We start from the raw sequence: 57,305 nt of genomic DNA, 5'->3' as shown, positions 1-57,305 counted from the left end.
GGCGCTTCGCTCAGGGGGACCCTCTCCTACCTGTGCCGGAGCGGAGCTGTCGGTAGTCGTCCTTGGGGATGAGCGCATCGGTCCCCGAACAGTGCGGTAATGGAGGCAGGGCCCGTACTGTGGGTTCTGTCGCAGGATCTGTGAGCTGGAGTCCGTCAGAAGGGGGCGCGCGAAGCCCATGAGCGGTGTCATGAAGCGTATGGGGATGATCTTCCGCGCGAAGGCGAACAAGGCCCTGGACAGGGCCGAGGACCCGCGCGAGACCCTCGACTACTCGTACCAGAAGCAGCTCGAACTGCTGCAGAAGGTCCGCCGCGGCGTCGCCGACGTGGCGACCAGCCGCAAGCGGCTCGAACTCCAGCTGAACCAGCTCCAGCAGCAGTCCACCAAGCTGGAGGACCAGGGCCGCAAGGCGCTCGCGCTCGGCCGCGAGGACCTCGCCCGCGAGGCGCTCTCCCGTCGCGCTGCCCTCCAGCAGCAGGTCACCGACCTGGAGACGCAGCACGCCACCCTCCAGGGCGAGGAGGAGAAGCTCACCCTCGCGGCCCAGCGCCTCCAGGCCAAGGTGGACGCCTTCCGCACCAAGAAGGAGACCATCAAGGCCACCTACACCGCCGCCCAGGCCCAGACCCGCATCGGCGAGGCCTTCACCGGCATCTCCGAGGAGATGGGCGACGTCGGCCTCGCCATCCAGCGCGCCGAGGACAAGACGCAGCAGCTGCAGGCCCGCGCCGGCGCCATCGACGAGCTCCTCGCCTCCGGCGCCCTGGACGACCCGACCGGCACGGCCAAGGACGACATCGCCGCCGAGCTGGACCGCCTCTCCGGTGGTACGGATGTGGAGCTGGAGCTGCAGCGCATGAAGGCCGAGCTCGCCGGAGGATCGCCCCAGCAGGCGATCGAGGGCGGCACCGGCCAGGGCCAGCAGTCGCAGCAGCCGCAGGACACCCCGCGCTTCGACAAGCAGTAGCCGACGCCTGGAGGGCGACATGGCCGACATGGTCGTGAGGATCATGGGGGAGGGCCAGGTGAGGCTGGCCGACAGCCACCTCACCGAACTGAACAAGCTGGACGACGAGCTCCTCGCGGAGACCGAGTCCGGCGACGAGGCAGCCTTCCGCCGCACCCTGTCCGCCCTCCTGGACAAGGTCCGGGAACTGGGCACTCCGCTCCCGGACGACGCCCTGGAACCCTCGGACCTGATCCTCCCGTCCCCGGACGCGACCCTGGAGGGGGTCAGGGCACTGCTGCGGGACGACGGTCTGATTCCGGGCTGACGGTTGGGAAACAGTTCGACCGGCGCGTGAGGACGAAGGCCGGTGAACACCCCTTCCAGCCCGTCCGGCGTTTGAGGACGAGGCCGTTCAGGCCGAAGCGGGGGTCCGGGGGCGGCAGCCCCCGGGGAGGGTGCCGCAGCGGGCCGAACCGACAGTTCCGGCCCGCACGAACCAGCCGTACTGTTCACAAGGTGAGCACCTTCGAAAGAGCCCGCTGCAGAGCCGGCGCCCACCCGCTCGCCGTGGACGCGGTCATCGCCGCGGGCGCCCTCGTCTGCATGGTCGTCAGCTCTTTCGCGGTGCCGCACGGCGCGCACGGCGTCGCCTGGGGCATCCGCACCCCGGATCCCCTCAGCCTGCTGCTGATGACGCTCGCCGCCGCGGCCCTGGTCTTCCGCCGGTACGCCCCGAAGACGGTCCTGGCCGTCACCGGCGCCGCCTCCGTCGTGGAGTGCGTCACCGGCGACCCCCGCGCCCCCGTCGCGATGGCGGCCGTGGTCGCCCTGTTCACCGTCGCCGCCACCACCGACCGCCGCACCACCCTGCGGGCCGGCCTGCTCACCATGACCGTGCTGACCACCGCCGCGATGGTCGCGGGCCCCCTGCCGTGGTACGCCCAGGAGAACCTCGCGATCTTCGCCTGGACCGGTATCGGCGCCACCGCCGGGGACGCCGTCCGCAGCCGGCGCGCGGTCGTCCAGGCCATCCGCGAGCGTGCCGAACGCGCCGAGCGGACCCGTGAGGAGGAGGCCCGCCGCCGGGTCGCCGAGGAGCGGCTGCGCATCGCCCGTGACCTGCACGACGTCGTCGCCCACCACATCGCCCTGGTCAACGTGCAGGCGGGAGTCGCCGCGCACGTCATGGACAAGCGGCCCGACCAGGCCAAGGAAGCGCTCGGCCACGTCCGCGAGGCCAGCCGCTCCGCGCTGAACGAACTGCGCGCCACCGTCGGCCTGCTCCGCCAGTCCGGCGACCCCGAGGCGCCCACCGAACCCGCCCCCGGCCTGCACGTCCTCGACGAGCTCGCCGACACCTTCCGCAACGCCGGCCTCCAGGTCGAGGTCGCCCGCGCCGACCAGGGCACCACCCTGCCGGCCGCCGTCGACCTGGCCGCCTACCGGATCATCCAGGAGGCCCTGACCAACGTGCAGAAGCACGCCGGACCCGACGCCAAGGCCGAGGTCAGCGTCGTACGGGTCGGACCGCACATCGAGGTCACCGTCCTCGACAACGGCTCCGGCGAGGACACCGCCCCAGAGGAGGGCGGCGGCCACGGCCTGCTCGGCATGCGGGAGCGCGTCACCGCCCTGCGCGGCACCCTCACCACCGGCCCCCGCTACGGCGGCGGTTTCCGCGTCCATGCGATCCTGCCGGTCAAGACCGACACCGACGACCGTACGAGCGATCGTACGAACGGCCGTACCAGGAACCGTACGGCCGCCCTGGGGGATTCCGTATGACGATCCGTGTCCTGCTCGCCGACGACCAGGCACTGCTGCGCAGCGCGTTCCGGGTGCTCGTCGACTCCGAGTCCGACATGGAGGTGGTCGGCGAGGCCTCCGACGGCGCCGAGGCGGTGGCACTGACCCGGGAGCGGGCGGCCGACGTCGTCCTGATGGACATCCGGATGCCCGGCACGGACGGACTGGCCGCCACCCGGCTGATCAGCGCCGATCCCTCCCTCGCGCACGTCCGCGTCGTGATCCTCACGACCTTCGAGGTGGACGACTACGTGGTCCAGGCGCTGCGCGCGGGCGCCTCCGGCTTTCTCGGCAAGGGCAGCGAACCCGAGGAACTCCTCAGCGCCATCCGCGTCGCCGCCGGCGGCGAGGCGCTGCTCTCCCCGACGGCCACCAAGGGGCTGATCGCCCGCTTCCTCGCCCAGGGCGACCTCGGCGACGACGGTCGCGACCCGGCCCGCAGCGAGCGCCTCGACGCGCTCACCTCACGCGAGCGCGAGGTCCTGGTCCAGGTCGCCGGCGGGCACTCCAACGACGAGATCGCCGAACGCCTCGAGGTCAGCCCGCTGACCGTGAAGACGCACGTCAACCGGGCCATGGCCAAGCTGGGCGCGCGGGACCGGGCCCAGCTCGTGGTGATCGCGTACGAGTCGGGGCTGGTCCGCCCGAGGATGGACTGATCTCCACCCGGGCGTACTGCGGGCGGAGTAGGAGCCGGATAGGGGAACGGCACCCAGGGCCTACGTGAGCAGGGCCTTCGATGGGTGAGGGTGGTGCGGTGGGCACTCACAGGTGCCCCGTCCGCTTCTCACAGCAGCTCACTGCAGCTCACCGAAAAGAGACCCTGACCCATGTCCTGGCTGTCCAGATTCAGCCTCGCGCAGCGGGCCCTGATAGGCCTCATCTCCCTGATCGCGCTCGTCTTCGGGGCGATCGCCATCCCCCAGATCAAGCAGCAGCTGCTGCCGACCATCTCCCTGCCCATGGTGTCGGTCATCGCCCCGTACCAGGGAGCGGCGCCCGACGTCGTCGAGAAGCAGGTCGTCGAGCCGATCGAGAACAACCTCGAAGGCGTCGACGGAGTCACCGGCGTCACCTCCACCGCGAGCGAGGGCAACGCCGTGATCATGGCGTCCTTCGACTACGGCAACGACACCAAGCAGCTGGTGGCCGACGTCCAGCTGGCCGTCAACCGCGCCCAGCTCCCGGACGACGTCGACCCGCAGGTCATCTCCGGCTCCACGGACGACATGCCGGCCGTGGTGCTCGCCGTCAGCTCCGGCAAGGACCAGCAGGCCCTCGCCGACCAGCTCGACAAGACGGTCGTGCCGGACCTGAAGAACATCGACGGCGTCGGCCGCGTCCAGGTCACCGGCGTCCGGGACCTCCAGGTCGACGTCACCCCCGACGACGCGGAGCTGGCGAAGGCGGGTCTCACCTCCGCCGCCCTCGCCCAGTCGCTCCAGGCGGCCGGCGCGACCGTCCCGGCGGGCTCCTTCGACGAGGACGGCGCCAACCGCACCGTCCAGGTCGGCGGCGGTCTCACCTCGCTGCAGCAGATCAGGGACCTGATGGTCACCGGGCAGGGCGTGAAGAAGCCCGTGCGCCTCGGCGACGTGGCCACGGTGAAGGAGCAGGAGGCCCCGGCCGACTCCATCACCCGCACCGACGGCCGTCCCAGCCTCGCCGTCAACGTCACCATGGACCACGACGGCAGCGCGGTCTCCATCTCGAACGCGGTCAAGGGCAAGCTGCCGAAGCTGCGTCAGGACCTCGGCTCCGGCGCCACCCTCACCGTCGTCAGCGACCAGGGCCCGGCGGTCTCCAAGTCCATCAAGGGCCTGACCACCGAGGGCGCCCTCGGTCTGCTCTTCGCGGTCCTGGTCATCCTGGTCTTCCTGGCCTCGGTCCGCTCGACCCTGGTGACGGCCGTGTCCATCCCGCTGTCGGTGGTCCTCACGCTGATCGTGCTGTGGACCCGCGGCCTCTCCCTCAACATGCTCACCCTCGGCGCGCTCACCATCGCCATCGGCCGGGTCGTCGACGACTCGATCGTGGTCCTGGAGAACATCAAGCGCCACCTCGGCTACGGCGAGGAGCGCAGGTCCGCCATCCTCGGCGCGGTCCGCGAGGTGGCCGGCGCGGTCACCTCCTCCACCCTCACCACGGTCGCCGTCTTCCTGCCGATCGGCCTGGTCGGCGGCATGGTGGGCCAGCTGTTCGGCCCCTTCAGCCTCACGGTCACCGCGGCCCTGCTGGCGTCCCTCCTGGTCTCCCTGACGGTCGTGCCCGTCCTGTCCTACTGGTTCCTGCGCGCCCCGAAGAGCACCCCCGAGGACGCCGAGGAGGCCCGCCGCAAGGCCGAGGAGAAGGAGGCGAACAGCCGCCTCCAGCGCCTCTACGTCCCCGTCCTGCGCTTCGCGACCCGGCGCCGTCTCACCAGCGTGCTGATCGCGATCGTGGTCCTGGTCGTCACGTTCGGCATGTCCGGGCTGCTGAAGACCAACTTCTTCGACCAGGGCGACCAGGAGGTCCTCACCGTCAAGCAGGAGCTGAAGCCCGGCACCAGCCTGGCCGCGACCGACGCCCAGGCGAGGAAGGTCGAGAAGCTGCTCGGCTCCATCGACGGCGTCAAGGACTACCAGGTCACGGTCGGCTCGTCCGGCTTCATGGCGGCCTTCGGCGGCGGCACCGACACCAACCAGGCGTCGTACTCGGTGATGCTGGACGACGCGAAGTCGTACGACCGGGTGCAGAGCGCCATCGAGAACGGCCTGCACGAGCTGTCCGGTATCGGCACCACGACGGTGTCGGCCGGTGACGGCTTCGGCAGCCAGGACCTGAGCGTCGTCGTGAAGGCGGCCGACGGTGACGTGCTGCGCAAGGCTTCCGAGCAGGTCCGGTCCGCGGTCGCGGGGCTGGACGACGTCACCGACGTCACCAGCGACCTGGCGCAGAGCGTGCCGCGCATCTCCGTGAAGGCCAACTCCAGGGCCGCGGCCGCCGGGTTCGACGACCAGACGCTGGGCGCCGCCGTCACCCAGGCGGTGAAGGGCACCACGGCCGCGAAGGCGACCCTCGACGACACCGAGCGGGACGTCGTCGTCAAGTCCGCCAAGCCCGCCGAGACCCTCGCCCAGTTGCGGGCGCTCAAGCTGGGCCCGGTGAAGCTCGGCGACATCGCCACCGTGAAGCTGGTGGACGCCCCGGTGTCGATGACCCGGATCGACGGCCAGCGCGCCGCGACCATCAGCGCGAAGCCCACCGGCGACAACACCGGCGCGGTCAGCACCCAACTCCAGTCCAAGATCAAGGCGTTGAAGCTCCCGGCGGGCGCGACGGCCTCGATCGGCGGGGTCACCTCGGACCAGGACAGCGCGTTCAAGAACCTGGGCCTGGCGATGCTCGCGGCGATCGCGATCGTCTTCATGCTGCTGGTCGCGACCTTCCGGTCCCTGGTCCAGCCGCTCATCCTGCTGGTCTCCATCCCGTTCGCGGCGACCGGCGCGCTCGGCCTGCTGGTCGTCACCGGCACCCCGATGGGCGTCCCCGCGATGATCGGCATGCTGATGCTGATCGGCATCGTGGTGACCAACGCGATCGTGCTGATCGACCTCGTCAACCAGTACCGCGGGCAGGGATACGGCGTCGTCGAGGCCGTGATCGAGGGCGGCCGGCACCGGCTGCGCCCGATCCTCATGACGGCCCTGGCGACGATCTTCGCCCTCCTCCCGATGGCTCTGGGCGTCACCGGCGAGGGCGGCTTCATCGCCCAGCCGCTGGCGGTGGTCGTGATCGGCGGTCTGATCACCTCCACCCTGCTCACGCTGCTGCTCGTGCCGACGCTGTACGCGATGGTCGAACTCCGCAAGGAGCGCCGGGCCGGGAAGCGGGCCGCGAAGAAGGGCCTGCCGCCCGCGGATTCCACCCCGGCGACCGAGGAACCGGAGCCCGCGGCCGTGTGACGGCCCCGGCCGCCGGTTCCCGACCCACCCCCGGGAACCGGCGGCCGACCCTGGACGCCCGGCCACCGGCCCCGGGCCTCGGCCGCCAACCCGGCCACCGATCGTCCGCCACCGGCGTTCCGTATGCTGGCGCCGCGAACTGCCGGTCGTGGAAGGGGAATCGACGTATGCCGCTGCACAAGGACGATCCACGGTCCCTGGGCGGCTACAAGCTGGTCGACCGGCTGGGGGCCGGCGGCATGGGCATCGTCTACCGGGGCCGGTCGCGTTCCGGGCGCGAGGTCGCGGTCAAGGTGGTGCACGCCCAGTACGCCGAGGACCCCGTCTTCCGCGCCCGGTTCCGGCAGGAGATCGAGGCCGCCCGCCGGGTCAGCGGTGCCTTCACCGCCCCCGTCCTGGACGCCGATCCGGACGCCCGGGCACCCTGGATGGCCACCCAGTACGTCCCCGGCCAGTCCCTCGCCGCCCGCATCCGCGCCCATGGCGCCCTCCGTGTCGCCGAGTTGCGCCCGCTGGCCCTCGGCCTGGTGGAGGCGCTGCGGGACATCCACCGGGCCGGGATGGTGCACCGCGACCTGAAGCCGGCCAATGTCCTGATGGCCGACGACGGCCCGCGCGTCATCGACTTCGGCATCTCCCGCGCGGCCGAGAACCACAACACCCTCACCGAGACCGGGCAGATGGTCGGCACCCCGCCGTTCATGTCCCCGGAGCAGTTCACCGACGCGCGTACGGTCGGTCCCGCCTCCGACGTCTTCTCGCTCGGCGCGCTGCTGGTCTACTGCGTCACCGGACGCGGCCCCTTCGACGCCGACAGTCCCTACCTGACCGGCTACCGGGTGGTCCACAACGAACCCGTGCTGGACGGCGTCACCGGCCCGCTGCGCGCGGTCCTGGAGCGCTGCCTGGCCAAGGACCCCGCCGACCGGCCCGAACTCGACGACCTCTCCCGGGAGTTCGCGGCGGCCCTGCCGGAGCCGGACCCCGGCGAACCGGAGACGATGACCCTGCGGCTGCCGTGGGCCCGGCCCCTCGACGCCGGAGCCGTGCCGGCCGACGCGACGCCCGGTCCGGGGGCCGACCTCGACCGCACGACCGGCACCGGCTCCGGCCGCCGCCGGATCCGGAGCCGCCGTACCCTCTGGGCGGCGGTCGGCACGGTGGGCGCGCTGACCCTGGGGCTGCTGTGGTACATCCGGTTCGGACCGGGTTTCGTCGGCGACCCCCGGACGGCGAACTCCTCCGCGGCCTCCCGCTGGGCCGCGGTCCCCGCCGGCTGGCAGCCCTGGCAGACGACGGTGTACAAGCCGGCGGACCGGGGCGAGGTCAAGGCGCTCGGCACGCCGGCGGAAGGCCAGTCGGACTGCCTGAGCCAGGGCGACGGCGTCTACTGCGGAGGCCACGGCGTCCTGCCGGTCCGGCTGGACGGCCGGACCGGCAGGACCCTCTGGCGTGCCGCGCTCGCGGCGCCGGGCGACGATCCCAGCCGGTACGACTCCTGGGTCCTCGGGGTGTACGACGGCACGGTCCTCGTCCGGGAGACCCTCACCGAGGACGGTGCCGAGACCAACCCGACCTTCATCGTCGCCCTCGACGCGACGAGCGGCTCGCAACTGTGGATCCGCAAGGTCAACGACGAGAACGTCGACCTGATCATGGCCGGTGACGTGGTGCTCACCGCAGAGAGCGACGGGCGGACGGTGACGGCCCGTTCCCCGCGCACGGGCAGGGCCCGCTGGGCCATGACACTTCCGGCCCGCACCTACTGCACGTTCCTGCCGGCCGGAACCGACGTGTACGCGCAGTGCTTCCCCACCGAGCAGAACGCCAGGTACTCCTCGCTCCTGCAGCTGGACCGCGCGGCCGGAACGGTCCTCGCCCGTCGGCAGATCCCCTTCGAGAGCGGCTTTCTCGGCATCGTCGACGGCCATCCGGCCATGGTCCTGGCCGACGAGGAGAGCGGCTCGACGTCCCTGCAGGACTCCAGGTTCGCCAAGATCCTCCTGACGGACCCGACGACCGGCGGTCGGACGACGACGAAGCTCGCGAAGACCTACGAGGGCTCGGTGACGCTCGCCTCGGACACCCTGTGGATCACGGGCGCGAACGGCGAGGTGGCGGCGGTCTCCCCGCTGACCGGCAAGGAACTCTGGCACACCCGCACCAGCGTGGAGAACTCCGGTTCCCCGACGTACGACTCCCGCACCCACACCCTCTACCTGGCCAGTCCCAGCGGCCGGGTGGCAGCCCTGGACAGCCGCAAGGGCACCCTCCTCTGGGAGACGTCCCCTCGGGTCGGCACGGCCTCGACGGGCGACGCGTCCGATCCCAAGGCGCTCCTCTACGGAGGCGTGGTGACCGTCATGACCCCCAACGGCACGCTCTTCAGCCTCGACCCGGCGCACCCCGAGCGGAAGTCCGGCTCGGGGTGACGCACGGGCCGTACGGCTACGGCAGCGCCAGCATCCGCTCCAGGGCCAGCTTGGCGAACGCCTCGGTCTCCTGGTCGACCTCGATCCGGTTGACCAGGTTGCCCTCGGCCAGCGACTCCAGGGTCCAGACCAGGTGGGGGAGGTCGATGCGGTTCATGGTGGAGCAGAAGCAGACCGTCTTGTCGAGGAAGACGATCTCCTTGCCCTCGGGGGCGAAACGGTTCGCGAGACGGCGGACCAGGTTCAGTTCGGTGCCGATCGCCCACTTGGAGCCGGCCGGGGCGGCCTCGAGGGCCTTGATGATGTACTCCGTCGAGCCGACGTAGTCGGCGGCGGCCACGACCTCGTGCCGGCACTCCGGGTGGACCAGCACGTTGACGCCCGGGATGCGCTCGCGCACGTCGTTGACCGAGTCCAGCGAGAAACGGCCGTGCACCGAGCAGTGGCCGCGCCACAGGATCATCTTCGCGTCGCGCAACTGGTCGGCCGTGAGGCCGCCGTTCGGCTTGTGCGGGTTGTAGACCACGCAGTCGTCCAGGGACATGCCCAGGTCCCGGACGGCGGTGTTGCGCCCCAGGTGCTGGTCGGGCAGGAACAGCACCTTCTCGCCCTGCTCGAAGGCCCACTCCAGCGCGCGCTGCGCGTTGGACGAGGTGCAGATGGTGCCGCCGTGCTTGCCCGTGAACGCCTTGATGTCCGCGGACGAGTTCATGTACGAGACGGGGACCACCTGCTCGGCTATCCCGGCCTCGGTCAGCACGTCCCAGCACTCGGCGACCTGCTCGGCCGTGGCCATGTCGGCCATGGAGCAGCCGGCCGCGAGGTCGGGGAGGACCACCTTCTGGTCGTCCGAGGTCAGGATGTCGGCGGACTCGGCCATGAAGTGCACACCGCAGAACACGATGTACTCGGCCTCCGGGCGGGCGGCGGCGTCCCGGGCCAGCTTGAAGGAGTCGCCCGTGACGTCGGCGAACTGGATGACCTCGTCGCGCTGGTAGTGGTGGCCGAGCACGAAGACCTTGTCGCCGAGCTTCTCCTTGGCCGCGCGGGCACGCGCGACCAGGTCCGGGTCGGACGGCGAGGGCAGGTCGCCGGGACACTCGACACCCCGCTCGCTCTTCGGGTCGGCCTCACGGCCGAGCAGCAGCAGGGCGAGCGGACTCGGCTGTACGTCGAGCTCCGTGGTCTGGGCGGTGGTCACGACACGCACCCTTTCTACTTTTCGTCGTTCTGACGCTATCTATCATAACCGCTTCACGTCACTTTGACGATGGCCATAGCGTCGATGTGACATCAATCCCGGCGCCGAACGGGAGGGTGGCCACCGGGTGGACGCCGGGTGGTCGCCTCGTGTGCAGGTCGCCGTGGGTGACCACCGCGACTGCTGTGCGTCACTGCGGGCATGTGCGAGCATGAAGAGGTAGGAAAAACGCGAGAACGCGCCTGCCGGCCCGGAATGAATCAGCCGACCCGCCGGTTGCACTCGTCGGCAAGCAGTCTCCGTACAACCCGGGAGAGATGTAGATGTCCGTATCGGACGAGACCAGCACCGCCACCGACGGCATCATCCTGAGCGACGCCGCCGCGGCCAAGGTCAAGGCCCTGCTCGACCAGGAAGGCCGTGACGACCTCGCCCTGCGCGTCGCCGTCCAGCCCGGTGGCTGCTCCGGCCTGCGCTACCAGCTCTTCTTCGACGAGCGTTCCCTCGACGGCGACGTCGTCAAGGACTTCGGCGGCGTCAAGGTCGTCACCGACCGCATGAGCGCCCCGTACCTGGGCGGCGCGTCGATCGACTTCGTCGACACCATCGAGAAGCAGGGCTTCACGATCGACAACCCGAACGCGACCGGCTCCTGCGCCTGCGGCGACTCCTTCAGCTGAGCCGAAGGGCTCAACAGGAAGGCGGCGGTCCCTCGCGATGAGGGGCCGCCGCCTTCGTGTCTGCGCTCAGCCCAGCTGCGGGCTCAGCGTCGTCGCCTTCTCCTTCGGGACGGCCCTGCCGTCCGTGCCGACCACCTTCCGGCCGTCCAGCGGCGCGGCCAGGCGCACCGCCTGGTGGTACTGCTTGGCGATCATCACGCAGATCTTGTCCGGCCAGGGCGTCGCGGTCACCTTCACCACCACCTGCTCCGGGCTCTCCTCCGCCGTCACCTTGTAGTCGGCGCACACCCCGCCGGTGAACGCGACGACCAGCTCGCGGTCGTCGGTCGTGTACCCGTCCACCTTCACGTCCTTCGTGCTCCCCGCAGAGGCGCTCGCACTCGCACTTGCACTCGCACTTGCCGAGGGCGCCGGCGTCGAGGAGGAGGCCAGGTACTTCGGGTCCACCGCCGGATAGGTCACGGTGTACGAGTCCGCCGCCCCCCGCACCTTGAACAGCCAGGACGGCACCAGCGCCTGCCGCCCGGCGACGGACTGCGCGGCGAGCCCGAACACCGCCTTCTCGATCACGGCGGACGACGCGGACGGCGTCGACGCGGTGCACGGCTGCTCCAGCCGGTCCTTCAGCGGTACGGAACTGGCGCAGCCGCCGATGCCCATCCGGTGGTCGGAGCGCGGCGCCGCGTTCATCAGCTCCAGCGTCTTCGCGGCGCCCAGCACCGGATACGTGTCGCCCTTGGCCGGCGCCGCGAGCATCCCGTTGCCGCCGACCACCTCGCCCTGCTTGCTCACGGTCAGCCCGGTCGTCCAGCCGTACGTCGGCAGCCCGCCGACCACCGGATCGGCGTTCACCACCCGCTGGGCGCCCATGACCTGGCTCGCGTCGAGCTTCGCGGCGTCCTGGCCGAGCGCCTTCAGCACCGGGGCCGCCGCCTTCTCGGCGTCGCCGACGCTCACCGGGTCACCGGCCGGCGCCACCGGGTCCTGCGCGCACACCAGGCCGCTCTTGCAGTTGTCGGTGCCCGGGGCGTAGCGGCTGTACGTCCAGATGCCGGGGGCGGCCCGGTTCACCTGGAGACTCCCGCCCGAGCCGTCGTTGTCGGTGCCCACCTTCCAGACCTGGCCCTCGGCCACCGGGTTCCCCTCGATCCCGAGCGCCTTCGCCAGCGCGGCGACCCGGTCCTTGGAGACCTCGCCGGAAGGCTGGTACACGGTGGCCGAGCCGGGGCCGGCGGGGAGCGTTCCGCTCGCCTTGTACGTCACGCCGTAGGGATTGGGCTCGCCCGGGGCAATGCCGTTGCCGCCGGAGGAGTAGCCGTCCAGAGCGAGGGGCGGGGGAGTGGAACCGCCGGAGGCGCCGGTGGTCGTACCGGAGCCGGAGCCCGTGTTCGCGGCGAGGTAGGCACCACCTCCGCCGACCAGGAGGACGGCGGCGGCCACGGAGGCGATGACGAGGGCGGGGGAGCGGCGGCGGGGAGCGAGGTCGTCGGTCTCGGGACCGGTACCGGCTTCGGCCTCGGGCGTCCCGTGAGCCTCAGGAGCGTCGGGGGCATCGGGAAGCACCGCCGCTTCCGGCTCGGCGGGGGGCTCCGTGGGCTCGGCGACGGTCTCGGCGGCCGGGGCCGTCTCGGCGGCCGGGGGCACGTCCGGCTCGGGGGCTTCCTCGGGCTCCGGAACCTCCTCTACGGCGCCCTCGGCGGACTCCGCGGTGGCCTGCGCTTCGGTACCGGCGTCGGTATCGGCGTCGGCGGCCACCCCGGCATCGGCAGCCTTCGGCGACTCCGTGGCCCGCCGGGCCTCGGGGGGCTCCCCGGTGCTGCCCGCGGCCGCGTCGTCGTCGTTCTCGGGTCGCTCGCTCTTCACCGCATAGCTCCTTGCCGTGTCGTATCCCGCCTCCCCTTCACGGGGGACGGCGATGGGACGCGGGAGGGGAGCGCGCGGTTCCCTGGAAACGCGCCGGAGCGGGACTCAGTCGCCGTAGTCGGACATGGCGTCCAGGAGTCTGGCGGACTTCTTCGGCACGGTCACCCCGTGGATGAGTGACGGCGGCACCGGGCGGGCATCGCTGTGATCGGGAACCACCCAGTGCGGAGCCATCCGGGCGCAGTCCCCGCGCAGCGACGCGAGGTCGCCGTCGAGGTCGGCCGGAGCGGGGGAGTGGACCTTGAGGTTCGTCATGACGGAACCGTAAGCACGCCGAGCGCCGCGAAGAAAGATCTACTATCGGGTAGTTTTGGCACCTTCAGGGCGCCACACGGACCCGGTAGCGTTAACTGTCAATAACGCCTCCCCCTCAGGAGAGTCCCAGCCGTGCGCATCGCAGTCACCGGCTCCATCGCCACCGACCACCTCATGACCTTCCCCGGCCGCTTCGCGGACCAGCTGGTCGCGGACCAGCTGCACACGGTCTCGCTGTCCTTCCTGGTCGACAACCTGGACGTACGGCGGGGCGGCGTCGGCGCGAACATCGCGTTCGGCATGGGACAGCTCGGCACCCGGCCGATCCTGGTCGGTGCGGCGGGCTTCGACTTCGACGAGTACCGGGCCTGGCTCGACCGGCACGGCGTCGACACGGACTCCGTCCGCCTCTCGGAGACCCTGCACACCGCGCGTTTCGTGTGCACGACCGACGCCGACCACAACCAGATCGGCTCCTTCTACACGGGCGCGATGAGCGAGGCCCGCCTGATCGAGCTCAAGACGGTCGCCGACCGGGTCGGCGGACTCGACCTGGTCCTCATCGGCGCGGACGACCCGGAGGGCATGCTCCGCCACACGGAGGAGTGCCGCACCCGTTCCATCCCCTTCGCCGCCGACTTCTCCCAGCAGATCGCCCGTATGAACGGCGACGAGATCCGGATACTGCTGGAGGGCGCGACGTACCTCTTCTCCAACGAGTACGAGAAGGGGCTCATCGAGACGAAGACCGGCTGGAGCGACGAGGAGATCCTCGCGAAGGTCGGCCACCGGGTGACGACGCTCGGCGCACGCGGGGTGCGGATCGAGCGGGCCGGCGAGGAGACCATCGAGGTCGGCTGCCCCGACGAGGAGCGCAAGGCCGACCCGACGGGCGTCGGCGACGCGTTCCGCGCCGGGTTCCTCTCGGGGCTCGCGTGGGGGGTCTCGCTGGAGCGGGCGGCCCAGGTGGGCTGCATGCTGGCGACCCTCGTCATCGAGACGGTGGGGACGCAGGAGTACCAGCTGCGCCGGGGGCACTTCATGGAGCGGTTCACCAAGGCGTACGGGGACGAGGCCGCGGAAGAGGTCCGGGGTTATCTGGTCTGAGTTTCGGGTGCGGCGGCGTGGGGGCTGGTCGCGCCCACGCGGCGGCAGCCGCAAATCGACACAGCCCCGCGCCGCCGAAGGGGCGCTCAGCTCACCCGGCGTACCAAGTACGCCGTTCCCTTTTCGGCCGGTTCCTCGCCCACGTACTCCTGGCCCCGCATCTCGCACCACGCCGGGACGTCCAGGCGTGCCGCCTCGTCGTCCGACAGGACTCGGACCGTGCCGCCCACCGGCACGGTGCCGATGACCTTCGCCAGTTCGATGACCGGGATCGGGCACCGTTTGCCGAGCGAGTCGACGACGACTTCCTCCGCCTGTCGTACGGTCGCCGTCGGCATCGGGGCGCCCAGCTTCTCCCGGACCCCTGCCACCACCCCCGGCAGCACCTCCAGGAACCGCTCCACATCCGCCTCCACCGCCCCCGTCGGCAGCGACACCCGCACGTTCCCCTCACTGAGCACACCCATCGCCTTGAGCACATGGCTCGGCGTCAGGGTGCTGCTCGTGCAGGACGACCCGGAAGACACCGAGAAGCCCTCCCGGTCCAGCTCGTGCAGCAGTGTCTCTCCATCGACATAGAGACAGGAGAAGGTGACGATCCCGGGCAGCCGCCGCTCCGCGTCGCCCACCACCTCCACGTCCGGCACCAACTCCGGTACCCGCGCCCGGATCAGTGCCGTCAGCTCCCGAAGCCGTACGGCCTCCCGCTCGGCCTCCGCCCGTACCGCCCGCAGCGCGGCGGCCGCCGCGACGATCGCCGGCAGGTTCTCGAAGCCGGGTGCCCGCCCCGACTCCCGTTCGTCCGAGGCCCCTTGGACGGCGAACCGCACCCCCTTGCGTACGACCAGCAGCCCGACCCCGCTCGGCCCGCCCCATTTGTGCGCACTCGCCGTCAGCAGCGACCAGTCGCCCGCCACCCGCTCCCACCCCAGCGACTGCGCCGCGTCCACCAGCAACGGCACCCCGGCCGCCCGGCACACCTCGGCGACGGCGGCCACCGGCTGCACGGTGCCCACTTCGTGGTTGGCCGACTGGAGGCAGGCGAGCGCGGTGTCGGGGCGGAGCGCAGCCTCGTAGGCGCCGGCCTCCACCTCGCCGGTCCGCAACACCGGCACCTGCGTCACCTGTCCGCCCTCCGCCTCGAACACCTCGGCCGAATGAAGTACCGAGGAGTGTTCGACGGCTGACACGATCAGGTGACGTCCGGTCCGGCGCCGCCCGGCCAACGCCCCGGCGATGCCCGTGTGGACGGCGCGCGTACCGGAAGAGGTGAAAGTCAGCTCGTCCGCCCGACAGCCGACGGCCTCGGCAGCCGCCTCCCGCGCGGCATCCAGCAACATGCGCGCCTTCCGCCCCTCCCGATACAACCGGGACGGATCGGCCCACCCGTCGTCAAGCGATGCCAACAACGCCTGACGGGCAACAGGATGGAGCGGGGCAGCGGACGCAGCGTCAAAGTAGGACACACAGCAACGTTAAAACGTCCGCAGGGACAGCCGACCGAGGGGCGCGGGGAACTGCGCGACCAGCCCCCCACGCACCCGCACTCGCACCGCAAACCGCGACAACCCGAGCTATTGGGCGCCCATTCCCACCCCAACCGAGTGACAGGCGACGCGTATGCCCCCCTCCCCGCGACCCCCCGAATCGCGTCGGCTAGGGTTTGGTCCGCATAAACATCCAAACCCCTGCCCGACGCAGGGCGGCGACCGACCAGCGAGAAGGCCGCAGCCGACCGCGCGGGCGAGACTCTCGGGAAGGCGCTACGTGAGTCCCAACGGCTCCGACCGCTCGCCGCGGCGCCCGATGCGGCGGAAGCTGCTGCAGGCAATGACCGCGGGCCTGGTCCTGGCATCCGCTACCGGTTGCACATACAAGGACTTCCCCCGCCTTGGTATGCCCACCCCGACCACGGAAGAGGCTCCGCGGATCCTCTCCCTGTGGCAGGGCTCCTGGGCCGCCGCGCTCGCCGTCGGCGTGCTGGTGTGGGGTCTGATCATCTGGAGCGCCATCTTCCACCGGCGCAGCCGCACCAAGATCGAGGTCCCGGCCCAGACCCGGTACAACATGCCGATCGAGGCCCTGTACACGGTGGTGCCGCTCATCATCGTCTCGGTGCTGTTCTACTTCACGGCGCGCGACGAGACGAAGCTGCTCAGCCTCACCGACAAGAAGCCGGACGTCACGGTCAACGTCGTCGGCTTCCAGTGGAGCTGGGGCTTCAACTACATCACGCCCGTCGACGGTGTCACCGGCGACGCGAAGACCGACGCGAACCTGTCCGCCATCCCGGACCGGTTCAAGAAGGAATTCCCGGCGAACGCCGGCGGTGTCTACGACGTCGGTACGCCGGGCACGAAGAACCCGCAGACCGGTAACCCCGGTCCGACGCTCTGGCTCCCCAAGGGTGAGACCGTCCGCTTCGTCCTCACCTCGCGTGACGTCATCCACTCCTTCTGGGTGGTGCCGTTCCTGATGAAGATGGACGTCATCCCGGGCCACACCAACGCGTTCCAGGTGACTCCGAACCAGGAGGGCACCTTCCTCGGCAAGTGCGCCGAGCTCTGCGGCGTCGACCACTCCCGGATGCTGTTCAACGTGAAGGTCGTCTCCCCCGAGCGTTACCAGCAGCACCTCAAGGACCTCGTCAAGAAGGGGCAGACCGGTTACATTCCCGCCGGCATCGCGCAGACGAGCCACGAGAAGAACCGGGAGACGAACAACCTGTGAGCATCCTCAACGAACCCCAGGGTGCCGCGGCAGCGGAAGGCTACGCCGACGAGCTGCCCATCCGGCGCAAGCAGCCCGGCAACGTGGTCATCAAGTGGCTCACCACCACTGACCACAAGACCATCGGAACGCTGTATCTGGTCACGTCGTTCGCGTTCTTCCTGATCGGCGGTGTGATGGCGCTGCTCATGCGCGCCGAGCTCGCTCGCCCCGGTCTGCAGATCATGTCGAACGAGCAGTTCAACCAGGCGTTCACGATGCACGGCACGATCATGCTGCTGATGTTCGCGACGCCGCTGTTCGCCGGCTTCACGAACTGGATCATGCCGCTCCAGATCGGCGCCCCCGACGTCGCGTTCCCGCGGCTGAACATGTTCGCCTACTGGCTGTACCTGTTCGGCTCGACCATCGCGGTCGGCGGCTTCCTCACCCCGCAGGGCGCCGCTGACTTCGGCTGGTTCGCCTACTCCCCGCTGTCGGACGCGGTCCGCTCGCCGGGCATCGGCGCCGACATGTGGATCATGGGTCTGGCCTTCTCCGGTTTCGGCACCATCCTCGGTGCGGTCAACTTCATCACCACGATCATCTGCATGCGTGCGCCGGGCATGACCATGTTCCGCATGCCGATCTTCGTGTGGAACGTGCTGCTGACCGCCGTGCTGGTCCTGCTCGCCTTCCCGGTCCTCGCCGCCGCGCTGTTCGCGCTGGAGGCGGATCGGAAATTCGGGGCACATGTCTTCGACGCGGCGAACGGCGGAGCGCTGCTCTGGCAGCACCTCTTCTGGTTCTTCGGCCATCCAGAGGTGTACATCATCGCGCTGCCGTTCTTCGGCATCATCTCCGAGGTCATCCCGGTCTTCTCCCGCAAGCCGATGTTCGGCTACATGGGTCTGGTGGCGGCGACCATCTCGATCGCCGGTCTGTCCGTGACGGTGTGGGCCCACCACATGTACGTCACCGGTGGTGTGCTGCTGCCGTTCTTCTCCTTCATGACCTTCCTGATCGCGGTCCCGACCGGTGTGAAGTTCTTCAACTGGATCGGCACCATGTGGAAGGGCTCGCTGTCCTTCGAGACACCGATGCTCTGGGCCACCGGCTTCCTGATCACCTTCACCTTCGGTGGTCTGACCGGTGTCATCCTGGCCTCGCCGCCGATGGACTTCCACGTCTCCGACTCGTACTTCGTCGTCGCCCACTTCCACTACGTGGTCTTCGGCACGGTCGTCTTCGCGATGTTCTCCGGCTTCCACTTCTGGTGGCCGAAGATGACCGGCAAGATGCTCGACGAGCGGCTCGGCAAGATCACGTTCTGGACGCTGTTCATCGGCTTCCACGGCACCTTCCTGGTCCAGCACTGGCTGGGCGCCGAGGGCATGCCGCGCCGGTACGCCGACTACCTGGCGGCCGACGGCTTCACCACGCTGAACACGATCTCGACGATCAGCTCCTTCCTGCTCGGCCTGTCGATCCTGCCGTTCCTCTACAACGTGTGGAAGACGGCCAAGTACGGCAAGCCCGTCGGCGTCGACGACCCGTGGGGCTACGGCCGCTCCCTGGAGTGGGCGACCTCCTGCCCGCCGCCGCGGCACAACTTCGTCACCCTGCCGCGGATCCGCAGCGAGTCCCCGGCGTTCGACCTGCACCACCCTGAGATCGCCGCCCTGGAGCAGCTGGAGCACGGCCACGCCGCCGCCGCTGTCGCGGGCAGCAAGGAGGCCGGCAAGTGAAGATCCAGGGCCGCATGTTCGTGTGGCTGAGTGTCTTCGTCCTCGTCATCGCGATCGTCTATGGCGTGTGGTCGAAGGAACCGGCCGGTACCACGGCGCTCTTCCTGGCCTTCGGCCTGTGCATCATGATCGGCTTCTACCTGGGCTTCACCGCCTCGCGGGTCGACGCGGGTGCCCAGGACAACAAGGAGGCCGACGTCGCGGACGAGGCGGGAGAGATCGGCTTCTTCAGCCCGCACAGCTGGCAGCCGCTCGCCCTGGGCGTCGGCGGCGCGCTGGCCTTCCTCGGTGTCGCCGTCGGCTGGTGGCTGCTGTACTTCTCGGCACCCATCATCATGATCGGCCTCTTCGGCTGGGTGTTCGAGTACTACCGCGGTGAGAACCGCACCCAGTAAGCACGCGCCGAGCGCAGCAGGAGCCCGGACTCTCCGTCAGGAGAGTCCGGGCTCCTGCCGTTCCGGCCCCTTCGCGCCTTCGGCGCAGCGGCCGTCCCCCGTCCGGGCTACCTGCCGCGCCGGTCCGGAAAACATCTCATAGCGTGACAATATGAGTCACTCTCCGTGCGCCCGTACCGTCGTCAGCTGCGCCCTGCTGGTGATCGCCCTCGGCGCGGGCGTCACCGCCTGCGGTTCGGACGGCAACCCCCTCGCGGACAAGCCGTACGACGCGGCGGACCAGATCTCCTTCAACACGCCCACCGGTGCGGGGAAGCGGGCCGACCCCGACAAGCCCCTGGAGGTCGTCGCCAAGAGCGACGAGGACCGCATCACGGACGTCACGGCCCAGGACGCCACCGGTCGCTTCGTGGCGGGCGAACTCGACGCCGACGGCCGCCGCTGGCACAGCACCTCCCCGCTGGCCGCCAACGCCCACTACACGGTCCAGGTCAGCACCGAGGACGAGAACGGCGCGTCCGGCCGCAAGGTCCTCACCTTCGACACCAGCACGCCCACCACCCGGCAGCGGCTGAAGGTCACCTTCGGCCCCAAGGCGGGCGAGTACGGCGTGGGCCAGCCGGTCACCGCCCAACTCGACCACGAGATCAAGGACAAGGCCCAGCGCGCCATCGTCGAACGTGCCCTCAGGGTCGACTCCGTCCCGGCCGTGGAGGGCTCCTGGTACTGGGTGAGCGGCAAGGAACTGCACTACCGGCCCAAGGACTACTGGCCCACCCACGCCACCATCCAGGTGCACAGCAACCTGGACGGCATCAGGATCAGCGACCGCCTGTGGGGCGGCGCGACCGCGCCCCTCAAGCTCACCACGGGCGACAAGCTCCTCGCCGTCACGGACGCCGCCGCCCACCAGCTGACGGTCTACAAGGACGACAAGGAGATCAACCAGATCCCCGTCACCACCGGCAAACCGGGCTTCGAGACCCGCAACGGCGTCAAGGTCGTCCTGGAGAAGCAGTACTTCGTACGGATGCGCGGCACCACGGTCGGCATCGCCGAGGGCACCTCGGACTCGTACGACCTGCCGGTCTACTACGCCACCCGGGTCACCTGGTCGGGCGAGTACGTGCACGCCGCGCCCTGGTCGGTGGGCTCCCAGGGCTACGAGAACGTCAGCCACGGCTGCACCGGCATGAACACCTCGAACGCCGAGTGGTTCTTCGACACCTTCCACCCGGGCGACCTGGTGAAGGTCGTCAACTCCAACGGCAAGGAGATGGAGAACTTCGGCAACGGCTTCGGCGACTGGAACCTCGCCTGGAAGGACTGGCGCAAGGGCAGCGCCCTCTCCAACGGCACCCCGGACGGCCCGAAGCCGGAGGACGCGGTACGTCTGCAGCCGACGTCAGTATGAGAAACCAGGGGCGCGGGGAACTGCGCGAACGGCCCCCACCGGCCCGCACCCGCGCACGCACCGCGCCCCACCCTCTCCTAGGCGCTCAGCAGCCTCTTCTGCCGCAACAGGGACGCCAGCGCCCCCGCGAACTCCACCGGCTCCACAGGCAGCGTCACAGCCGCGTCCGCCCGGCTCCACGTGGCCAGCCACGCATCCTGCGGCCGCCCGATCAGCAGCAGCACCGGCGGGCAGTTGAACACCTCGTCCTTGATCTGCCGGCACATCCCCATGCCCCCCATCGGCACGGCCTCGCCGTCCAGGACACACACGTCGATCCCGCCCTTGTCCAGCTCGGCGAGGACCGCCGCGGGCGTCGCGCACTCCACGAACTCGACGAACGGCACATCGGGAGCCGGCCGCCGGCCGGCGGCGAGCCGCACCTGCTCGCGGGTGTTGGAGTCGTCGCTGTAGACCAGCACCGTGGCGGTCGGCTGCATTGTTCCTCCGAGACGTCAGCGTCGTACGGACAGGACCGATGCGCCGGATGCTACTCCCCTGAACACCTCGTCAACACCTGTTGGAACACCGCTTCGATGGGCCATCCGGGCACTACACACGGGGCGGACACTCCGAACGGCACCCCCCGGAGTGAGCGCGAGATAAGCGACCGACATAATGTCGGTCGTGGCGACAGCAACGACAGTAGATACCGGGCACGCGCACCCGTCGGTCAACAGGCCGAACCTCACCAGCGTCGGAACCATCATCTGGCTGAGTTCCGAGCTGATGTTCTTCGCGGCCCTCTTCGCGATGTACTTCACCCTGCGATCGGTGACCGGCGAGGCTCACTGGAAGGAGATGGCGAGTCACCTCGACATCCCCTTCTCGGCGACCAACACCACGATCCTGGTGCTCTCCTCCCTCACCTGCCAGCTCGGCGTGTTCGCCGCCGAGCGCGGGGACGTGAAGAAGCTCCGGGGCTGGTTCATCGTCACCTTCATCATGGGTGCGATCTTCATCGGCGGTCAGATCTACGAGTACACGAACCTGGTCAAGACGGACGGGATCTCCCTGTCCTCCGACCCGTACGGTTCGGTGTTCTACCTGACCACCGGCTTCCACGGCATGCACGTGACGGGCGGCCTCATCGCCTTCCTGTTCGTCCTGGGGCGCACCTACGCGGCGAAGAGGTTCACGCACGAGCAGGCGACCGCGGCCATCGTCGTGTCCTACTACTGGCACTTCGTCGATGTCGTGTGGATCGGCCTCTTCGCCACGATCTACCTGATCAAGTAGCCGGGCCGGCACCACGCGCCGCAGAAGCGCACTTTCCAGAAGCATCGACGCAGAAGATCCTGACACCGGGGTAATCCGTGAAAAAGCTCTCCGCACGACGACGCCATCCGCTGGCGGCGGTCGTCGTCCTACTCCTCGCGCTGGCATGCACAGGGGGGCTGTACGCCGCGTTCGCACCCGCGGGCAAGGCGCAGGCCGATGAAACATCCCAGTCCCTGACCATCGAGGAGGGCAAGAAGCTCTACTCGGTCGGTTGCGCCAGCTGCCACGGCACCGGCGGTCAGGGTTCGTCCGACGGCCCCAGCCTGGTGGGCGTGGGCGCCGCGGCCGTCGACTTCCAGGTCGGCACCGGCCGTATGCCGGCCGCCACCTCGCAGGGCCCGCAGGTCGTCAAGAAGAAGAACATCTACACCCAGGCCCAGATCGACCAGCTCGCGGCGTACATCGCCTCGCTGGGCGCCGGTCCCGAGGTCCCGACCTCGGAGCAGTACGGCCCGGACGGTGCCGACATCGCCAAGGGTGGCGAGCTCTTCCGCACCAACTGCGCGCAGTGCCACAACTTCGTGGGCTCGGGCGGTGCGCTGACCAAGGGCAAGTTCGCCCCGAGCCTTGAGGGTGTCGACCCGAAGCACATCTACGAGGCCATGCAGACGGGCCCGCAGAACATGCCGTCCTTCCCCGACACCACGCTGACGGAGAAGAACAAGAAGGACATCATCGCGTACCTGAACGCGGTCAACAGCAGCAACACGGAGAACCCCGGCGGTCTCAACCTGGGCGGCCTCGGGCCGGTCAGCGAGGGTCTGTTCGCCTGGATCTTCGGTCTCGGTGCACTGATCGCGGTCGCCGTCTGGGTCGCCGCTCGGACCGCAAAGGCCAAGAAGTCATGAGTAGCCAAGACATTCCAGAAGAGAACCTGCCCGCTGAGCAGGACCACGCGCACACCGCCGTGAGTGTGGCGGACGAGAAGGACCCGTTCTCGGACCCGGGTCTGCCGCCGCACGAGCACCGGATCCAGGACATCGACGAGCGGGCCGCCAAGCGGTCCGAGCGCGTCGTGGCCATGCTGTTCACGGTGTCGATGCTGGCCACCGTCGGGTTCATCGCGTCCTATGTGACGATCCCGAAGGACAAGTCGATCTTCGTCTTCCCGATCGGTCACATCAGCGCGCTGAACTTCGCGCTGGGCCTGACCCTCGGCGCGGCGCTGTTCTGCATCGGCGCGGGCGCGGTCCACTGGGCCCGCACCCTGATGTCCGACGTGGAGGTCGCCGACGAGCGGCACGCCATCTCGGCCCCGCCGGAGGTCAAGGCCAAGGTCCTGGCCGACTTCAAGCAGGGCGCCAAGGAATCGGCGCTCGGCCGGCGCAAGCTGATCCGCAACACGATGTTCGGCGCGCTGACCCTGGTCCCGCTCTCCGGCGTCGTGCTGCTGCGCGACCTCGGTCCGCTGCCCGGCACCTCGCTGCGCCACACGGCGTGGTCGAAGGGCAAGCTGCTCGTCAACATGAACACCAACGAGCCGCTGCGTCCCTCCGACGTCGCCGTCGGCTCGCTGACCTTCGCCAAGCCCGAGGGCGTCGAGGAGTCCCAGGAGGACTTCCAGAACGTGATGGCGAAGGCGGCCCTGATGATCATCCGGCTGCAGCCGGACAACATCAAGGACAAGCGCGAGCTCGAGTGGTCGCACGAGGGCATCGTCGCCTTCTCGAAGATCTGCACCCACGTGGGCTGCCCGATCTCGCTGTACGAGCAGCAGACCCACCACGTGCTCTGCCCGTGCCACCAGTCCACCTTCGACCTCTCCGACGGAGCCCGAGTGATCTTCGGCCCGGCCGGCCACGCCCTGCCGCAGCTGCGCATCGGCGTGAGCGAGGAGGGCTACCTCCAGGCGCTCGGCGACTTCGACGAGCCCGTCGGTCCTGCCTTCTGGGAGCGCGGATGAGCACTACAGAGAACACCGAGTCCCGCGAGCGCGGGAAGGCACCGGCCGGCGAGCGCGTCGCCGACTGGGCCGACGGACGGCTCGGGATCTACTCCCTGGCCAAGTCCAACATGCGCAAGATCTTCCCCGACCACTGGTCGTTCATGTTGGGCGAAGTGTGCATGTACAGCTTCATCATCATCATCCTGACGGGTGTGTACCTGACGCTGTTCTTCCACCCGTCGATGAACGAGGTGGAGTACCACGGCAGCTACGTCCCGCTCCAGGGACAGCTGATGTCCGAGGCGTTCAACTCGACCCTGCACATCTCCTTCGACGTGCGCGGTGGTCTGCTCATCCGGCAGATCCACCACTGGGCCGCGCTGATCTTCCTCGCCGGCATGTTCGTGCACATGATGCGCGTGTTCTTCACCGGCGCGTTCCGCAAGCCGCGTGAGATCAACTGGCTGTTCGGCTTCCTGCTGTTCGTCCTGGGCATGTTCACCGGTTTCACCGGTTACTCGCTCCCGGACGACCTGCTCTCCGGCACCGGTGTCCGCTTCACCGAGGGCGCCATCCTGTCGATGCCGATCGTCGGCACGTACATCTCGTTCTTCCTCTTCGGCGGGCAGTTCCCCGGCCACGACTTCGTCGCCCGGTTCTACTCGATCCACATCCTGCTGCTGCCGGGCATCATGCTCGGCCTGATGGTGGGCCACCTGATCCTGGTCTTCTACCACAAGCACACGCAGTTCGCGGGTCCCGGAAAGAGCGAGAAGAACGTCGTCGGCATGCCGCTGCTGCCGGTCTACATGGCCAAGGCCGGAGGCTTCTTCTTCCTGGTCTTCGGTGTCATCGCGGCCATCGCGGCGACCACCCAGATCAACCCGATCTGGGCCATGGGCCCCTACCGCCCGGACCAGGTGTCCACCGGCGCCCAGCCCGACTGGTACATGGGCTTCGCCGAAGGCCTGATCCGCTACATGCCCGGCTGGGAGATCAACTTCTGGGGCCACACCCTGGTCCTGGGCGTCTTCATCCCGCTGATCCTGTTCGGTCTGGTCCTCGCGGCGATCGCGGTCTACCCGTTCATCGAGTCCTGGGTCACCGGCGACAAGAGCGAGCACCACATCCTGGACCGCCCGCGCAACGCCCCGACCCGCACCGCGTTCGGTGTCGCCTGGGTGACCGTGTACATGGTGGGCCTGGTCGGCGGTGGCAACGACCTCATCGCCACCCACTTCCACCTGTCGATCAACGACGTGACCTGGTTCGTCCGGATCTTCTTCTTCGCCGGACCGGTGATCGCGTTCATCGCCACCAAGCGGATCTGCCTCGGCCTGCAGCGCCGGGACCGCGAGAAGGTGCTGCACGGTCGCGAGACCGGCATCATCAAGCGGCTGCCGCACGGTGAGTTCATCGAGGTCCACGAGCCGCTCTCGCAGGAGCAGCTGCACACCCTCACGGCGCACCACCAGTACGAGCCGGCCCAGGTCGGCCCGGCGGTCGACGAGAACGGTGTCGAGCGCAAGATCAAGGGCTCCGAGAAGCTCCGCGCCAAGCTGAGCAACGCCTACTACGGCGAGGACAACCAGATCCCGAAGCCGACTGTCGAGGAGTACAAGGAGATCACGAGCGGCCACGGCCACCACTGATCGACCGCGTCGCCACGCCACGGTCGAAGGGCCCCCGTCCGGATGGGCCCCCGGTCCGAGTTTGTTCGAGGACTAGGGGAGGACGGGGGCCTTTGCCGTGCCCGGAGCTGGATAGGGTAGGCCCTGAAACCGGCTATTTCCCTTACGACGATCAGGAGCGGCCTCATGAGCGCTGTGACCCCCGCTGGAGGCGACACCGCGGCGGGCCGTTCCTGGCCCGAGGTACTGAACGCGCTGCTGTACGGCCAGGACCAGAGCGCCGACGCGACGGCCTGGGCGATGGACCAGATCATGCGCGGCCAGGCCACCGACGCCCAGATCGCCGGCTTCGTCGTCGCCCTGCGGGCCAAGGGCGAGACCGTCGAGGAGATCAACGGGCTCGTCCGCACGATGTACGAGCACGCCAACGTCATCGAGGTGCCGGGCCGCACCGTCGACATCGTCGGCACCGGGGGCGACGGCGCGAAGACGGTGAACATCTCCACGATGTCGGCGCTCGTGGTGGCCGGCACCGGCGCGAAGGTCGTCAAGCACGGCAACCGTGCGGCCTCCTCCGCGTCCGGGGCCTCCGACGTCCTGGAGAAGCTCGGCGTCAACCTCGACCTGACCCCGCAGCGGGTCGCCGAGGTCGCCGAGGAGGCCGGCATCACCTTCTGCTTCGCCATCAAGTTCCACCCGGCGCTGCGCCACGCGGGCGCCGCCCGCGGCCAGCTGGGCATCCGCACGGTCTTCAACATCCTCGGCCCGCTGACCAACCCCGCACGGGTGCGGGCCCAGGCGGTCGGTGTCGCGGATCCCCGCATGGCCCCCGTCGTCGCGGGGGTCTTCGCCGAACGCGGCCACTCCTCCCTCGTCTTCCGCGGCGACGACGGCCTCGACGAACTGACGACGACCGCCACGTCCCGCGTCTGGACCGTCCGGGACGGCAAGGTCACGGAGGAGACCTTCGACCCCCGTGACGTCGGCATCGACCTGGTCCCCGTGGAGGCGCTGCGGGGCGGTGACCCGTCGTACAACGCGGAGGTCGCCCGCCGCCTCCTGGACGGCGAGCAGGGCCCGGTACGGGACGCGGTGCTGCTGAACTCGGCGGCGGCGCTGGTGGCCCTGGACCCGGGCACGGGGTCGCTGGCAGAGCAACTCCGCGCCGGCATGGACAAGGCGGCGCACTCGATCGACTCGGGTGCGGCCAAGCAGGTCCTGGAGCGCTGGGCGGCGGCGACACACAAGTAGGGCGCCGGTCCAGGGGGCTGGGGTGGGCCCGGCACCGCCGGGCTCCACCGTCGTGGCCGACGGCCGTTGCGGACCGGCGTACACCTGCTTCTCCGCCGCAACGGTGCGCAACCACATACGGCCTCTGCGGCGGTGCCGAACTGTCCGCAGCCCTCGCTCCGTCCCGTCATGCGGACTGAAGTTGCGCGACTGCGATCACTTCCCCTACGTTTCTTTCCAGGTCATGAGTGACAGTCATGAGGCCCCGGCCGACTGTCCGGCAACCCTCCGTCCGTGGCGGGGTGCCCCGGGTGAAGACCAGGCCGTGGGCAGCGAGGTTCACGGCAAGCGCGGACCCCTCGAACCACCAGGGGTCCTGGTCGTCGAGGAGCCTTCCGTGAGCAAGCGAATGCGATAGGGCCGCAGAGCCCCGCCTCCGCACACCCTTTTCCCCTGCCGCTGCTTGAGCGCATCCGCTCGCACGGCGGATCTCACCTGCTCACACGGGAGTTCACCCATGTCCGTCTCCACCGCTGCCTCCGCCCAGTCCGTTTGTGCCCCCCTGCCCGTTCTGGGCCGTGATGTCACCGTCCCGCTCGTCACCGGCGGCGAGGTCACCTATGCCGCCCTCGACTACGCGGCCAGCGCCCCCGCCCTGCAGCGGGTCTGGGACGACGTGGCGGCGTACGCGCCCTACTACGGCAGTGTCCACCGCGGCGCCGGCTACCTCTCCCAGCTCTCCACGGACCTCTTCGAGAACGCCCGCCGGACCGTCGCCGAGTTCCTCGACTGCCGCCCCGACGACCAGCTGGTCTTCACCCGCTCGACGACGGACTCCCTTAACCTCCTGGCCCGTGCCCTCCCCGCCGACTGCCAGGTCTTCGTCTTCGAGACCGAGCACCACGCCTCCCTGCTGCCGTGGCAGGACGCCCGTGTCACCTACCTCGACGCGCCCCGCACCCCGCGCCAGGCCGTCGAGACCCTGGAACGCGCCCTCGCCGACCGCGACCCCTACGGTCCGGCCCTGGTCTGCGTGACCGGCGCGTCCAACGTCACCGGCGAGCTGTGGCCCGTACGGGAGCTCGCGGCCGCCGCGCACGCGCACGGCGCCCGGATCGTCCTGGACGCCGCCCAGCTGGCCCCGCACCACCCCGTCTCGGTTCGGGACCTGGGCGTCGACTGGGTCGCCTTCTCCGGCCACAAGCTGTACGCCCCCTTCGGCTCCGGCGTCCTGGCCGGCCGCGCCGACTGGCTGCAGGCCGCCGAGCCGTACCTCGCGGGCGGCGGCGCCAGCCGCAAGGTCACCCGGCGCGAGGACGGGGGAGTGGCCGTGGAGTGGCACGAGAGCGCCGCGCGGCACGAGGCCGGGTCGCCCAACGTCATCGGCGCCTACTCCATCGCCGCCGCCTGCAAGGCGCTCACCGAGGCCGGCTTCGACACGCTGGTCGCCCGCGAGCAGCACCTGATCGAGAAGGTGCGGGCGGGCCTGGCCGGGGTACCCGAGGTCCGGGTCCTCTCCCTCTTCGGCGACGACGCCCCCCGCGTCGGCGTGATCAGCTTCGTGGTGGACGGCTGGAACAGCTCCCACTTCGCCGCCGCGCTCTCCGCCGAGTACGGCATCGGCGTCCGCGACGGCCTCTTCTGCGCCCACCCGCTGGTCAGGACCCTGCTGGGCTCCGACCCGCAGGCCCAGGGCGAGTGCGGGGCGCCGGAGGCGGCACCGGGCGAGAAGTCCCTCAACGCGATCCGGGTGAGCTTCGGGGCGGGGACGCCGGACGAGCACGTGGAGCGCTTCGTGACGGCGGTACGGGAACTTGTGACCGACGGTGCGAAGTGGTCGTACCGCACGGAAGAGGGCCGCTGCGTCCCGGCGGTGTGATCAGCGCCCCGCCAGGGGCGCGGGGAACCGCGCGCTCAGCCCCCACCGGCCGGCAGCCGGGCACGAAGCGCCGTGGCCCCCCGCGGGTCCGTCGTGGCTGGTCGCGCAGTTCCTCCCCCAGCCTTCGGCCGGGGGTACCCCCAGCGCCCCTTACGGGGCGCTGCAGTCGGCGGCGCTCAGCTGTCCAGGCCGATCGCGAACGCCGCCTCCAGGTCGTGCTGGGAGTACGTGCGGAACGCGACGTGCGTGTCCGTGGCCTCCACGCCGGGGATCTTGCTGATGGAGCCGGGGATGACCTCGGCCAGATCCTCGTGCTGCTGGACCCGGACCATGGCGATGAGGTCGTACGTGCCGGTGACGGAGAAGACCTCGCTGACGCTGTCCAGCGCGGCGATCCGTTCCGCGATCTCGGGGATCCGGTCCACGCTGGTCTTGATGAGGACGATCGCGGTGATCACGGCTGGTTCTCTCCCTCGGGTGCCGGAGCTGGGGCGACCTTCACTTTAGTCGCCCGCCCGTCGCCCGCCACCGCCCTTCCAAGGCCGCGCTTCGCGCCCTTCTTTTTTCTGTACCGCACCCACGCGTAGCCGAACCCGAGTCCGAAGCCGACCAGGTGGGCGAGGTAGGCCACGCCGGGGCCGGAGGGGGCCTGGTTCAGGGCCAGCCACTGGAGGGCCGCCCAGAAGGGGAGGACCACCCAGGCCGGGAAGCGGAGCGGGAGGAAGAAGAGGAAGGGGAGGAGACTGGTCACGCGGGCGCTGGGGAACAGGTACAGGAACGCTCCGAGGACCGCCGAGATCGCCCCGGACGCGCCCACCAGCGACTGCTGGGACGTGGCGTTGGCGGCCGCGTAGCCGAGCAGCGCGAGATAGCCGCAGCCGACGTAGAAGAGAGTGAACTCCACGCGGCCCATCCGTTCCTCGGTCATCGCCCCGAAGACGAAGAGGAAGAGCATGTTGCCGAGCAGGTGCACCCAGCTGCCGTGGATGAACAGCGCCGTGGCCGGGGTGAGCGCCTCCCGCACCGGACCGTCGAACAGGTCGGCGGGAACCACCCCCCAGTGCCGGAAATACGCCCGCTGGGCGGTCGCGAGGGCCTCTCCGGTGCCGTAGGACGGGGTGAAGCCGGAGGCGGGGCCGAGTACGAAGATCAGGCAGCACACGGCGATCAGGGTGTACGTCATGGGCGCGGACGTGCCCCGCAGGCTCCGCAGGGTCCGGGCCGCCGTCGTGTTCCAGTTGCCGATCATGGACATAGAGCATGGCGTAACGGGACGCAGTGGTGCAGATCGCCTCGCCGCCGTGGACGGGCGGGCGTCGGGTACCCGCCAGGCCGTAGGGTTACGAGCCACACGCGTCGGGACGGCGCGTCACGGACACTAGAAGGAAGCGAACAAGCCACGATGACGGTTCCCCTGCCGACCGCCACGACGCGGTGGCGCTGCACCCTCTGCGGCAACCTCACGCGCTTCGACGTGACCCGCTCGTCGAAGGTGGTCGAGTACGTTCACCTCGACCTGGCCGGTGAGCCGAAGGTCGAGGAGCGCGAGGTGGTCAGTGAGACCATCGAGTCGGTGCGCTGCCGCTGGTGCAACGCGGTGGACCAGGTGGAACTGGTGGACAGGCCGGGCGCCGACTCCTGAGACCGGGAGCCGGCCCCGTACAGGTGATGGGGTGTGACGGATGGTGGAGACCACGGGCGGGGGGCCGGGTGACGGCACCGCCGAGGTGCTTGACCGTCCGTTGCCCGACGGTGTGCGGCGGCGTGTCGTGCAGATCGTGTCGGACGGGTTCGGCGGCCTGACCGTCGCCGAACTGCCCGCCCAGCTGCGGCAGTACGCCCGCTTTGCCCCGAATCGCCGGGCCAAGTTCGCGGGGAACGCCATGGCGGCCGCGCTGGAGACGGACACCCTCTTCCGGCAGCGGATCGGCGAGAAGCTGAGAGAGGCCCAGCCGGAACTGGCCGGCGCCCTGGACTCCGGCTCCCCGCCCCCGGCCGCGGACCCGCTCGATGTGGCGGCCGCGGCCTATGTACTGCGCCCCGCGGGCTGGGTGAAGCTCGTGGCGGCGGCCGGCGAGGAGGCCCAGCGGGCCGACGCCGAGCGGGCCGACGAGGAGAGCCGGGCCGAACTGGAGCGGCTGCGCGAGGAACTGGACCGGGCCCGGGAGCAGACCAGGTCCGAGACGGAGCGACTGCGCACCGAGCTGGACGCGGCGAAGAAGGAAGCGGAATCGCTTCACCGCAAGCTGCGGGCCGCGCTGAGCGACGTCAAGCGGGGTGAAGCCGCCCTGCGCAAGCTGCAGGGCGAGATGGAGGCGGGGCGGACCGAGGGGCAGTCCCTGGTGTCCGCCGCCGAGAGCGAGAGCCGGCGGCTCAAGGCCCGGCTCGGCGAGGCCGAGGCGGCCCTGGAGGCCAGCCGCCGGGCCGCCCGCGAGGGGCGCAGTGTCGAGGGCATGCGGCTGCGGCTGCTGCTCGACACCGTCCTCGACGCCGCCCAGGGGCTGCGCCGGGAGCTGGCCCTGCCGCCGGTCTCGGTGCGGCCCGCCGAGACCGTGGACGCGGTCGAACCGGGACGAATGACCCCGAAGGACATCGCGGCGCGAGCGCTGTCCGAGCACGACCCGGCCATCCTCGACCAGCTGCTGGCCCTGCCCCAGGCGCACTTGGTCGTCGACGGCTACAACGTGACGAAGACCGGCTATCCGCAGATGCCGCTGGAGAAGCAGCGGCTGCGGCTGCTCGGCCAGCTCTCCCAGCTCGCCGCCCAGACCGGCGCCGAGGTCACCTGCGTCTTCGACGGCGCCGAGCTGGCCGCGCCGGTGCTGCTCGCCCCACCGCGCGGGGTCCGCGTCCTGTTCTCCAAGCCCGGTGTCACCGCGGACGAGTTGATCCGCCAGCTGGTGCGCGCCGAGCCGCCGGGCCGTCCGGTGATCGTCGCCTCGACCGACCGCGAGGTCGCCGACGGGGTCGCGAAGGCGGGTGCCCGTCCGGTCGCTTCTGCGATGCTTCTGAAGCGACTGTCCTGAACGTGCAACCCGCATATGCAATGCCCGAATTGACCGAACCGTCACGCAACGTAGCGTCAATCGCGCATTACTGCTCGTGAGTTATGTGCAAAGAGTGCGTTGCGTGACCACTTTTTTGGCTGCTGGGTTTGAACTGATCACAGGTAGGTCACTAGGGTCTGGCCTCGAACCTCCACACGGGTGATCACTCAAACGAAGGAGCCCGTCTCCGTGGCGTCCCATCGTCGACCCAAGCAGTCGAGCCGTGCGCGCGTGACCGTGCTCACCACCGCAGCGGCCGCCGCCGTAGTCCTCAGCGCCAACGCCGCCAACGCGGCGCCCAGCGAGAAGCTGACCAAGGACGAGGTCAAGGCGAAGGTCGACAAGCTCTACGAGGAGGCCGAGCAGGCCACCGAGAAGCTGGACGGCGCCAAGGACAAGCAGCAGAAGCTGCAGAAGGAGATCTCCACGATCCAGGACAACGTGGCTCGTGGGCAGGAGGACCTCAACAAGCTGCGGGACAGCCTCGGTTCGCTGGCCACCGCGCAGTACCGCTCGGGCGGCATCGACCCCTCCGTCCAGCTCTTCCTCTCGTCCGACCCGGACGACTACCTCGACAAGGCCTCCACGCTCGACCAGTTGAGCAGCCAGCAGGTCGAGGCCCTGAAGAAGATCCAGGACAAACAGCGCGAACTCGCCCAGGAGCGGGCAGAGGCCTCCGACAAGCTCAAGGACCTCTCCGCCACCCGCACCGAGCTCGCCAAGCAGAAGTCGGCCGTCCAGGGCAAGCTCGCCGACGCGCAGAAGCTGCTCAACACGCTCACCGCCAAGGAGAAGGCCGCCCTCGACGCCGAGCAGGCCCAGGCCGCCAGCCGCGCCTCCTCCCGCGTGGACCTCGGCAACACGGGCTCCGCCTCCAGCCGGGCCGCCGCCGCCTTCGCCGCCGCCCAGTCCGTGATCGGCTCCCCGTACGTCTACGGCGCCTCCGGCCCGTCCTCCTTCGACTGCTCGGGCCTGACCTCCTGGGCCTACGCCCAGGCCGGCGTGACCATACCCCGCACCTCCGAGGCGCAGGCCAACGCCGGCACCCGCATCTACAGCGCGAGCGACCTCAAGGTCGGCGACCTGGTCATCTTCTACGGCGACTACCACCACGTCGGCCTCTACGCCGGCAACGGCCAGGTGCTGCACGCCCCGCACACCGGCGCCGTGGTCCGCTACGAGGCGATGAGCGACATGACCTTCGAGTTCGGCGTCCGGATCTGACCCCACCGGGTCTCCGGATCCGACCCCACCGGGTTGTCGCGACCCCCGTACGGCCGAAGATCAACTCGTGGTGGCGCCCGAACGGGCGAATCGCGGCAACCGGGACTGACTCCACGCCCCGCCGGTGACCTGCGTCAGCGGCGGGGTGTGGCGTTTCCACGGCCGTGAAGGTCTTTGGCCGTCGGCCGGTCGTATGGCTAGCATCGCGGCGTTCGGCGACCGAGTTGTCGGACCTACCGCCGGACGGGCGGAAAGTCACGCCTGCGGAGGCCGCGTAGGACCAGCCCACACGGGTTGGCGGCGGCCTGTGAAACAGGAACCCGTGGTGGCGCCGCTGTGCGGTGCGGACCGGAATTCCCCGTCTTCGGGCGGGGGAGGGCGTCAATGTCTGGCGCGTTTCCCCCTGTACCCGGGGGAGACCGTCGGGCGTCCGACAAACGGAAGGGGTGCCGTTTCCCGTGGGGTCTCATCGCCGTCTCGCACCGTCGTCCGGGTTCAACCGGGGCGCCGGTGCCGCTCTCTGTGTGCTCTCGGCCGCGGCCGCCGCACTCGGTGCCGTGCCGGCGAGTGCCGCCCCGCACGCGGACGCCCGTGCCGAGGTGGACCGGCTGTACCAGCAGGCCGAGGAGGCGACCCAGGCCTACGACAAGGCCGCCGAGCGGGCCGGCACGCTGCGCCGCGAGGTGAACGACTCCCAGGACCGCATCGCCCGCCAGCAGCAGCGCATCAACACCATGCGGGAGGCGCTCGGTTCACTCGCCGGCGCCCAGTACCGCTCCGGCGGCATCGACCCCGCCGTGGCCCTGCTGTTCTCCGACGACCCGCAGGACTACCTCGACCGGGCCTCCCTCCTCGACCGCGTCGACGCCCGCCAGGCCGGGCAGCTCAGGCGGCTCCAGGCAGCGATGCGCGAACTCGCCCAGGAGCGGTCCGAGGCCGCCGGGAACCTCGCCGAGCTGGAGAAGAGCCGCAAGGCGGTCGCCTCGCACAAGGCCACCGTGGAGCGGAAGCTCACCAAGGCCCGGCACCTGCTCAACGCGATGCCCGCCGCCGACCGCGTCGCCTTCGAGCACGCCTCCCGCGGCGACGACCGCGCCGACCTGCCCGGCCTCTCCGACGCCGCCGTCCCCGACGGCCGTGCCGCCGCGGCGATCGCCGCCGCCCGCTCCGCCCTCGGCAGGCCGTACGTCTGGGGCGCCAGCGGCCCCTCCGGCTTCGACTGCTCGGGCCTGATGCAGTGGTCGTACGCGCACGCCGGGATCCACCTCCCGCGCACCTCGCAGGAGCAGCGCCACGTCGGCCACCAGGTCCCGCTCTCCCAGGTGCAACCCGGTGACCTGGTCGTCTACCGCTCCGACGCCAGCCACGTGGGCATGTACGTCGGCAACGGCCAGGTCATCCACGCCCCCTACCCCGGCGCCCCGGTCCGCTACGACCCGGTCGGAATGATGCCGGTCTCCTCCGTCACCCGGCCCTGACTTCCGGGCTCCTGCCCGTACGATCGGAAAGTGGCTGGTCGTGGACGGGCGTGGCGCTCAGGAGCGGTGGGGCTGTGTCTGCTGCTCCTGCCGCTGACCGGATGCGGCGGCGGGCAGTCGCCGACCGGTACGGCGATGGCCGAGGTGCAGCAGGTCCTGGACCGCCGCTCGGCCGCGGTCCTCGGCCACGACGAGCAGGCGTACGCCGAGACCGGCACCCGGAGCTCGTACGCGAACCTGCGGGCCGTACCGCTCGCGGCCTGGAGCTACCGGCTGACCGCCCTCCACCCCGACGGCGCCGGCGCCACCGCCGACGCGCAGCTCAGCTACCGGATACAGGGCTACGACAAGGCGCCGGTGACGACGGACCGGGCGCTGACCCTCAGCCGCACCGCCGACGGACAGTGGTATGTCACATACGACAAGCCGGCCACGCAGTCCGGGCAACAGCTCTGGGACCAGGGTGAGGTGACCGCCGTCAAGAGCACCCACACCCTCGTCCTCGGCGTCGGCCAGTCCCGGACCACACTGCGCGGCTACGCCCGCCTCGCCGACACCGCCGTCCCCGAGGTCTCCAAGGCCTGGGGCACGGACTGGACGCGGCGGGTGGTGCTGCTCGTACCCGGGTCGCTGAGCGGCATGGCCGGCCTGCTGGGCGCCCCCGCCTCCAACTACAAGGGCATCGCCGCCGTCACCACCGGCGAGGCGGGAGGTTCGGGCCAGGCCCCGGCGGACCGGGTCATCCTCAACCCGGAGGCGTACGCCGTCCTCGGCGCGGTCGGCAGACAGGTCGTCCTCACCCACGAGACGACGCACGTGGCCACCCGCGCCCACACCACGGCCGCCACCCCGCTCTGGCTCTCCGAGGGCTACGCCGACTGGATCGGCTACCTCGACACGGGCCGCACACCCACCGAGGCGGCCCCCGAACTCGCCCGCGCCGTCGAGGCCGGAGACGCCCCCGAGGACCTCCCCGCCGACAAGGACTTCGGCTTCACCGACGACCCCACCAAGCTGGCCCAGGCCTACGAGGGCGGCTGGCTGGCCTGCCGGATGATCGCCGCCCACTGGGGCGAGGAGAAGCTCGGCGCCTTCTACCGGGCCGTCGGCGCGCACACGGAGCGCGCGGGCGCGGTGGAGGACGCCCTGAAGACGGAACTGGGCACGACCCTGCCGGACTTCACCGCCCGCTGGCGGGACTACCTGAAGGCTCAGCTGGGCGACTGAGCCGGTCGCACCCGGGCTCAGGGGGAGACCGACGTCTCCTCCGTGTGGGGCGTCTGAGCCGGGAAGGGCGCGACGGCGTCCTCGGTCACCGTGGAGCGCCACAGTGCGCGGGCCGCCGTGACCGTGGCCGCGAGCAGCAGGCCGTTGCGCAGGAGCAGCAGGGTGATGCCGTACCAGTCGCTGAACACGACGTGCGAGAAGCCGACCGGGAACTCCAGGACCGTCACGAAGGTCGCCAGGAGGACCAGGACCGCCGGGAGGGTCATGCGGCCGGCGCGGAAGCAGAGGCAGACGGCGGCCAGGCCCACCAGCCACACCATGTACTGAGGGCTGATCACCCGGCTGGTGACCGTGAACATCAGGACGGCGGTGAAGGCCGCGTCCGCGAGCGTGTGGGAGCGGAAGCGGGCCGCCGACAGCCGCCACAGCAGCAGCCAGCCGAACGCGAGCGCGGTGAGCAGCAGGGCCGCCGTGCTCACCGCCTGCACGTGCGGGCCGAGGAATTCGATCGAGCCGTAGTTGAGCAGCACCTCGCCGTGCCAGCCGAAGTGCCGGGCGATGTGGAAGACCAGCGCGCCGAGGGACTCCACCTCGGTGCCCCGGTCCCGCTGGAAGGTCAGGAAGGCGAACGCGCCGGGCATGGCCACCGCGAACAGTGTGCCGACCGCGCCCGCCGTGACCGCCGCGGACGCCCAGGCCCGCCGCCGTACGGCGCCCACCAGGAGCAGCGCCGGCCACACCTTCACCATCGCGCCGAAGCCGACGAGGGCGCCCATGATCCGGGGATGCCGGGCCCCGGCGAGCAGCGCGGCGACGGCGACGGCGGTGACCATCAGGTCGTAGCGGGAGTAGACGGTCGGGCCGAGGAGCGGGACGCCCAGCACCCAGACCCAGGCACCGCGCAGGGTGCGGCCGGGGCGCGGGCCGGTGTAGAGCAGCAGGGAGAGGACCACCAGGTCGGCGAGGCAGGCCAGGACGAAGAAGGCGGTCGGGTAGTCCAGGAAGGGGAGGAGGCCGGGGGAGAGGATCGCCAGGGCGGCCGCGGGCGGGTACTGCCAGGTGACGTCGTCCAGGGGAAACGTTCCGTGCCGCAGGACCTCGTACCAGCCCTGGTAGATGACGGAGACGTCGGACGTGACGTCCGCGCCCGGGAACACGAACACCTTCAGGACGAACAGCAGCAGCACCAGCCGGGTGGCACCCCAGGTGACCAGCAGCAACACCATGGCACGCCGCACGCCCGTCCTGTCCACCTGAGCCCCTGTCCGTCGGCATCGCCGTGTCGAGTGGGCCACATGATCCCCCGACGTCCTGTGCGGGGGCCATGAAGCGTGGCCGAACACACTGTGCGGGTAAGGTCGGCGCCGATGAACAAGACCCTGGTCGTGACCAATGACTTCCCGCCTCGGCCGGGCGGTATCCAGGCCTTCCTGCACAACATGGCGCTGCGGCTGGACCCCGAGCGGCTGGTCGTCTACGCGTCCACCTGGAAGCGGGGGCGGGAGGGTGTCGAGGCCACCGCCGCGTTCGACGCGGAGCAGCCCTTCACCGTCGTGCGCGACCGTACGACGATGCTGCTGCCGACGCCCGGGGCGACCCGGACGGCGGTCGGGCTGCTGCGGGAGCACGGGTGCACGTCGGTGTGGTTCGGGGCGGCGGCTCCGCTGGGCCTGATGGCGCCGGCGCTGCGGAAGGCGGGGGCGGAGCGGCTGGTCGCCACGACCCACGGGCACGAGGCGGGCTGGGCCCAGCTGCCCGCGGCCCGGCAGCTGCTCGGGCGGATCGGGGACGCGACGGACACGATCACCTATCTCGGCGAGTACACACGGTCCCGGATCGCGACCGCGCTCAGTGCGCGGGCGGCCGGGCGGATGGTGCAGTTGCCGCCGGGGGTGGACGAGAAGACCTTCCATCCGGGGTCGGGCGGGGACGCGGTGCGGGCGCGGCTGGGGCTGACCGACCGGCCTGTGGTCGTGTGCGTGTCGCGGCTGGTGCCGCGCAAGGGGCAGGACACGCTGATCCTCGCGATGCCGCTGATCCTGGCCGCCGAGCCGGACGCGGTGCTGCTGATCGTGGGCGGCGGGCCGTACGAGAAGGAGCTGCGGCGCCTGGTCCGGGAGACCGGGGTCGAGGCGTCGGTGCGGTTCACGGGGGCCGTGCCGTGGGCCGAGCTGCCCGCGCACTTCGGCGCGGGCGACGTGTTCGCCATGCCGTGCCGGACCCGGCGGGGCGGGCTGGACGTGGAGGGGCTCGGGATCGTGTACCTGGAGGCCTCGGCGACCGGGCTGCCGGTGGTGGCGGGGGATTCGGGGGGCGCGCCGGACGCGGTGCTGGACGGGGAGACCGGCTGGGTGGTGCGGGGCGGCTCCGCCGAGGAGGCCGCCGAGCGCATTGCGGCGCTCTTGGGAGACTCCGAACTGCGTCAGCGTATGGGGGAGCGCGGGCGGCGGTGGGTCGAGGAGAAGTGGCGGTGGGATCTGCTGGCGGAGAGGTTGGAGGAACTGCTCTAGGGGGTCGGGTCGTGCTGCGTCCGCGAGTGCGTTGTGACTGGTCGCGCAGTTCCCCGCGCCCCTTCGGGGGCGCGTTGTCACTAACCTTGTCGCAGGCCTAGGCGGAACCGGAAAATCCGCACATGCTGCGCGCATGACAGCAAAACTGATGCAGCGTCAGCTGACGAGACGTCACATCCTGGGCATGATCGCCCTCCAGACCGCCGCCGCGGCCGGTCTCACCCGTGTCGGGCTCCAGTCGGCGCAGGCCGCCGAGGAAGCGGCCGACGTCGACAACGCACCCGCGATCGTGGTCGGTTCGGGGTACGGCGGGGCCGTGGCCGCGCTGCGCCTCGGGCAGGCCGGGGTGCGCACCCTCATGATCGAGATGGGCCAGCTGTGGAACACCGCCGGCTCCGACGGCAAGATCTTCTGTTCCACCGCCGCCCCGGACAAGCGGTCCATGTGGTTCAAGACCCGCACGGAGGCCCCGCTCGCCACCTTCCTCTGGCTGGATGTCGTCAACAAGGACATCACTCCCTACGCGGGGGTGCTCGACCGGGTGCACTACGACAACATGTCCGTGTACGTGGGGCGGGGTGTCGGAGGCGGGTCGCTGGTCAACGGGGGGATGGCCGTGACCCCGCTCCAGTCGTACTTCACCGAGCAGTTCCCGACCGTGGACGCGACCGCGATGTACAACACGTACTTCCCGCGCGCCCGCACCATGCTGGGTGTCAACACCATCGACTCCACCTGGTTCGAGTCGACCGAGTGGTACCAGTTCACCCGGACCTCCAGGAAGGCCGCCGCCAACACCGGGCTCAAGACCACCTTCGTACCCAACGTCTACGACTTCGGGTACATGCAGCAGGAGGCCGCCGGCACCGCCACCAAGTCCGCGCTCGCCCAGGAGGTCATCTACGGCAACAACTACGGCAAGAAGAGCCTCGACAAGACCTACCTGGCCGCCGCCCTCGGTACCGGGAACGTCACCATCCACACCCTGGAGAAGGTGAAGGCCGTCACGCGGGCGAGCGACGGGTCGTACGTGCTGAGCGTGGACCGGATCGACACGAGCGGGGCCGTCGTGGAGAGCAAGCAGTACAGCTGTACCCATCTGTTCCTGGGGGGTGGCAGCCTCGGGACCACCGAGCTGCTCGTCCGGGCCCGGGACACCGGGGCGCTGCCCGCGCTCAACTCCAGTGTGGGGGCGGGCTGGAGCACCAACGGCAACACCATGCTGGGGCGCGCCAACCACATCTGGGACACCACCGGTGCCAACCAGGCGACCATGCCGGTCATGGGCATCGACGACTGGGCCAACACCGACAACCCGGTCTTCGCGGAGATCGCCCCGCTGCCCATCGGGTTCGAGACCTGGGTGAGCCTGTACCTGGCGATCACCAAGAACCCGCAACGGGCGTCCTTCACCTACGACTCCGCGAGCGACGGGGTGAAGCTGGGCTGGACCGCGGCCCAGAGCGCGGTCTCGGTCGCCATGGCCAAGAAACTCTTCGACCGGATCAACTCGGCCAACGCCACGATCTACCGGTACGACCTGTTCGGGTCCAGCAGCAAGGTGTTCGCGGACGACTTCTGCTACCACCCCCTGGGTGGCTGCGTCCTGGGGCAGGCGACCGACAACTACGGTCGGGTGAAGGGGTATTCGAAGCTGTACGTCACGGACGGCTCGCTCGTGCCGGGGAACATCGGCGTGAACCCGTTCGTCACCATCACCGCGCTCGCCGAGCGGGCGATGGAACGGGTTCTCGCCGAGGACTTCTGAGCACCGGGAGGATGCCCCGAGTGCCGCTCTACTTCTGGTAGATGGCCTCGATCTCGTTCGCGTAGTCCTTCGCCACCACGTTGCGCTTGAGCTTCAGGGACGGCGTCAGGTGGCCCGACTCCTCCGAGAACTGGGAGGACAGAATGCGGAACTTCCGCACCGATTCCGCCTTCGACACCGCGGCGTTGCCGTCGTCGACAGCGTCCTGGATCGCCGCGATCAGATCCGGGTCGTCACGCAGCGACGCCGCGGTGGCACCCGCCGGCTTGCCGTGGTCGGCCGCCCAGCGGCCCAGGAACTCCTCGTCGATGGTGACCAGCGCGCCCACGAACGGCCGCCCGTCGCCCACCACCATGCACTCCGCGACCAGCGCATGCGCGCGGATCCGGTCCTCGATCACGGCCGGGGCGACGTTCTTGCCGCCCGCGGTGACGATGATCTCCTTCTTGCGGCCGGTGATCCTGAGGTAGCCGTCCTCGTCCAGGGTGCCGATGTCCCCGGTGTGGAACCAGCCGTCGGCCAGCGCCTCGGCCGTCGCGGCCTCGTTGTTCCAGTAGCCCTTGAACAGGTGCTCGCCGTGCAGCAGCACCTCCCCGTCGTCCGCGATGCGGATCACCGAGCCGGGCAGCGGCTGCCCGACCGTGCCGATCTTCTGCCGGTCCCAGGGGTTGAACGCGGTCGCCGCGCACGACTCGGTCAGGCCGTAGCCCTCCAGGACCGAGAAGCCGATACCGCGGAAGAAGTGGCCCAGGCGCTCGCCGAGCGGGGCGCCGCCGGAGATGGCGTACTCGCCCTTGCCGCCGAGCACCGCCCGCAGCTTGCTGTAGACGAGCTTGTCGAAGGTCTTGTGCTTGATCTTCAGGCCGAGGGAGGGGCCCGACGGGGTGTCCAGCGCCTTGCTGTACGCGATCGCGGTGTCCGCGGCCTTGTCGAAGATCTTGCCCTTGCCGTCCGCCTGCGCCTTGGCGCGCGCCGAGTTGTAGACCTTCTCGAAGACGCGCGGGACGCCGAGGATCAGCGTCGGCCGGAAGGCGGCCAGTTCGTCCGTGAGGTTCTTGATGTCCGGGACGCAGCCCAGCTTGATCGGCGCCATCATCGGCGCGATCTGGACGAGGCGGCCGAAGACGTGCGCGAGCGGGAGGAAGAGCAGGACGGAACACTCGCCGGTGCGGAAGAGGGGGCGCAGCCGCTCCACGATGTTGCCGCACTCCGCGAAGAAGGCGCGGTGGGTGAGGACGCAGCCCTTGGGGCGGCCGGTCGTACCGCTCGTGTAGACGATGGTCGCCGGGTCGTCCGCCTTCGCCTGCGAGCTGCGTTCGTCGACCGTGGCGTCGGTGACGCCCTGGCCGAGTCTGCCGAGCTCCTCCAGGGCACCGGCCTCGATCTGCCAGACGTGCTTGAGGGCGGGCAGGGTCTCGCGCACCGACTCGACGGCGGCCGTGTGGCCGTCGAGTTCGACGATGCAGGCGGTCGCGCCGGAGTCGCTGAGGATCCACTGCACCTGCTCCGGCGAGCTGGTCTCGTACACCGGCACGGTGACCGCGCCGGCGCTCCAGATCGCGAAGTCGAGGAGCGTCCACTCGTAGCGGGTGCGGGACATCAGGCCGACCCGGTCGCCCGGCTGGACGCCGGAGGCGATGAGGCCCTTCGCCGCCGCGTGCACCTCGGCCAGGAAGGCGGTGGCGGTCACGTCCTGCCAGGCACCTCCCCCAGACTCCGTCCGGGGGGACCCCCATTTCGCTCCGCTCACCTTGCGGGCCATGACGGCAACGTGCGGATGCTGCGCGGCGTTTCTGCGGACGATGTCGGTCAGATTGCCGTCCGCGGGGACCTCGTACAAAGCCGGAAGGCTGAACTCGCGCAAGACTGCTGCTCCTCATAGGGCGCCGACGCCACGACGTTGTGCGATGCGACGGTGCGGTCCAAGGCTCGGGCAGGTGCTCAGGGCTTCGCCACGGGCTGGAAGATCCGTTGGTTGAATTCCTGAGCACGACTGGACTGCCCGGACGTTACCCGCCGGTATGGCTTCTTCGACAGGGGGGTCCGGCGAGATGTTCGGTGCGTCACACAGGTTGGTGTTCCTTCGCGTACGGTAGTCCACGGCTTTAGTGACTGACCAGTAACCACAGGCCCGGCCATCGCCTGTTCACGTTTGCCGCACAGGCCTACGCTTGATCACCATGGCAGCCACACCCTCCGGCGTCCGAAGGACCCGCGTCCACGTGGTCAGCGACGTGCACGGCAACGCCCGTGACCTGGCCAGAGCCGGCGACGGCGCCGACGCCCTGATCTGTCTCGGCGACCTCGTCCTCTTCCTCGACTACGCCGACCACTCCCGCGGCATCTTCCCCGACCTGTTCGGCGTCGAGAACGCCGACCGTCTGGTCGAACTCCGCACCGCCCGGCGTTTCGAGGAGGCCCGGGAACTCGGCGCCCGGCTGTGGGGCGGGATCGCCATGGACCGGGCGACGGCGATCGAGAAGGCGGTGCGCAAGCAGTACGCCGAGATGTTCGCGGCGTTCCCGACACCGACGTACGCGACGTACGGCAATGTCGACATGCCGCCGCTGTGGCGGGAGTACGCGGGCCCGGGCACCACCGTTCTGGACGGCGAGCGGGTCGAGATCGGCGGCTGGGTCTTCGGCTTCGTCGGCGGCGGGCTGCGCACCCCCATGCGCACCCCCTACGAGATCTCCGACGAGGAGTACGCGGCGAAGATCGAGGCGCTCGGCGAGGTCGACGTGCTGTGCACGCACATCCCGCCGGAGGTGCCGGAGCTGGTGTACGACACGGTGGCGCGCCGTTTCGAACGGGGCAGCCGGGCGCTGCTGGACGCCATCCGCCGGACCCGCCCCCGGTATTCGCTCTTCGGGCATGTCCACCAGCCGCTGGTGAAGCGGATGCGGATCGGGGCCACCGAGTGCGTGAACGTCGGGCACTTCGCCGGTACCGGCCGGCCCTGGGCGCTGGAATGGTGACGGCCGCGGACAGGGGGTGAAGTCGGCTGGTCGGACGCGCGGTAGCCTTCACGCGGCACGCGTGTGCGCACGCCCGCGCACGCCGACCCCCTTTACTGGTCCCACCGGTCCCACCGGCCCGCATCTGGAGGAGCCACGGCGATGGCGGAACACACCAGCTCGAACATCACGATCGAGGCGGCCCCGGCCGACGTCATGGCGGTGATCGCCGACTTCGGGCGGTACCCGGACTGGACCGGTGAAGTGAAGGAGGCGGAGGTCCTGAAGACCGACGCCCAGGGCCGTGCCGAGCAGGTCCGCCTGGTCATGGACGCCGGCGCGATCAAGGACGACCAGGTCCTCGGGTACACGTGGACCGGCGACAACGAGGTCTCCTGGACGCTGGTGAAGTCCCAGATGCTCCGCTCCCTGGACGGCTCGTACCTCCTGAAGCCGGCGGGTGCGGGTTCGACCGAGGTCACGTACTCGCTGACGGTGGACGTGAAGATCCCGATGCTCGGGATGATCAAGCGCAAGGCGGAGAAGGTCATCATCGACCGGGCGCTGGCGGGACTGAAGAAGAGGGTCGAGTCGGGGGAGAAGTGAGGTAGGGACGCGTCGCGGGGGTACGCGTAGGACCCCGGGTGCGGGTCGTCGGTGGTTGCTCGCGCAGTTCCCCGCCTTCTCACGGGGCGCTTCAGCCGCCCAGCGCGGCGGCACCCTGCAAGTGCCGGTAAGTGACACCCCTACGCCCGCTGCAGCGAGGGCTCACCCGGACGTCCGTTACGGTTCACCCTCATGCGCACCATCCTGATCACCGGCCCCGGCGGCAGCGGCCGTACGACCGTCGCCGCGGCCACCGCCCTGCGCGCCGCGGCCGAGGGCACCCCCACCCTCGTCCTGAGCGCCGACCGCACGGACACCCTCGGCACCGCCCTGGGCACGGCGACAGGACCGGAGCCCACCCGCCTCACCCCCACCCTCACCGCCTGGCGCCCCGACGCCGCCGCCCGCTTCCGCGAGGACCTCACCGCCTTCCAGGCCCGCGCCGCGAACGTCCTCGACCTGCTCGGCGCCTCCCGCCTGGACGCCGAGGAACTCACCCCCCTCCCGGGCGCCGAGGAACTCTCCTTCCTCCGCGCCCTGCGCGACGCCGCCCTCTCCGAGCGCTACGAACTGCTCGTCGTGGACCTCCCGCCCGCCCCCCGGGCGCTCGCCCTCCTCTCGCTCCCCGAGGAGCTCCGCCGCTACCTGCGCCGCCTGCTCCCGCCCGAGCGGCAGGCGGCCCGAGCCCTGCGCCCGGTCCTCGGCCGTCTCGCCGGCGTCCCGATGCCCGCCGACTGGCTCTACGAGACCGCGGCCCGCTGGGACACCGAGCTGGCCGCCGTGGAGGCCGTCCTCGCCGACCGCCGCACCGCCGTACGCCTGGTCGCCGAGCCCGGCCCGGCCGGCGCCGACGCCGTCCGCACCGCCCGCCTCGGTCTCGCCCTGCGCGGCCTGTCCGCCGCGACCCTGGTCGCCAACCGCGTGCTGCCCGAGGCCACCCCCCTGCACGCCCTGGTCGCCCAGCAGCGCAAGGCCCTCGCGGAGTGGGGGGAGGCGTACGACGTCACCGCCGTCGCCCATCTCGGGCACGACCCGCGTGGCACCGACGACCTCGCCGCGCTCGCCGTGCCCGGCGTCAACACCGCGCCCGCCCCGGTCGAGTGGCCCGTCGCCGACCGGATCGAGGAGGACGGCGTCCTCATCTGGCACGTCCCGCTGCCCGGCGCGATACGGGACGACCTCGACCTCGTCCGGCGCGGCGACGAGGTCGTGATCACCGTGGGCGGCTTCCGCCGGATCGTCGCCCTGCCGTCGGCCCTGCGCCGCTGCACCGTCGCCGGGGCGGCCCTGCGCGACGGCGAGCTGCGGCTGCGGTTCGCGCCGGACCCGGAGCTGTGGCCGCGCTGACGGTGAAACCGGTACGCCCGTTCGGGTAACGTCGGAGAGACGAACCGTAGTCAGGAGTCCGTCATGAGCGAAGAGCGCCCCACAGCTGACGCCTCCGAGGCCGCGGACGAGGTACGGGCGACGGACGACGACGCCTGGGCCACCGCCTGCGCCGAGGACCTGGAGGCGGAGAAGGCCCGCCGCCGGGCCCAGTACGGCCCGCCCCCCGGGTCGGCCGCCGAGGAACTGCGCCGACTCGTCGACGCCGTCGCCGACAAGCTCTCCGGCATCCAGCCCCCGCTGCTCGGGGCGGTCGCCGGGCCCGCCGCCCAGCAGGTGGTCCGGCAGGTCGTCCAGCAGGCGAAGAACGCCGTCGAGCCCGTCATAGAGCGCAACCCGGACGTCTTCGACCACCTGGCCGCGGCCGGCAGCGAACTCCTCGCCGCCTACCGCTCCGCGGTCCAGGCCCAGGAGACCCGCTGGACCTCCGGCGCCCCCGACAAGGGCGAGGACGACGGCCCCGGGGAACGCATCGATCTCGACTGACAGCCCCTCGAGGCCCTGCCGTCGGGTTCCCGCCTGTCGGGCGGTGCCTGGCACGCACTCCCCCAGAGGCGTTGTCGTCAGTCGCCGACGCTCCCCGTTGACTCCCTCCTCCGCCTTGCAGCTGCCCGCACCAGGCTCCGCCCGACCCGCCCTCCGGGCGGACGACGGGAACCCGACGGCAGGGCCTCGGGTACGGTTGGCCGTAGCGGGGCTCGACCGAAACTGAGGGATTCATGGGACTCACCATCGGCGTCGACATCGGCGGCACGAAGATCGCGGCCGGCGTGGTCGATGAGGAAGGCAACATCCTCTCGACCCACAAGGTGCCGACCCCGGGCACGCCCGAGGGCATCGTGGACGCCATTGCTTCCGCCGTAGAGGGCGCCCGCGCCGGGCACGAGATCGTCGGCGTGGGCATCGGAGCCGCCGGTTACGTGAACCGGCAGCGCTCCACGGTCTACTTCGCGCCCAACATCGACTGGCGCCAGGAGCCGTTGAAGGACGAGGTCGAGGCCCGCGTCGGCCTCCCCGTGGTGGTGGAGAACGACGCCAACGCCGCCGCCTGGGGCGAGTACAAGTTCGGGGCCGGGAAGGGCCACCGCAACGTCATCTGCATCACCCTCGGCACCGGCCTCGGCGGCGGCATCATCATCGGCAACAAGCTGCGCCGCGGGCACTTCGGAGTGGCCGCCGAGTTCGGGCACATCCGGATGGTCCCGGACGGGCTGCTGTGCGGCTGCGGCTCGCAGGGCTGCTGGGAGCAGTACGCCTCCGGCCGCGCCCTGGTCAGGTACGCCAAGCAGCGCGCCAACGCCACCCCCGAGCACGCCGAGCTCCTGCTCAGCCTCGGCGACGGCACCCCCGACGGCATCGAGGGCAAGCACATCTCCATGGCCGCCCGCCAGGGCGACCCGGTCGCCGTCGACTCCTACCGCGAGCTCGCCCGCTGGGCCGGCGCCGGCCTCGCCGACCTGGCCTCCCTCTTCGACCCCTCCGCGTTCATCGTCGGCGGCGGCCTCTCGGACGAGGGCGAACTGGTCCTCGACCCGATCCGCAAGTCCTACAAGCGCTGGCTGGTAGGCGGCAACTGGCGCCCGGTGGCCGAGGTCATCGCGGCCCAGCTGGGCAACGAGGCCGGCCTCGTGGGCGCGGCCGACCTGGCGAGAGAGCCCGACCCGATCATGTAACGCCCTGGACTTCTCGGGCTGCGGCAACCGCACCTCCCAGGGGCGCGGGGAACTGCGCGACAAGCCGCACACAACCGGCAGTCGCCCACGAACCTCGCGCCCCGAGCCATTGGGCGGGCGGCGCTTTCCTCCGCCGCGTACATTGATCCACATGGTGTCGCTCCCCAACTCCCACACAGAGCCCGACGGTTCCGCCGTCATCCGCGTCCTGAGCTACAACATCCGCTCCATGCGGGACGACACCGACGCCCTCGCCCGCGTCATCAAGGCCTGTGCCCCCGACCTGGTCCTGATCCAGGAAGCCCCCCGCTTCTTCCGCTGGCGCAAGAAGCTCGCCCGCCTGGCCTCCGCCTCCGACCTCGTGATCCTCACCGGGGGCGGCACGGCAGCCGGCCCGGCGATCCTCTGCGACCTCCGCGCCACCGTCGAACGCACCGAGGACGTCCTCCTCCCCCTCACCCCCGGCCTGCACCGCCGCGGCCTCGCGACCGCCGTCGTCCGCTTCGGCGGCGCCCGCCTCGGCGTCACCAGCTTCCACCTCAGCCTCCAGCAGGACGAGCGCTACGAGCAGGGCGGCATGCTCCTCGACCGGGTCGCCGGCCTGGGCGTGCCGCACGCCGTCGCCGGCGGCGACCTCAACGACCGCCCCGACGGACGCACCTTCCGCCGCCTGGCCGACGCCTACCAGGACTGCCGTACCACCGCACCCTGGGGCGGCGAGTTCACCTCCTGGTCCACCGATCCCCACCAGCGCATCGACGCGATCTTCGCGACGAAGGGCATCGAGGTGCTCGGCTGCGGCGTACCGACCGGCCTCCCAGGCGTCACCGACGCAGATCTGAGGGCGGCCACCGACCATCTCCCGGTCCTGGCCGCCCTCAGGGTTCCCGCCGCCTCCTAGCCGGTTACGACCGCTGCTTCACCCCGTCCACGACGGTCCGGCTGTCGAGGTACGAGAGCCAGGTGTACGTCTTCCTGGCCGCGCCGTCGCCGGAGGTGCGGATGTCGCGGAAGCCGCGGAAGCCGAGGAAGCCGAGGAAGCCGAGGAAGCCGAGGAAGCCGAGGAAGGAAACCGAGGCTTCTCCGGGACGGGGGCGGGGGCCGGGGCCGAAAAACCCGAGGGCCCGTCCGGAATCGCTCCGGACGGGCCCTCGGGTTCTACGGCGGGGGGATCGATCAGACGACGGCTCCCCGCCCGGGGTCGCCGTCCTCGTCGTCGGTCTTCATACGGGTCACCAGCGTGACGAACCCGCCGAGGAAACCGCCGATGCCCAGCGTCGCCAGCCACCAGGTCATGTCCCAGCCCAGCACCACCGCGAGCAGCAGCAGGATCGGGCCGCCCACCACGCCCAGCCAGGCGAACTTGGCCGTGGCGTCGGCCTCCGGCAGCGGCGGCGGCTCGGGTGGCACGAAGTGCCCCTCGTCGTCCTCGTCGAAGTCGTCCTCGGACGGCTCCGGCGCCGTGTAGTCACGCGGCCCGCCCACCCCGGGTGCGAAGGAGATCGAACTGCCCAGCGGCTGCACGGGCCGCTGCTCCTCGGCGGCCCCGGCCCCCGTCCCGGCGGTCTCGGTGCCCGCGTCGGTCTCGTCCTCGTCCATCGCCGGCAGCGCGAGGTCCTTCACCGGCTTGAAGGGCACAGTGCCCGGCGGGTCCGGCGGCTCGTCGCCGTACCCCGCGACGATCGCCGCCCAGGCGGCCGCCTCGTCGAAGGGCACCCCCGTCTCGTCCGGCTCGCGGTCCTCGCGGTCGGAGTCGTGCTCAGCCAACTGCGGCCGTCCCTTCCTTGCCGACACTGGGTGCGAGCCGGCCGATGAAGGCGAGGCTCTCCTCGAAGATCCGGTCCGCGTCATGGTCCAACGTCGCGACGTGGTAACTCTGTTCCAGCACGACCTCCGTTACGTCCGTGGACGACACCCGGCTCAGGATGCGGGCGGAATCCACCGCCGGAACCACATGGTCCTCGGCGCTGCGCAGGAGCAGCAGCGGCTGGGTCACCTGCGGCAGCTCCTTGTCCACCTGGTGGAAGAAGTTCCGCAGCGAGTGCGCGCTGTGCAGCGGCACCCGGTCGTACCCCACCTCGGCGGCGCCCGGCTTGGCGATGTCGCTGGCGATGCCCTTCGTCGTGCGCACGAGATGCCGGGCCACCGGAAGGGCGTACGCCGACAGGCCGTGCACCTTGTTCGCCGGGTTGACGATCACCACGCCGTCCACACCCGTACCGTTCCGCGCGGCCAGCCGCAGGGCCAGTGCGCCGCCCATGGACAGGCCCGCCACGAACACCTGGGAGCAGCGCTCACGCAGCAGCCGCAGCTCGCGGTCCACCTCCGCGTACCAGTCCTGCCAGCCGGTGACCGCCATGTCCTCCCAGCGGGTGCCGTGCCCGGGCAGCAGGGGCAGGGACACGGTCAGGCCGTGTGCCGCATGGTGATCCGCCCACGGGCGCAGCGACTGGGGCGAGCCCGTGAAACCGTGGCAGAGGAGGACGCCGGCCTCCCCGCCGTCATGGCGGTACGGCTCGGCTCCGGGGAGAACCGGCACCTTCGGTCTCCAATTCATTCGAGTTCGTTCGAGGGGTGGCACTGCGAGAGCCATGGACGACGACTCCGGTTGTGCTTCACCGTACGCGACGGCACTGACACCGACCAGGGTCGTCGGGCCCATTCCCGGCGCTCCGGGTTAAGGTCTGATCGACGGAAACAGGAGGCACTGGGTTGTTGTACGGCGCGATGAAGGTCGCCATCGGGGGACCGCTGAAGGTCACCTTCAGGCCCTGGGTGGAAGGCCTGGAGAACGTCCCGGCCGAGGGCCCGGCGATCCTGGCCAGTAACCACCTGTCCTTCTCGGACTCGTTCTTCCTGCCCGCGGTGCTGGACCGCAAGGTCACCTTCATCGCGAAGGCCGAGTACTTCACCACCCCCGGGCTGAAGGGCCGCCTCACGGCCGCCTTCTTCAAGGGCGTGGGCCAGCTCCCCGTCGACCGCTCCGGCGCGCGCGGCGCCGGCGAGGCCGCGGTGCAGAGCGGCATAGACGTGCTGGAGCGCGGCGAGCTGTTCGGCATCTACCCGGAGGGCACCCGCTCGCCCGACGGCCGCCTCTACCGGGGCAAGCCCGGCGGCCTCGCGCGCGTGGCGCTCGCGACCGGCGCCCCGGTGATCCCGGTCGCCATGATCGACACGGAGAAGATCCAGCCGCCGGGGCAGGTGATGCCCAAGCTGATGCGGCCGGGCATCCGGATCGGCAAGCCGCTGGACTTCAGCCGTTACCAGGGCATGGAGCACGACCGGTTCGTGCTGCGCGCGGTGACCGACGAGGTCATGTACGAGATCATGAGACTTTCCGGCCAGGAGTACGTGGACATCTACGCGACGGCCGCCAAGCGGCAGATCGCGGAGGCGGCCAAGGCCGAGAAGGACGCGGCGAAGGCCGAGAAGAAGGCCGCCGAGTCCTAGACCGGCGGCGGGGGGACCGACGGCCGGGGGACCGGCGGCCGGGGACTGGCAGGGGGACTGGGGGACATGAGCAAGCGGGAACGCGTCATACGCATGTCGGTCGAGCAGCCGCTGTGGCGTGCCCTCACCGGCTACCGCGTGCTGACCCTGCTGTACGCGATCGGCCTGTTCGCCTCGGCCTACGACGACTACGACCGCCTGGGCGTCGCCATCGCCTACTACGCCGTCCTGACCGTCTGGACCCTGGCCACCCTGCCCCGCGTGCAGAGCGCGGCGGCCTGCACCAAGCGCTTCCTCGCCGTCGACCTCGCCATCGCGCTCACCGGCATCGTGCTGACCCCCTGGGTGGTCACCCAGGGCCACATCGACCGGGGCGGCCCGACCCTGCCGTCGATCTGGACCGCCGGTTCGGTCCTCGCCTACGCCCTCAAGGGCGGCTGGCGCTGGGCCGCGTTCGCCTCCACGCCGGTCGCCGCCGCCAACCTGGTCGAGCGCGGCCACCCGGCCCGCGACACCGTCCACAACGTGATCCTGGTCTGGGTCGCCTCCATCGCCATCGGCTACGTCGTCGAGGTCGCCCGCGCCTCCGAGCGCACCCTCGCCCGCGCCCTGGAGATCGAGGCCGCGACCCGGGAACGGGAGCGGCTCGCCCGGGACATCCACGACAGCGTGCTCCAGGTGCTCGCCATGGTGCAGCGGCGCGGCACGGTCCTCGGCGGCGACGCGGCCGAACTCGGCCGGCTGGCCGGGGAGCAGGAGGTGGCCCTGCGGACGCTGGTCTCCGGCGGCCTGGTGCCGCCCTCGCGGGTCTCGGAGGACGAGGCCCAGGGCGCCGTCGTACGCCTGGTGGAGGAGGAGCCGGACGACGGCGGTCCCGTCGACCTGCGCATGCTGCTCTCGCGGTACGCCGGATCCCGGGTCAGCCTGGCCGAGCCCGGCGCGCCGGTGGAGCTGCCGCCGGGCGCCGCACGCGAGTTGGCCGCCGCCGTCGGTGCCGCCCTGGACAATGTGCGCAGGCACGCGGGGGACGGGGCGCGGGCCTGGATCCTGGTCGAGGACGAGCCCGGCGAGGTCGTGGTGACCGTACGGGACGACGGCCCCGGCATCCCGGAAGGGCGGCTCGCCCAGGCCGAGGGGGAGGGGCGGCTCGGGGTGGCCCAGTCGATCCGGGGGCGGCTGCGCGACCTCGGCGGCAGCGCCGAGCTGTTCTCGACCCGCGGGCAGGGCACGGAAGTAGAGCTGAAGGTACCGAGGGTCTCCCCGGGGAAGGCGGAGCGGCGATGAGTATCAAGGTCATGGTGGTCGACGACCACCCCATGTGGCGGGACGCGGTCGCCCGGGACCTGACCGAGGCCGGTTTCGAGGTGGTCGCCACGGCCGGGGACGGCGACCAGGCGGTGCGCCGTGCCAAGGCCGCCGCGCCCGACGTCCTCGTCCTGGACCTCAACCTGCCGGCCAAGCCGGGCGTCCAGGTCTGCAAGGAACTCGTGGGCCACAACCCGGCGTTGCGGGTCCTGGTCCTCTCCGCGAGCGGGGAGCACGCCGACGTCCTGGAGGCGGTGAAGTCCGGCGCGACGGGTTATCTGCTCAAGTCGGCTTCTACGGAGGAGCTCCTTGACGCGGTCCGCCGAACCGCCGTCGGCGACCCGGTGTTCACGCCCGGCCTCGCCGGTCTCGTCCTCGGCGAGTACCGCCGGCTGGCCTCCGAGCCCGCCCCGGAAGCGGACACCGACCGGCCCGACGCGCCCCGGCTCACCGACCGCGAGACCGAGGTGCTGCGGCTGGTCGCCAAGGGCCTGAGCTACAAGCAGATCGCCGAGCGCCTGGTCATCTCCCACCGCACGGTCCAGAACCACGTCCAGAACACCCTGGGCAAGCTCCAGCTGCACAACAGGGTGGAACTGGTGCGGTACGCGATAGAGGCCGGCCTCGACGACGACTGAGCCGACGACTGATCTGATCTGATCTTCGGGCAGCGCGTAAACCAACCGCCCGACAATTCACCGGAATTGCCCTTCCGCGCCCATCCCTGTGTGAGCTGGATCACCATTAGCGTGAGTCCCACAGGCAACCGCGGCGAAGGGACATTTCCATGCGGGTCGGAGTACTGACCGGAGGCGGCGACTGCCCCGGGCTCAACGCCGTCATCCGGGGCATCGTCCGCAAGGGCGTGCAGGAGTACGGCTACGACTTCGTCGGCTTCCGGGACGGCTGGCGCGGACCCCTCGAAGGCGACACCGTCCGCCTCGACATCCCCGCCGTACGCGGCATCCTGCCCCGCGGCGGCACCATCCTCGGCTCCTCGCGGACCAATCCGCTCAAGCAGGAGAACGGCATCCGCCGGATCAAGGACAACCTCGCCAAGCTGGAGGTCGACGCACTGATCGCGATCGGCGGCGAGGACACCCTCGGCGTCGCCGCCCGCCTCACCGACGAGTACGGCGTGCCCGTCGTCGGCGTGCCGAAGACCATCGACAACGACCTGTCCGCCACCGACTACACCTTCGGCTTCGACACCGCGGTCGGCATCGCCACCGAGGCCATCGACCGGCTGCACACCACCGCCGAGTCCCACATGCGGGTCCTGGTCTGCGAGGTGATGGGCCGGCACGCCGGCTGGATCGCCATCCACTCCGGCCTCGCCGGCGGCGCCAACGTCATCCTCATCCCCGAACAGCGCTTCGACGTCGACCAGGTGTGCGCCTGGGTCACGTCCCGCTTCAAGGCGTCGTACGCCCCGATCGTGGTCGTCGCCGAGGGCGCCATGCCGAAGGACGGCGAGATGGTCCTCAAGGACGGGTCGCTGGACTCCTTCGGGCACGTCAGGCTCTCCGGGGTCGGCGAGTGGCTGGCCAAGGAGATCGAGAAGCGCACCGGCAAGGAGGCCCGGACCACCGTCCTCGGGCACATCCAGCGCGGCGGCACCCCCAGCGCCTTCGACCGCTGGCTCGCCACCCGCTTCGGCCTGCACGCCGTCGACGCCGTCCGCGACGGGGACTTCGGCAAGATGGTCGCGCTGCGCGGCACCGACATCGTCCGCGTACCGATCGCGGAGGCCACGGCCAAGCTGAAGACCGTCGACCTGAAGCTGTACGAGGAGGTCGGGGTGTTCTTCGGCTGACGGCCGGCTTCCCCCCCCGCTCGGCCCGCGCGCCGCCACGGCCACCCGTGACGGCGCGCAGAGGCGTCCGACGAGGCCGAGCTTCGACGCAACGGCTGCGGCGAGATACCCAAGGGGCGCGAGGCTGTATTCGATATGCGGCTCCGCCGCGTGGGCGCGACCAGCCCCCACGCCCCCGCACCCGAAACTCAAGCCCGAACTGTTCCAGTACCGCGCAACTGCCCCACCAGCTCCCGCACAATCACCGCCCCGTTCAACGTGAGCACCGACTCGGGATGGAACTGCACCCCGGCGACTGCGTTTTTCGGCGTGCCTCCGGCACGACGTGGCCTCCGCAAGGCGTGCACCTCGCCGTTCGCCGCCCGGCTCACCTCCACCCCGTGCGCCGCCAGCTCCCGCGCCGCCTCGTCGTCGCAGCGGGCCACGAAGCTGTTGTAGAAGCCGACCGTCTCCGGCCGCCCGAACAGGTCCACGGTCGTCTGCGCCCCCTGGTAGGGGACCTCCTTGCGGACGATCTCCAGCCCCAGCTCCGCCGCGATCAGCTCGTGCCCGAGGCAGACGCCCAGCACCCCGTGCCGGTGTTCCCGGATCATGGTCGCCGCCAGCTCCCGCAGGATCCGCATCTTCGGATCGGCCAGGTCGGACGGGTCACCGGGCCCCGGGCCCAGCACCACCGGGCCCTCGTGCGCGAGCACGGCCGCCCGCAGCCCCGGCTCGTCGTACCGGCGGACGGTGACGTCGAGCCCGCCGGCTCGCAGCACGTGCGCGAGCATCGCCGTGAACGTGTCCTCGCCGTCCACCACGAGCGCGTGCCCGGCCAGTTCGCCGGTCCGTTCCTGCATCCGCAGCCAGAACGGCGCCAGGGAGGCCCGACGCCCGTCCAGCGCGGCCCGCACCCGGGGGTCGTCCGCCAGTCGCGGGCCGGTCCGCTCGGCGCGCGGCCGGGCCGGCCGTACCCCGAGGGCCGCCAGCACGCCCGCCGCCTTGGCGTGCGTCTCGGCGACCTCGCTCACCGGGTCCGAGCCGCGCACCAGGGTGGCGCCGACGGGCACCCGCAGCCGGCCGTCCGCGTCGATGTCCGCGGTGCGGATCAGGATGGGGGAGTCCAGGGTCTGGGCGCCGCCGGAGTCGCGGCCGAGCAGGGCCAGCGCACCGGCGTAGTAGCCCCGCCCCCCGACCTCGTGCCGTTCGATCACCCGGCAGGCGTTCTGCACCGGCGACCCCGTGACGGTCGCCGCGAACATGGTCTCCTTCAGGACCTCCCGCACGTCCAGCGAGGACCGTCCGCGCAGCTCGTACTCGGTGTGTGCGAGATGCGCCATCTCCTTCAGCCGCGGTCCGACGACCACACCGCCCATGTCGCCCACCGTGCACATCATCTTGAGCTCCTCGTCGACGACCATCGACAGCTCCTCGATCTCCTTGCCGTCGGCGAGGAAGCCGAGCAGGTGCTCGGGGGTGGGGCCCTCCGCGGGGTAGCGGTACGTGCCGCTGATCGGGTTCATGACCACCGTGCCGCCGGACATCCGCACGTGCACCTCAGGGCTGGCGCCGACCAGTGTCCGGTCCCCGGTGTGCACCACGAACGTCCAGTACGCGCCCCGCTCGCCCTCGAGGAGGCGACGGAACAGGGCCAGCGCGTCGGCGCGCCCGAAGCCGGGGATCTCGCCCTCGTACGTCCGCCGGATCACGAAGTTCGCGCCCTCGCCCCGGCCGATCTCCTCGCGCAGCACCCGGCCGACGATCTCCGCGTACGCGTCGTCGTCGACGTCGAAGGCGCCGGACTCGACGTGGACGTCGTGGGAGGGGAGGGCGGCGAGGGCCTCGTCCAGTGGAATGTGACATACCACCGTCGGGGTCAGCACCTGCAGCGGCGTCCCGTCGTCCCTGACGTCGAACCCCCGCTCCCGGATCTGCCGGTACGGGATCAGGGCCAGCCCCTCCTCGGGCAGGTCGGCGAGCCGGTCACGGGCGGTGACCGGGCCGAGCAGGAGTTCCACCGTGTTCTCGTCGTGGCCGGGGGTGCGGCGGCGGAGCAGGGCGAAGGGGCGGTCGTCGTGGAGCAGCTGGTTCAGGTCCATGGTTCCTCTGCGGTCCTTTGTCGGGTGGGAAGGGTGGGAGAGGAACGGCCCCGGAAACGCCGAAGGCCGCCCCTCCGGGCGGCCTTCGCGAAGTCTTGCGTACGCGCAAGTCAGTGGGCCGCCGGAGAAGCGGTCCACCACCAGTTCTGGGTCGAATGCGCGAACATGCCGAGGACCCTACCCCACCCCGCGCCCTGTCCACAGGACAATCGCAGCGTCTCACCAGTCGAGCCGGAGGAAAATATGGCGACACGACCCCGTAATGTTTACGAGGTGACCGTGAACGCTAAGACCAGCCTCGGCGCTGGCAACACCTGGCGAAACCTGCCCGCGGCGCAGCAGCCCGAGTACCCCGACCCCGAGGCTCTGCGCGCAGTCGTCGCGGAGCTGGAGTCGTATCCGCCGCTCGTCTTCGCGGGCGAGTGCGACCAGCTGCGCGCCCGGATGGCGGCCGTCGCCAAGGGCGAGGCGTTCCTCCTCCAGGGCGGCGACTGCGCCGAGGCCTTCGACGCGGTGTCGGCCGACCACATCCGCAACAAGCTCAAGACCCTGCTCCAGATGGGTGCCGTACTGACGTACGCCGCGTCGGTGCCCGTGGTGAAGGTGGGGCGGATCGCCGGCCAGTACAGCAAGCCGCGCTCCAAGCCGACCGAGACCCGCGACGGCGTGACCCTGCCGACCTACCGCGGCGACTCCGTCAACGGCTTCGACTTCGACGAGGCCTCGCGGATCCCGGACCCCGAGCGGCTGAAGCGGATGTACAACGCCTCCGCCTCGACGCTGAACCTGGTGCGTGCCTTCACCACCGGCGGCTACGCGGACCTGCGCCAGGTGCACGCCTGGAACCAGGACTTCGTGAAGTCCTCCCCGTCCGGCCAGCGCTACGAGCAGCTCGCCCGCGAGATCGACAACGCACTGAACTTCATGCGGGCCTGCGGCGCGGAGCCCGAGGAGTTCAAGACGGTCGAGTTCTTCTCCTCGCACGAGGCGCTGCTGCTGGACTACGAGTCCGCCCTGACCAGGGTCGACTCGCGCACCGGCAAGCTGTACGACGTCTCCGCGCACATGGTGTGGATCGGTGAGCGCACCCGGCAGCTGGACGGGGCGCACATCGAATTCGCCTCGAAGATCCGCAACCCGATCGGTCTCAAGCTCGGCCCGTCGACGACCGCCGAGGACGCGCTGAAGTACATCGACCGCCTCGACCCGGACCGCGAGCCGGGCCGGCTGACCTTCGTCGTCCGGATGGGGGCGGACAAGGTCCGCGACAAGCTCCCCGAGCTGGTCGAGAAGGTCACCGCCTCGGGCGCGACCGTGGCCTGGGTGACCGACCCGATGCACGGCAACACCTTCGAGGCGGCCTCGGGCCACAAGACCCGCCGCTTCGACGACGTGCTCGACGAGGTCAAGGGCTTCTTCGAGGTCCACAAGACCCTCGGCACCCACCCGGGCGGCATCCACGTCGAGCTCACCGGTGACGACGTCACCGAGTGCGTGGGCGGCGGCGACGAGATCTTCGTCGACGACCTGCACCAGCGCTACGAGACGGCCTGCGACCCGCGGCTGAACCGCAGCCAGTCCCTGGACCTGGCGTTCCTCGTCGCGGAGATGTACCGGGACCAGTAGCCGGTACCTGTGCGAGGTGGGGCGCGGATCACAGACGATCCGCGCCCCTTCCACTTTTGCGCTCGCCGAGTGATGGGTAAGGTTAGGTTTGCCTCACCGATCAATCGGGAGGGCGCCACTGATCGATCCCGGCGGGAGGTGAATCCGCGTGTACGTCTGCAGCTGCTTCGGGGTGACCGAGGCGCAGGTCAAGCGGCACGCGGAGGACGGTGCCTGCACCCCCCGCCAGATAGCGTCCGCCTGCAAGGCGGGCACGGACTGCGGTTCGTGCGTCCGCCGCATCCAGGCGATCCTCGGCCGCGGCGCCTTTCCACGCCGCGAGCTTGCGGAACAGGGCCGCCCGGTGCTCTCCGAACTGGATGAGGCGGCCTAGCCTCAGCTGCTCTCCGGCTGTTCGATGATCTGGGAGATGTAGAGCGCCTCGCCGAGCTTCTCCACCAGCTCCAGCTGGGTGTCGAGGTAGTCGATGTGGTGCTCCTCGTCCTTCAGGATGTCCTCGAAGATGTTCGCGGACGTGATGTCGCCCTTCTCGCGCATCGTCTTGATCCCGCGCTTGAGGCGGTCGATCGCCTCCACCTCGATCTGCCGGTCGGCCTCGAACATCTCCTTGACGGTCTGCCCCACGCGGACGTGGAACAGT

At 70.6% G+C, this 57,305-nt stretch carries 51 protein-coding genes and 1 riboswitch (1 of these 52 running past the window's edge); of the genes, 37 read left to right on the top strand and 14 right to left on the bottom strand.

Features of this window, described 5'->3' with window-relative positions; all coding sequences use genetic code 11:
- Window positions 1-178: 178 nt before the first annotated feature.
- From ACZ4UV_RS02075 to ACZ4UV_RS02050, 6 genes are all read left to right on the top strand, one after another.
- Entirely contained in the window at window positions 179-970 is a 792-nt protein-coding gene (locus tag ACZ4UV_RS02075) for a PspA/IM30 family protein (RefSeq protein ID WP_093503936.1), read from the top strand.
- A gap of 28 nt (window positions 971-998) precedes the next feature.
- Complete coding sequence (pspAA, locus tag ACZ4UV_RS02070; protein ID WP_467836475.1) at window positions 999-1,277, top strand: PspA-associated protein PspAA; 279 nt, start codon at window positions 999-1,001, stop codon at window positions 1,275-1,277.
- Between the two features lie 191 nt (window positions 1,278-1,468).
- A complete protein-coding gene (locus ACZ4UV_RS02065) occupies window positions 1,469-2,737 on the top strand; it encodes a sensor histidine kinase (RefSeq protein ID WP_467835347.1) in 1,269 nt (422 codons plus the stop codon).
- Entirely contained in the window at window positions 2,734-3,417 is a 684-nt protein-coding gene (locus ACZ4UV_RS02060; RefSeq protein WP_351490341.1) for a response regulator transcription factor, read from the top strand. The genes ACZ4UV_RS02065 and ACZ4UV_RS02060 overlap by 4 nt, the downstream gene beginning before the upstream one ends.
- A gap of 171 nt (window positions 3,418-3,588) precedes the next feature.
- Window positions 3,589-6,702, top strand: coding sequence for an efflux RND transporter permease subunit (locus ACZ4UV_RS02055; RefSeq protein WP_467835345.1), 3,114 nt, complete (start codon window positions 3,589-3,591; stop codon window positions 6,700-6,702).
- A gap of 167 nt (window positions 6,703-6,869) precedes the next feature.
- Complete coding sequence (locus ACZ4UV_RS02050; RefSeq protein WP_467835343.1) at window positions 6,870-9,134, top strand: protein kinase domain-containing protein; 2,265 nt, start codon at window positions 6,870-6,872, stop codon at window positions 9,132-9,134.
- A gap of 16 nt (window positions 9,135-9,150) precedes the next feature.
- Here the strand turns inward: ACZ4UV_RS02050 and nadA are convergent, their stop codons facing one another.
- On the bottom strand, window positions 9,151-10,335 hold the full coding sequence (gene nadA, locus ACZ4UV_RS02045) for a quinolinate synthase NadA (RefSeq protein WP_451022086.1): 1,185 nt from the start codon (window positions 10,333-10,335) through the stop codon (window positions 9,151-9,153).
- A 323-nt stretch (window positions 10,336-10,658) separates the two neighbouring features.
- Here nadA and ACZ4UV_RS02040 point away from each other — a divergent pair, with 323 nt between their 5' ends.
- Window positions 10,659-11,015 (top strand): iron-sulfur cluster assembly accessory protein, encoded by a 357-nt coding sequence (locus tag ACZ4UV_RS02040; protein ID WP_030951236.1) that lies wholly within the window; start codon window positions 10,659-10,661, stop codon window positions 11,013-11,015.
- A gap of 66 nt (window positions 11,016-11,081) precedes the next feature.
- Here the strand turns inward: ACZ4UV_RS02040 and ACZ4UV_RS02035 are convergent, their stop codons facing one another.
- Both ACZ4UV_RS02035 and ACZ4UV_RS02030 read right to left on the bottom strand, forming a co-directional pair.
- Window positions 11,082-12,878, bottom strand: coding sequence for a hypothetical protein (locus tag ACZ4UV_RS02035; RefSeq protein WP_467835340.1), 1,797 nt, complete (start codon window positions 12,876-12,878; stop codon window positions 11,082-11,084).
- A gap of 105 nt (window positions 12,879-12,983) precedes the next feature.
- Window positions 12,984-13,193: a hypothetical protein gene (locus ACZ4UV_RS02030; protein WP_294008909.1), complete on the bottom strand. Its 210-nt coding sequence runs from the start codon at window positions 13,191-13,193 to the stop codon at window positions 12,984-12,986.
- A 132-nt stretch (window positions 13,194-13,325) separates the two neighbouring features.
- Between ACZ4UV_RS02030 and ACZ4UV_RS02025 the strand changes: the two genes are divergently transcribed.
- Window positions 13,326-14,300, top strand: a complete 975-nt coding sequence (locus ACZ4UV_RS02025) for a carbohydrate kinase family protein (RefSeq protein ID WP_451022084.1) — start codon at window positions 13,326-13,328, stop codon at window positions 14,298-14,300.
- Window positions 14,301-14,386: 86 nt separating this feature from the next.
- Here the strand turns inward: ACZ4UV_RS02025 and ACZ4UV_RS02020 are convergent, their stop codons facing one another.
- Entirely contained in the window at window positions 14,387-15,766 is a 1,380-nt protein-coding gene (locus ACZ4UV_RS02020) for an aminotransferase class V-fold PLP-dependent enzyme (RefSeq protein ID WP_467835337.1), read from the bottom strand.
- Between the two features lie 301 nt (window positions 15,767-16,067).
- Here ACZ4UV_RS02020 and ctaC point away from each other — a divergent pair, with 301 nt between their 5' ends.
- From ctaC to ACZ4UV_RS02000, 4 genes are all read left to right on the top strand, one after another.
- A complete protein-coding gene (gene ctaC, locus ACZ4UV_RS02015) occupies window positions 16,068-17,030 on the top strand; it encodes an aa3-type cytochrome oxidase subunit II (protein WP_351490358.1) in 963 nt (320 codons plus the stop codon).
- Window positions 17,027-18,757, top strand: coding sequence for an aa3-type cytochrome oxidase subunit I (gene ctaD, locus ACZ4UV_RS02010; RefSeq protein WP_351490360.1), 1,731 nt, complete (start codon window positions 17,027-17,029; stop codon window positions 18,755-18,757). Before ctaC ends, ctaD begins: the two co-directional genes overlap by 4 nt.
- Window positions 18,754-19,152, top strand: a complete 399-nt coding sequence (locus ACZ4UV_RS02005) for a cytochrome c oxidase subunit 4 (RefSeq protein ID WP_093503960.1) — start codon at window positions 18,754-18,756, stop codon at window positions 19,150-19,152. The genes ctaD and ACZ4UV_RS02005 overlap by 4 nt, the downstream gene beginning before the upstream one ends.
- Window positions 19,153-19,303: 151 nt before the next feature.
- Window positions 19,304-20,566: a L,D-transpeptidase gene (locus ACZ4UV_RS02000; RefSeq protein WP_451022428.1), complete on the top strand. Its 1,263-nt coding sequence runs from the start codon at window positions 19,304-19,306 to the stop codon at window positions 20,564-20,566.
- A 77-nt stretch (window positions 20,567-20,643) separates the two neighbouring features.
- On the opposite strand, the gene ACZ4UV_RS01995 is transcribed toward ACZ4UV_RS02000, so the two are convergent.
- Window positions 20,644-21,045, bottom strand: a complete 402-nt coding sequence (locus ACZ4UV_RS01995) for a response regulator (protein WP_093503963.1) — start codon at window positions 21,043-21,045, stop codon at window positions 20,644-20,646.
- Between the two features lie 178 nt (window positions 21,046-21,223).
- Here ACZ4UV_RS01995 and ctaE point away from each other — a divergent pair, with 178 nt between their 5' ends.
- The 6 genes from ctaE to ACZ4UV_RS01965 all read left to right on the top strand — a co-directional run bounded on the left by ctaE (window position 21,224) and on the right by ACZ4UV_RS01965 (window position 28,511).
- The gene (gene ctaE / locus ACZ4UV_RS01990) at window positions 21,224-21,844 is read left to right on the top strand and encodes an aa3-type cytochrome oxidase subunit III (RefSeq protein ID WP_451022427.1); all 621 of its coding nucleotides are present in this window, start codon (window positions 21,224-21,226) and stop codon (window positions 21,842-21,844) included.
- A gap of 77 nt (window positions 21,845-21,921) precedes the next feature.
- On the top strand, window positions 21,922-22,734 hold the full coding sequence (qcrC, locus tag ACZ4UV_RS01985; protein WP_351490369.1) for a cytochrome bc1 complex diheme cytochrome c subunit: 813 nt from the start codon (window positions 21,922-21,924) through the stop codon (window positions 22,732-22,734).
- Window positions 22,731-23,789, top strand: coding sequence for a cytochrome bc1 complex Rieske iron-sulfur subunit (gene qcrA / locus ACZ4UV_RS01980; protein WP_451022426.1), 1,059 nt, complete (start codon window positions 22,731-22,733; stop codon window positions 23,787-23,789). Before qcrC ends, qcrA begins: the two co-directional genes overlap by 4 nt.
- Window positions 23,786-25,423: a cytochrome bc1 complex cytochrome b subunit gene (gene qcrB, locus ACZ4UV_RS01975; protein ID WP_451022425.1), complete on the top strand. Its 1,638-nt coding sequence runs from the start codon at window positions 23,786-23,788 to the stop codon at window positions 25,421-25,423. The genes qcrA and qcrB overlap by 4 nt, the downstream gene beginning before the upstream one ends.
- A 165-nt stretch (window positions 25,424-25,588) precedes the next feature.
- Window positions 25,589-26,653, top strand: a complete 1,065-nt coding sequence (gene trpD, locus ACZ4UV_RS01970) for an anthranilate phosphoribosyltransferase (RefSeq protein ID WP_467835329.1) — start codon at window positions 25,589-25,591, stop codon at window positions 26,651-26,653.
- A 219-nt stretch (window positions 26,654-26,872) separates the two neighbouring features.
- Window positions 26,873-26,989: riboswitch (SAM riboswitch) on the top strand.
- Window positions 26,990-27,149: 160 nt separating this feature from the next.
- On the top strand, window positions 27,150-28,511 hold the full coding sequence (locus ACZ4UV_RS01965) for an aminotransferase class V-fold PLP-dependent enzyme (RefSeq protein ID WP_451023166.1): 1,362 nt from the start codon (window positions 27,150-27,152) through the stop codon (window positions 28,509-28,511).
- A 176-nt stretch (window positions 28,512-28,687) separates the two neighbouring features.
- Here ACZ4UV_RS01965 and ACZ4UV_RS01960 read toward each other — a convergent pair whose 3' ends face one another.
- Entirely contained in the window at window positions 28,688-28,969 is a 282-nt protein-coding gene (locus ACZ4UV_RS01960) for an Lrp/AsnC family transcriptional regulator (protein ID WP_067245114.1), read from the bottom strand.
- Window positions 28,966-29,760: a rhomboid family intramembrane serine protease gene (locus tag ACZ4UV_RS01955; protein WP_467835325.1), complete on the bottom strand. Its 795-nt coding sequence runs from the start codon at window positions 29,758-29,760 to the stop codon at window positions 28,966-28,968. Before ACZ4UV_RS01955 ends, ACZ4UV_RS01960 begins: the two co-directional genes overlap by 4 nt.
- 153 nt (window positions 29,761-29,913) lie before the next feature.
- Between ACZ4UV_RS01955 and ACZ4UV_RS01950 the strand changes: the two genes are divergently transcribed.
- The 5 genes from ACZ4UV_RS01950 (at window position 29,914) to ACZ4UV_RS01930 (ending at window position 35,487) form a co-directional block, all read left to right on the top strand.
- Window positions 29,914-30,153, top strand: a complete 240-nt coding sequence (locus ACZ4UV_RS01950; RefSeq protein ID WP_009309707.1) for a hypothetical protein — start codon at window positions 29,914-29,916, stop codon at window positions 30,151-30,153.
- Window positions 30,154-30,193: 40 nt separating this feature from the next.
- Window positions 30,194-31,537, top strand: coding sequence for an NYN domain-containing protein (locus tag ACZ4UV_RS01945; protein ID WP_467835321.1), 1,344 nt, complete (start codon window positions 30,194-30,196; stop codon window positions 31,535-31,537).
- 210 nt (window positions 31,538-31,747) lie between these two features.
- A complete protein-coding gene (locus tag ACZ4UV_RS01940) occupies window positions 31,748-32,782 on the top strand; it encodes a C40 family peptidase (protein WP_451021874.1) in 1,035 nt (344 codons plus the stop codon).
- Window positions 32,783-33,240: 458 nt separating this feature from the next.
- Window positions 33,241-34,260: a C40 family peptidase gene (locus tag ACZ4UV_RS01935; RefSeq protein WP_451021875.1), complete on the top strand. Its 1,020-nt coding sequence runs from the start codon at window positions 33,241-33,243 to the stop codon at window positions 34,258-34,260.
- 30 nt (window positions 34,261-34,290) lie between these two features.
- Entirely contained in the window at window positions 34,291-35,487 is a 1,197-nt protein-coding gene (locus ACZ4UV_RS01930) for a hypothetical protein (RefSeq protein ID WP_451021876.1), read from the top strand.
- A 17-nt stretch (window positions 35,488-35,504) separates the two neighbouring features.
- On the opposite strand, the gene ACZ4UV_RS01925 is transcribed toward ACZ4UV_RS01930, so the two are convergent.
- Window positions 35,505-36,740: a glycosyltransferase 87 family protein gene (locus tag ACZ4UV_RS01925; protein ID WP_467835318.1), complete on the bottom strand. Its 1,236-nt coding sequence runs from the start codon at window positions 36,738-36,740 to the stop codon at window positions 35,505-35,507.
- Between the two features lie 114 nt (window positions 36,741-36,854).
- Here ACZ4UV_RS01925 and ACZ4UV_RS01920 point away from each other — a divergent pair, with 114 nt between their 5' ends.
- Both ACZ4UV_RS01920 and ACZ4UV_RS01915 read left to right on the top strand, forming a co-directional pair.
- On the top strand, window positions 36,855-37,997 hold the full coding sequence (locus tag ACZ4UV_RS01920; protein ID WP_451017311.1) for a glycosyltransferase family 4 protein: 1,143 nt from the start codon (window positions 36,855-36,857) through the stop codon (window positions 37,995-37,997).
- A gap of 133 nt (window positions 37,998-38,130) precedes the next feature.
- A complete protein-coding gene (locus ACZ4UV_RS01915; protein WP_451017310.1) occupies window positions 38,131-39,765 on the top strand; it encodes a GMC oxidoreductase in 1,635 nt (544 codons plus the stop codon).
- Window positions 39,766-39,793: 28 nt separating this feature from the next.
- Here ACZ4UV_RS01915 and ACZ4UV_RS01910 read toward each other — a convergent pair whose 3' ends face one another.
- The gene (locus ACZ4UV_RS01910; RefSeq protein ID WP_451017309.1) at window positions 39,794-41,629 is read right to left on the bottom strand and encodes an AMP-dependent synthetase/ligase; all 1,836 of its coding nucleotides are present in this window, start codon (window positions 41,627-41,629) and stop codon (window positions 39,794-39,796) included.
- Window positions 41,630-41,945: 316 nt separating this feature from the next.
- Here ACZ4UV_RS01910 and ACZ4UV_RS01905 point away from each other — a divergent pair, with 316 nt between their 5' ends.
- The 6 genes from ACZ4UV_RS01905 to ACZ4UV_RS01880 all read left to right on the top strand — a co-directional run bounded on the left by ACZ4UV_RS01905 (window position 41,946) and on the right by ACZ4UV_RS01880 (window position 47,288).
- Window positions 41,946-42,743 carry a metallophosphoesterase family protein gene (locus ACZ4UV_RS01905; protein ID WP_451017308.1) on the top strand — a complete coding sequence of 266 codons (798 nt, stop codon included), beginning with the start codon at window positions 41,946-41,948 and terminating at the stop codon, window positions 42,741-42,743.
- A 141-nt stretch (window positions 42,744-42,884) separates the two neighbouring features.
- On the top strand, window positions 42,885-43,328 hold the full coding sequence (locus ACZ4UV_RS01900; RefSeq protein ID WP_093503999.1) for an SRPBCC family protein: 444 nt from the start codon (window positions 42,885-42,887) through the stop codon (window positions 43,326-43,328).
- 192 nt (window positions 43,329-43,520) lie between these two features.
- Window positions 43,521-44,675 (top strand): ArsA family ATPase, encoded by a 1,155-nt coding sequence (locus ACZ4UV_RS01895; RefSeq protein WP_467835312.1) that lies wholly within the window; start codon window positions 43,521-43,523, stop codon window positions 44,673-44,675.
- A 63-nt stretch (window positions 44,676-44,738) separates the two neighbouring features.
- Window positions 44,739-45,200 carry a DUF5304 domain-containing protein gene (locus tag ACZ4UV_RS01890; protein WP_390038027.1) on the top strand — a complete coding sequence of 154 codons (462 nt, stop codon included), beginning with the start codon at window positions 44,739-44,741 and terminating at the stop codon, window positions 45,198-45,200.
- Between the two features lie 233 nt (window positions 45,201-45,433).
- Window positions 45,434-46,387: an ROK family glucokinase gene (locus ACZ4UV_RS01885; RefSeq protein WP_351490408.1), complete on the top strand. Its 954-nt coding sequence runs from the start codon at window positions 45,434-45,436 to the stop codon at window positions 46,385-46,387.
- Window positions 46,388-46,538: 151 nt separating this feature from the next.
- A complete protein-coding gene (locus ACZ4UV_RS01880; protein WP_451017306.1) occupies window positions 46,539-47,288 on the top strand; it encodes an endonuclease/exonuclease/phosphatase family protein in 750 nt (249 codons plus the stop codon).
- Between the two features lie 275 nt (window positions 47,289-47,563).
- On the opposite strand, the gene ACZ4UV_RS01875 is transcribed toward ACZ4UV_RS01880, so the two are convergent.
- The gene (locus ACZ4UV_RS01875) at window positions 47,564-48,154 is read right to left on the bottom strand and encodes a hypothetical protein (protein WP_390038031.1); all 591 of its coding nucleotides are present in this window, start codon (window positions 48,152-48,154) and stop codon (window positions 47,564-47,566) included.
- The gene (locus tag ACZ4UV_RS01870) at window positions 48,147-48,926 is read right to left on the bottom strand and encodes an alpha/beta hydrolase (RefSeq protein WP_451017305.1); all 780 of its coding nucleotides are present in this window, start codon (window positions 48,924-48,926) and stop codon (window positions 48,147-48,149) included. The genes ACZ4UV_RS01875 and ACZ4UV_RS01870 overlap by 8 nt, the downstream gene beginning before the upstream one ends.
- A 188-nt stretch (window positions 48,927-49,114) precedes the next feature.
- On the opposite strand from ACZ4UV_RS01870, the gene ACZ4UV_RS01865 reads away from it, so the two are divergent.
- From ACZ4UV_RS01865 to ACZ4UV_RS01850, 4 genes are all read left to right on the top strand, one after another.
- Window positions 49,115-49,837, top strand: a complete 723-nt coding sequence (locus ACZ4UV_RS01865) for a lysophospholipid acyltransferase family protein (RefSeq protein ID WP_451017304.1) — start codon at window positions 49,115-49,117, stop codon at window positions 49,835-49,837.
- A 66-nt stretch (window positions 49,838-49,903) separates the two neighbouring features.
- Window positions 49,904-51,121 carry a MacS family sensor histidine kinase gene (gene macS / locus ACZ4UV_RS01860; protein ID WP_467835307.1) on the top strand — a complete coding sequence of 406 codons (1,218 nt, stop codon included), beginning with the start codon at window positions 49,904-49,906 and terminating at the stop codon, window positions 51,119-51,121.
- Complete coding sequence (locus ACZ4UV_RS01855) at window positions 51,118-51,780, top strand: response regulator (protein ID WP_451017302.1); 663 nt, start codon at window positions 51,118-51,120, stop codon at window positions 51,778-51,780. Before macS ends, ACZ4UV_RS01855 begins: the two co-directional genes overlap by 4 nt.
- 149 nt (window positions 51,781-51,929) lie before the next feature.
- Window positions 51,930-52,958 (top strand): 6-phosphofructokinase, encoded by a 1,029-nt coding sequence (locus tag ACZ4UV_RS01850; RefSeq protein WP_351490425.1) that lies wholly within the window; start codon window positions 51,930-51,932, stop codon window positions 52,956-52,958.
- 188 nt (window positions 52,959-53,146) lie between these two features.
- Here the strand turns inward: ACZ4UV_RS01850 and ACZ4UV_RS01845 are convergent, their stop codons facing one another.
- Window positions 53,147-55,039 (bottom strand): anthranilate synthase family protein, encoded by a 1,893-nt coding sequence (locus ACZ4UV_RS01845; protein ID WP_467835304.1) that lies wholly within the window; start codon window positions 55,037-55,039, stop codon window positions 53,147-53,149.
- Window positions 55,040-55,149: 110 nt separating this feature from the next.
- Window positions 55,150-55,206 (bottom strand): trp operon leader peptide, encoded by a 57-nt coding sequence (locus tag ACZ4UV_RS01840; protein WP_071659820.1) that lies wholly within the window; start codon window positions 55,204-55,206, stop codon window positions 55,150-55,152.
- A gap of 106 nt (window positions 55,207-55,312) precedes the next feature.
- Between ACZ4UV_RS01840 and ACZ4UV_RS01835 the strand changes: the two genes are divergently transcribed.
- Both ACZ4UV_RS01835 and ACZ4UV_RS01830 read left to right on the top strand, forming a co-directional pair.
- Window positions 55,313-56,665 (top strand): class II 3-deoxy-7-phosphoheptulonate synthase, encoded by a 1,353-nt coding sequence (locus ACZ4UV_RS01835; RefSeq protein ID WP_390038043.1) that lies wholly within the window; start codon window positions 55,313-55,315, stop codon window positions 56,663-56,665.
- A gap of 148 nt (window positions 56,666-56,813) precedes the next feature.
- Window positions 56,814-57,038: a (2Fe-2S)-binding protein gene (locus ACZ4UV_RS01830; RefSeq protein WP_451017300.1), complete on the top strand. Its 225-nt coding sequence runs from the start codon at window positions 56,814-56,816 to the stop codon at window positions 57,036-57,038.
- A 2-nt stretch (window positions 57,039-57,040) separates the two neighbouring features.
- Here the strand turns inward: ACZ4UV_RS01830 and bfr are convergent, their stop codons facing one another.
- Window positions 57,041-57,305 carry the 3' portion of a bacterioferritin gene (bfr, locus tag ACZ4UV_RS01825; RefSeq protein WP_351490433.1) on the bottom strand. Its footprint extends 218 nt past the window's final position, so 265 of the gene's 483 nt are visible here — the last part of the coding sequence; its start codon lies off the right edge, out of view — the gene reads right to left on this strand; the stop codon is at window positions 57,041-57,043.

Source organism: Streptomyces sp. NPDC028289 (assembly GCF_055565975.1).
Note: the sequence above shows the minus strand (reverse complement) of the source record. Positions and strands in the feature narration are given on the sequence as shown.

Excerpts from the sequence above, each read along its gene's own strand:
- ACZ4UV_RS01965 (WP_451023166.1), top strand. The coding sequence starts at position 27,150 with ATGTCCGTCTCCACCGCTGCCTCCGCCCAGTCCGTTTGTGCCCCCCTG.
- ACZ4UV_RS01905 (WP_451017308.1), top strand. The coding sequence starts at position 41,946 with ATGGCAGCCACACCCTCCGGCGTCCGAAGGACCCGCGTCCACGTGGTC.
- qcrA (WP_451022426.1), top strand. The coding sequence starts at position 22,731 with ATGAGTAGCCAAGACATTCCAGAAGAGAACCTGCCCGCTGAGCAGGAC.
- ACZ4UV_RS02055 (WP_467835345.1), top strand. The coding sequence starts at position 3,589 with ATGTCCTGGCTGTCCAGATTCAGCCTCGCGCAGCGGGCCCTGATAGGC.
- ACZ4UV_RS01945 (WP_467835321.1), top strand. The coding sequence starts at position 30,194 with ATGGTGGAGACCACGGGCGGGGGGCCGGGTGACGGCACCGCCGAGGTG.
- ACZ4UV_RS01850 (WP_351490425.1), top strand. The coding sequence starts at position 51,930 with ATGCGGGTCGGAGTACTGACCGGAGGCGGCGACTGCCCCGGGCTCAAC.
- ACZ4UV_RS01885 (WP_351490408.1), top strand. The coding sequence starts at position 45,434 with ATGGGACTCACCATCGGCGTCGACATCGGCGGCACGAAGATCGCGGCC.
- ACZ4UV_RS02030 (WP_294008909.1), bottom strand. The coding sequence starts at position 13,193 with ATGACGAACCTCAAGGTCCACTCCCCCGCTCCGGCCGACCTCGACGGC.
- ACZ4UV_RS01895 (WP_467835312.1), top strand. The coding sequence starts at position 43,521 with ATGCGCACCATCCTGATCACCGGCCCCGGCGGCAGCGGCCGTACGACC.
- ACZ4UV_RS02060 (WP_351490341.1), top strand. The coding sequence starts at position 2,734 with ATGACGATCCGTGTCCTGCTCGCCGACGACCAGGCACTGCTGCGCAGC.
- ACZ4UV_RS01880 (WP_451017306.1), top strand. The coding sequence starts at position 46,539 with ATGGTGTCGCTCCCCAACTCCCACACAGAGCCCGACGGTTCCGCCGTC.
- ACZ4UV_RS01915 (WP_451017310.1), top strand. The coding sequence starts at position 38,131 with ATGACAGCAAAACTGATGCAGCGTCAGCTGACGAGACGTCACATCCTG.
- ACZ4UV_RS02075 (WP_093503936.1), top strand. The coding sequence starts at position 179 with ATGAGCGGTGTCATGAAGCGTATGGGGATGATCTTCCGCGCGAAGGCG.
- ctaE (WP_451022427.1), top strand. The coding sequence starts at position 21,224 with ATGTCGGTCGTGGCGACAGCAACGACAGTAGATACCGGGCACGCGCAC.
- pspAA (WP_467836475.1), top strand. The coding sequence starts at position 999 with ATGGTCGTGAGGATCATGGGGGAGGGCCAGGTGAGGCTGGCCGACAGC.
- ACZ4UV_RS01955 (WP_467835325.1), bottom strand. The coding sequence starts at position 29,760 with ATGATCGGCAACTGGAACACGACGGCGGCCCGGACCCTGCGGAGCCTG.
- ACZ4UV_RS02040 (WP_030951236.1), top strand. The coding sequence starts at position 10,659 with ATGTCCGTATCGGACGAGACCAGCACCGCCACCGACGGCATCATCCTG.
- ACZ4UV_RS01855 (WP_451017302.1), top strand. The coding sequence starts at position 51,118 with ATGAGTATCAAGGTCATGGTGGTCGACGACCACCCCATGTGGCGGGAC.
- ACZ4UV_RS01865 (WP_451017304.1), top strand. The coding sequence starts at position 49,115 with ATGAAGGTCGCCATCGGGGGACCGCTGAAGGTCACCTTCAGGCCCTGG.
- qcrB (WP_451022425.1), top strand. The coding sequence starts at position 23,786 with ATGAGCACTACAGAGAACACCGAGTCCCGCGAGCGCGGGAAGGCACCG.
- ACZ4UV_RS01890 (WP_390038027.1), top strand. The coding sequence starts at position 44,739 with ATGAGCGAAGAGCGCCCCACAGCTGACGCCTCCGAGGCCGCGGACGAG.
- ACZ4UV_RS01995 (WP_093503963.1), bottom strand. The coding sequence starts at position 21,045 with ATGCAGCCGACCGCCACGGTGCTGGTCTACAGCGACGACTCCAACACC.
- ACZ4UV_RS01845 (WP_467835304.1), bottom strand. The coding sequence starts at position 55,039 with ATGGACCTGAACCAGCTGCTCCACGACGACCGCCCCTTCGCCCTGCTC.
- trpD (WP_467835329.1), top strand. The coding sequence starts at position 25,589 with ATGAGCGCTGTGACCCCCGCTGGAGGCGACACCGCGGCGGGCCGTTCC.
- macS (WP_467835307.1), top strand. The coding sequence starts at position 49,904 with ATGAGCAAGCGGGAACGCGTCATACGCATGTCGGTCGAGCAGCCGCTG.
- ACZ4UV_RS02050 (WP_467835343.1), top strand. The coding sequence starts at position 6,870 with ATGCCGCTGCACAAGGACGATCCACGGTCCCTGGGCGGCTACAAGCTG.
- ACZ4UV_RS01900 (WP_093503999.1), top strand. The coding sequence starts at position 42,885 with ATGGCGGAACACACCAGCTCGAACATCACGATCGAGGCGGCCCCGGCC.
- ACZ4UV_RS01950 (WP_009309707.1), top strand. The coding sequence starts at position 29,914 with ATGACGGTTCCCCTGCCGACCGCCACGACGCGGTGGCGCTGCACCCTC.
- ACZ4UV_RS02000 (WP_451022428.1), top strand. The coding sequence starts at position 19,304 with ATGAGTCACTCTCCGTGCGCCCGTACCGTCGTCAGCTGCGCCCTGCTG.
- ACZ4UV_RS01920 (WP_451017311.1), top strand. The coding sequence starts at position 36,855 with ATGAACAAGACCCTGGTCGTGACCAATGACTTCCCGCCTCGGCCGGGC.